General features: G+C 70.6%; 49 protein-coding genes and 1 pseudogene (2 of these 50 running past the window's edge). 26 read left to right on the top strand and 24 right to left on the bottom strand.

The features are described 5' to 3' along the window. From SACCYDRAFT_RS17305 to SACCYDRAFT_RS17280, 6 genes are all read right to left on the bottom strand, one after another. A protein-coding gene (locus SACCYDRAFT_RS17305) for a choline/carnitine O-acyltransferase (protein WP_005458143.1) crosses the window boundary here: on the bottom strand, positions 1 to 224 show its 5' end (the start). The gene continues 1,558 nt to the left of window position 1, outside the view; only the first 224 of its 1,782 coding nucleotides appear in the window; it begins with the start codon at positions 222 to 224; its stop codon lies beyond the left edge, outside the window. Between the two features lie 30 nt (positions 225 to 254). Further along, entirely contained in the window at positions 255 to 1,133 is an 879-nt protein-coding gene (locus SACCYDRAFT_RS17300) for a HalD/BesD family halogenase (protein ID WP_005458142.1), read from the bottom strand. Positions 1,134 to 1,215: 82 nt separating this feature from the next. Further along, on the bottom strand, positions 1,216 to 1,824 hold the full coding sequence (locus SACCYDRAFT_RS17295) for a phosphatase PAP2 family protein (RefSeq protein ID WP_005458140.1): 609 nt from the start codon (positions 1,822 to 1,824) through the stop codon (positions 1,216 to 1,218). Between the two features lie 9 nt (positions 1,825 to 1,833). Then, positions 1,834 to 3,015, bottom strand: coding sequence for an MAB_1171c family putative transporter (locus SACCYDRAFT_RS17290; protein WP_005458137.1), 1,182 nt, complete (start codon positions 3,013 to 3,015; stop codon positions 1,834 to 1,836). Beyond that, on the bottom strand, positions 3,015 to 3,671 hold the full coding sequence (locus tag SACCYDRAFT_RS17285) for a hypothetical protein (protein WP_005458135.1): 657 nt from the start codon (positions 3,669 to 3,671) through the stop codon (positions 3,015 to 3,017). Before SACCYDRAFT_RS17285 ends, SACCYDRAFT_RS17290 begins: the two co-directional genes overlap by 1 nt. Then, on the bottom strand, positions 3,658 to 4,146 hold the full coding sequence (locus tag SACCYDRAFT_RS17280) for a helix-turn-helix transcriptional regulator (protein WP_005458133.1): 489 nt from the start codon (positions 4,144 to 4,146) through the stop codon (positions 3,658 to 3,660). Before SACCYDRAFT_RS17280 ends, SACCYDRAFT_RS17285 begins: the two co-directional genes overlap by 14 nt. A 590-nt stretch (positions 4,147 to 4,736) precedes the next feature. Here SACCYDRAFT_RS17280 and SACCYDRAFT_RS26975 point away from each other — a divergent pair. Beyond that, a pseudogene (locus SACCYDRAFT_RS26975) lies at positions 4,737 to 4,970 on the top strand (helix-turn-helix domain-containing protein); the annotation flags it as partial. Positions 4,971 to 5,087: 117 nt separating this feature from the next. Continuing rightward, on the top strand, positions 5,088 to 6,149 hold the full coding sequence (locus SACCYDRAFT_RS17275; RefSeq protein WP_232283885.1) for an XRE family transcriptional regulator: 1,062 nt from the start codon (positions 5,088 to 5,090) through the stop codon (positions 6,147 to 6,149). Here SACCYDRAFT_RS17275 and SACCYDRAFT_RS17270 read toward each other — a convergent pair whose 3' ends face one another. Continuing rightward, a complete protein-coding gene (locus SACCYDRAFT_RS17270; RefSeq protein WP_005458128.1) occupies positions 6,150 to 6,695 on the bottom strand; it encodes a GNAT family N-acetyltransferase in 546 nt (181 codons plus the stop codon). It lies immediately after the preceding gene. Positions 6,696 to 6,741: 46 nt separating this feature from the next. Here SACCYDRAFT_RS17270 and SACCYDRAFT_RS17265 point away from each other — a divergent pair, with 46 nt between their 5' ends. After that, entirely contained in the window at positions 6,742 to 7,374 is a 633-nt protein-coding gene (locus SACCYDRAFT_RS17265) for a TetR/AcrR family transcriptional regulator (RefSeq protein WP_005458127.1), read from the top strand. Between the two features lie 89 nt (positions 7,375 to 7,463). Here the strand turns inward: SACCYDRAFT_RS17265 and SACCYDRAFT_RS17260 are convergent, their stop codons facing one another. Beyond that, positions 7,464 to 8,039 (bottom strand): CGNR zinc finger domain-containing protein, encoded by a 576-nt coding sequence (locus SACCYDRAFT_RS17260; protein ID WP_005458125.1) that lies wholly within the window; start codon positions 8,037 to 8,039, stop codon positions 7,464 to 7,466. 102 nt (positions 8,040 to 8,141) lie between these two features. Between SACCYDRAFT_RS17260 and SACCYDRAFT_RS17255 the strand changes: the two genes are divergently transcribed. After that, positions 8,142 to 9,314, top strand: a complete 1,173-nt coding sequence (locus SACCYDRAFT_RS17255; RefSeq protein ID WP_005458123.1) for an epoxide hydrolase family protein — start codon at positions 8,142 to 8,144, stop codon at positions 9,312 to 9,314. A 40-nt stretch (positions 9,315 to 9,354) separates the two neighbouring features. On the opposite strand, the gene SACCYDRAFT_RS17250 is transcribed toward SACCYDRAFT_RS17255, so the two are convergent. The 3 genes from SACCYDRAFT_RS17250 to SACCYDRAFT_RS17240 all read right to left on the bottom strand — a co-directional run bounded on the left by SACCYDRAFT_RS17250 (position 9,355) and on the right by SACCYDRAFT_RS17240 (position 11,261). Beyond that, positions 9,355 to 9,882, bottom strand: coding sequence for a hypothetical protein (locus tag SACCYDRAFT_RS17250; RefSeq protein WP_005458121.1), 528 nt, complete (start codon positions 9,880 to 9,882; stop codon positions 9,355 to 9,357). 95 nt (positions 9,883 to 9,977) lie between these two features. Further along, positions 9,978 to 10,601, bottom strand: a complete 624-nt coding sequence (locus SACCYDRAFT_RS17245) for an HNH endonuclease family protein (protein ID WP_005458120.1) — start codon at positions 10,599 to 10,601, stop codon at positions 9,978 to 9,980. A 108-nt stretch (positions 10,602 to 10,709) separates the two neighbouring features. Beyond that, positions 10,710 to 11,261, bottom strand: coding sequence for a TetR/AcrR family transcriptional regulator (locus tag SACCYDRAFT_RS17240; RefSeq protein ID WP_043537366.1), 552 nt, complete (start codon positions 11,259 to 11,261; stop codon positions 10,710 to 10,712). Between the two features lie 75 nt (positions 11,262 to 11,336). Here SACCYDRAFT_RS17240 and SACCYDRAFT_RS17235 point away from each other — a divergent pair, with 75 nt between their 5' ends. Next, complete coding sequence (locus SACCYDRAFT_RS17235; protein WP_005458118.1) at positions 11,337 to 12,533, top strand: FAD-dependent monooxygenase; 1,197 nt, start codon at positions 11,337 to 11,339, stop codon at positions 12,531 to 12,533. Positions 12,534 to 12,656: 123 nt separating this feature from the next. On the opposite strand, the gene SACCYDRAFT_RS17230 is transcribed toward SACCYDRAFT_RS17235, so the two are convergent. Next, complete coding sequence (locus tag SACCYDRAFT_RS17230; RefSeq protein WP_005458117.1) at positions 12,657 to 13,628, bottom strand: MBL fold metallo-hydrolase; 972 nt, start codon at positions 13,626 to 13,628, stop codon at positions 12,657 to 12,659. A gap of 112 nt (positions 13,629 to 13,740) precedes the next feature. Here SACCYDRAFT_RS17230 and SACCYDRAFT_RS17225 point away from each other — a divergent pair, with 112 nt between their 5' ends. Further along, on the top strand, positions 13,741 to 14,715 hold the full coding sequence (locus SACCYDRAFT_RS17225; protein ID WP_005458116.1) for an ArsR/SmtB family transcription factor: 975 nt from the start codon (positions 13,741 to 13,743) through the stop codon (positions 14,713 to 14,715). Position 14,716: 1 nt separating this feature from the next. Here SACCYDRAFT_RS17225 and SACCYDRAFT_RS17220 read toward each other — a convergent pair whose 3' ends face one another. Genes SACCYDRAFT_RS17220 through paaI form a run of 3 tightly spaced genes read right to left on the bottom strand, consistent with a single transcriptional unit; the run spans position 14,717 to position 17,108 of the window. Continuing rightward, on the bottom strand, positions 14,717 to 15,334 hold the full coding sequence (locus SACCYDRAFT_RS17220; protein ID WP_005458114.1) for a TetR/AcrR family transcriptional regulator: 618 nt from the start codon (positions 15,332 to 15,334) through the stop codon (positions 14,717 to 14,719). Between the two features lie 7 nt (positions 15,335 to 15,341). After that, entirely contained in the window at positions 15,342 to 16,703 is a 1,362-nt protein-coding gene (gene paaK / locus SACCYDRAFT_RS17215) for a phenylacetate--CoA ligase PaaK (protein ID WP_005458113.1), read from the bottom strand. A 21-nt stretch (positions 16,704 to 16,724) separates the two neighbouring features. Beyond that, positions 16,725 to 17,108: a hydroxyphenylacetyl-CoA thioesterase PaaI gene (gene paaI, locus SACCYDRAFT_RS17210; RefSeq protein ID WP_043537364.1), complete on the bottom strand. Its 384-nt coding sequence runs from the start codon at positions 17,106 to 17,108 to the stop codon at positions 16,725 to 16,727. A gap of 154 nt (positions 17,109 to 17,262) precedes the next feature. On the opposite strand from paaI, the gene SACCYDRAFT_RS17205 reads away from it, so the two are divergent. The 10 genes from SACCYDRAFT_RS17205 to SACCYDRAFT_RS17160 all read left to right on the top strand — a co-directional run bounded on the left by SACCYDRAFT_RS17205 (position 17,263) and on the right by SACCYDRAFT_RS17160 (position 26,355). After that, the gene (locus tag SACCYDRAFT_RS17205; RefSeq protein WP_198285034.1) at positions 17,263 to 18,120 is read left to right on the top strand and encodes a 3-hydroxyacyl-CoA dehydrogenase family protein; all 858 of its coding nucleotides are present in this window, start codon (positions 17,263 to 17,265) and stop codon (positions 18,118 to 18,120) included. Between the two features lie 85 nt (positions 18,121 to 18,205). Next, the gene (gene paaZ / locus SACCYDRAFT_RS17200; protein WP_005458110.1) at positions 18,206 to 20,272 is read left to right on the top strand and encodes a phenylacetic acid degradation bifunctional protein PaaZ; all 2,067 of its coding nucleotides are present in this window, start codon (positions 18,206 to 18,208) and stop codon (positions 20,270 to 20,272) included. After that, complete coding sequence (gene paaA, locus SACCYDRAFT_RS17195) at positions 20,269 to 21,204, top strand: 1,2-phenylacetyl-CoA epoxidase subunit PaaA (protein WP_005458109.1); 936 nt, start codon at positions 20,269 to 20,271, stop codon at positions 21,202 to 21,204. The genes paaZ and paaA overlap by 4 nt, the downstream gene beginning before the upstream one ends. Next, on the top strand, positions 21,201 to 21,509 hold the full coding sequence (gene paaB, locus SACCYDRAFT_RS17190; protein WP_005458108.1) for a 1,2-phenylacetyl-CoA epoxidase subunit PaaB: 309 nt from the start codon (positions 21,201 to 21,203) through the stop codon (positions 21,507 to 21,509). The genes paaA and paaB overlap by 4 nt, the downstream gene beginning before the upstream one ends. Before the next feature lie 12 nt (positions 21,510 to 21,521). Continuing rightward, entirely contained in the window at positions 21,522 to 22,415 is an 894-nt protein-coding gene (gene paaC / locus SACCYDRAFT_RS17185) for a 1,2-phenylacetyl-CoA epoxidase subunit PaaC (RefSeq protein WP_005458106.1), read from the top strand. Further along, on the top strand, positions 22,409 to 22,909 hold the full coding sequence (gene paaD / locus SACCYDRAFT_RS17180) for a 1,2-phenylacetyl-CoA epoxidase subunit PaaD (protein WP_005458105.1): 501 nt from the start codon (positions 22,409 to 22,411) through the stop codon (positions 22,907 to 22,909). Before paaC ends, paaD begins: the two co-directional genes overlap by 7 nt. 1 nt (position 22,910) lies before the next feature. Next, positions 22,911 to 23,999, top strand: coding sequence for a 1,2-phenylacetyl-CoA epoxidase subunit PaaE (gene paaE, locus SACCYDRAFT_RS17175; protein WP_005458104.1), 1,089 nt, complete (start codon positions 22,911 to 22,913; stop codon positions 23,997 to 23,999). 117 nt (positions 24,000 to 24,116) lie between these two features. After that, on the top strand, positions 24,117 to 24,821 hold the full coding sequence (locus tag SACCYDRAFT_RS17170) for a helix-turn-helix domain-containing protein (RefSeq protein ID WP_005458103.1): 705 nt from the start codon (positions 24,117 to 24,119) through the stop codon (positions 24,819 to 24,821). Positions 24,822 to 24,865: 44 nt separating this feature from the next. Beyond that, positions 24,866 to 25,402 (top strand): dihydrofolate reductase family protein, encoded by a 537-nt coding sequence (locus SACCYDRAFT_RS17165; protein ID WP_005458102.1) that lies wholly within the window; start codon positions 24,866 to 24,868, stop codon positions 25,400 to 25,402. Between the two features lie 152 nt (positions 25,403 to 25,554). After that, positions 25,555 to 26,355, top strand: a complete 801-nt coding sequence (locus tag SACCYDRAFT_RS17160) for a PIG-L family deacetylase (RefSeq protein ID WP_005458099.1) — start codon at positions 25,555 to 25,557, stop codon at positions 26,353 to 26,355. 34 nt (positions 26,356 to 26,389) lie between these two features. Here SACCYDRAFT_RS17160 and SACCYDRAFT_RS17155 read toward each other — a convergent pair whose 3' ends face one another. Further along, positions 26,390 to 27,286 (bottom strand): hypothetical protein, encoded by an 897-nt coding sequence (locus SACCYDRAFT_RS17155; RefSeq protein WP_005458096.1) that lies wholly within the window; start codon positions 27,284 to 27,286, stop codon positions 26,390 to 26,392. Between the two features lie 312 nt (positions 27,287 to 27,598). Here SACCYDRAFT_RS17155 and SACCYDRAFT_RS17150 point away from each other — a divergent pair, with 312 nt between their 5' ends. Both SACCYDRAFT_RS17150 and leuS read left to right on the top strand, forming a co-directional pair. Then, positions 27,599 to 28,468, top strand: a complete 870-nt coding sequence (locus SACCYDRAFT_RS17150) for a tryptophan-rich sensory protein (RefSeq protein WP_005458095.1) — start codon at positions 27,599 to 27,601, stop codon at positions 28,466 to 28,468. Between the two features lie 345 nt (positions 28,469 to 28,813). Further along, entirely contained in the window at positions 28,814 to 31,303 is a 2,490-nt protein-coding gene (leuS, locus tag SACCYDRAFT_RS17145) for a leucine--tRNA ligase (protein ID WP_005458094.1), read from the top strand. Positions 31,304 to 31,309: 6 nt separating this feature from the next. Here leuS and SACCYDRAFT_RS17140 read toward each other — a convergent pair whose 3' ends face one another. Genes SACCYDRAFT_RS17140 through SACCYDRAFT_RS17110 form a run of 7 tightly spaced genes read right to left on the bottom strand, consistent with a single transcriptional unit; the run spans position 31,310 to position 39,866 of the window. Further along, positions 31,310 to 33,304, bottom strand: a complete 1,995-nt coding sequence (locus SACCYDRAFT_RS17140; protein WP_005458093.1) for a non-ribosomal peptide synthetase — start codon at positions 33,302 to 33,304, stop codon at positions 31,310 to 31,312. Next, the gene (locus tag SACCYDRAFT_RS17135) at positions 33,301 to 34,257 is read right to left on the bottom strand and encodes a fatty acid desaturase family protein (protein WP_052309127.1); all 957 of its coding nucleotides are present in this window, start codon (positions 34,255 to 34,257) and stop codon (positions 33,301 to 33,303) included. Before SACCYDRAFT_RS17135 ends, SACCYDRAFT_RS17140 begins: the two co-directional genes overlap by 4 nt. Positions 34,258 to 34,262: 5 nt before the next feature. After that, positions 34,263 to 35,351, bottom strand: a complete 1,089-nt coding sequence (locus SACCYDRAFT_RS17130; RefSeq protein WP_005458091.1) for a hypothetical protein — start codon at positions 35,349 to 35,351, stop codon at positions 34,263 to 34,265. Continuing rightward, on the bottom strand, positions 35,348 to 36,118 hold the full coding sequence (locus SACCYDRAFT_RS17125) for a thioesterase II family protein (protein ID WP_005458090.1): 771 nt from the start codon (positions 36,116 to 36,118) through the stop codon (positions 35,348 to 35,350). Before SACCYDRAFT_RS17125 ends, SACCYDRAFT_RS17130 begins: the two co-directional genes overlap by 4 nt. Further along, positions 36,115 to 37,407 carry a cytochrome P450 gene (locus tag SACCYDRAFT_RS17120; protein WP_005458089.1) on the bottom strand — a complete coding sequence of 431 codons (1,293 nt, stop codon included), beginning with the start codon at positions 37,405 to 37,407 and terminating at the stop codon, positions 36,115 to 36,117. The genes SACCYDRAFT_RS17125 and SACCYDRAFT_RS17120 overlap by 4 nt, the downstream gene beginning before the upstream one ends. Next, positions 37,404 to 39,119, bottom strand: a complete 1,716-nt coding sequence (locus SACCYDRAFT_RS17115; RefSeq protein WP_005458087.1) for a non-ribosomal peptide synthetase — start codon at positions 39,117 to 39,119, stop codon at positions 37,404 to 37,406. The genes SACCYDRAFT_RS17120 and SACCYDRAFT_RS17115 overlap by 4 nt, the downstream gene beginning before the upstream one ends. A 15-nt stretch (positions 39,120 to 39,134) precedes the next feature. Further along, on the bottom strand, positions 39,135 to 39,866 hold the full coding sequence (locus tag SACCYDRAFT_RS17110) for a hypothetical protein (RefSeq protein ID WP_005458086.1): 732 nt from the start codon (positions 39,864 to 39,866) through the stop codon (positions 39,135 to 39,137). Between the two features lie 308 nt (positions 39,867 to 40,174). Between SACCYDRAFT_RS17110 and SACCYDRAFT_RS17105 the strand changes: the two genes are divergently transcribed. The 3 genes from SACCYDRAFT_RS17105 to SACCYDRAFT_RS17095 are packed head-to-tail and all read left to right on the top strand — an operon-like array spanning position 40,175 to position 41,800. Beyond that, entirely contained in the window at positions 40,175 to 41,323 is a 1,149-nt protein-coding gene (locus SACCYDRAFT_RS17105) for an NAD(P)/FAD-dependent oxidoreductase (protein WP_005458085.1), read from the top strand. Next, positions 41,316 to 41,582, top strand: coding sequence for a phosphopantetheine-binding protein (locus SACCYDRAFT_RS17100; RefSeq protein WP_005458084.1), 267 nt, complete (start codon positions 41,316 to 41,318; stop codon positions 41,580 to 41,582). Before SACCYDRAFT_RS17105 ends, SACCYDRAFT_RS17100 begins: the two co-directional genes overlap by 8 nt. Then, entirely contained in the window at positions 41,579 to 41,800 is a 222-nt protein-coding gene (locus SACCYDRAFT_RS17095) for an MbtH family protein (RefSeq protein WP_005458083.1), read from the top strand. The genes SACCYDRAFT_RS17100 and SACCYDRAFT_RS17095 overlap by 4 nt, the downstream gene beginning before the upstream one ends. A 117-nt stretch (positions 41,801 to 41,917) precedes the next feature. Here the strand turns inward: SACCYDRAFT_RS17095 and SACCYDRAFT_RS17090 are convergent, their stop codons facing one another. Further along, positions 41,918 to 42,778 carry a hypothetical protein gene (locus SACCYDRAFT_RS17090; RefSeq protein WP_005458082.1) on the bottom strand — a complete coding sequence of 287 codons (861 nt, stop codon included), beginning with the start codon at positions 42,776 to 42,778 and terminating at the stop codon, positions 41,918 to 41,920. A 285-nt stretch (positions 42,779 to 43,063) separates the two neighbouring features. Between SACCYDRAFT_RS17090 and SACCYDRAFT_RS17085 the strand changes: the two genes are divergently transcribed. The 5 genes in view from SACCYDRAFT_RS17085 to SACCYDRAFT_RS26415 are tightly spaced (at most 46 nt apart) and all read left to right on the top strand, a layout consistent with a single transcriptional unit that may run on beyond the window. Then, complete coding sequence (locus SACCYDRAFT_RS17085) at positions 43,064 to 49,042, top strand: non-ribosomal peptide synthetase (RefSeq protein ID WP_005458080.1); 5,979 nt, start codon at positions 43,064 to 43,066, stop codon at positions 49,040 to 49,042. A 19-nt stretch (positions 49,043 to 49,061) separates the two neighbouring features. After that, positions 49,062 to 50,564 (top strand): serine hydrolase domain-containing protein, encoded by a 1,503-nt coding sequence (locus SACCYDRAFT_RS17080; RefSeq protein ID WP_005458078.1) that lies wholly within the window; start codon positions 49,062 to 49,064, stop codon positions 50,562 to 50,564. Between the two features lie 22 nt (positions 50,565 to 50,586). Beyond that, complete coding sequence (locus SACCYDRAFT_RS17075; protein WP_005458077.1) at positions 50,587 to 52,110, top strand: long-chain-fatty-acid--CoA ligase; 1,524 nt, start codon at positions 50,587 to 50,589, stop codon at positions 52,108 to 52,110. Between the two features lie 46 nt (positions 52,111 to 52,156). Further along, entirely contained in the window at positions 52,157 to 55,426 is a 3,270-nt protein-coding gene (fabD, locus tag SACCYDRAFT_RS17070; RefSeq protein WP_043537357.1) for an ACP S-malonyltransferase, read from the top strand. Next, positions 55,423 to 56,899: the start of an SDR family NAD(P)-dependent oxidoreductase gene (locus SACCYDRAFT_RS26415; RefSeq protein WP_043536598.1), read on the top strand. The gene runs 14,414 nt beyond the window's last position; 1,477 of the gene's 15,891 nt are visible here — the first part of the coding sequence; its start codon is at positions 55,423 to 55,425; its stop codon lies off the right edge, out of view. The genes fabD and SACCYDRAFT_RS26415 overlap by 4 nt, the downstream gene beginning before the upstream one ends.

Raw genomic sequence — 56,899 nt, 5'->3', positions numbered from 1 at the left:
TCGGAGGCGTCGAACTCCTCCAGCGCGGCGTGCAGCGTGCGCGCGGGGCTGTCCTCGCGCAGGAACTCGGCCACCGCCTTCTCCGTGCTCGCCCGCTGCTCGTCGGTCAGCAGCGGAGCGCACCACTCGACGAAGCGTGAGCAGGTGTCCTCCAGCGTCGGCAGGGGCACACGGGGCAGCCGGTCCTCGTGTGCGAACGTGGACGTCGGTTCGGTGTGGGTCACGGTGGTCCTCGAAAAGGTCGGTGGTCTCGGTCAGTCGAGCAGCGAGTCGCCCCGCACGGCCCGCCCCTCGGCGGCGAGGTGGGCTTCGGTGACACGGCCGAACAGCTGTCGCGTGCGGGCGACGCTGCCCACCACGCCGGGCCTCGCGCTGTAGGCGAAGATCGCGGTGTGTCGTTCGGTTCCTCCTTCCACGGGAGTCACCCGGTGCAGGGCGAAACGGCCACGGAACAGTTGCAGGTCACCGGTGCGCAGGGTCAACCGTCGCACCAGGTGCCGCGCTTCGCCGGTCAACACCGCTCGGACGTCGGCGAAGTTCTCGTCGGTTTTCGACCGGATGCCCGGGCAGTACTCGAACACACCCCCGGCCTCCGGCGCCTGGGTCAGCAGTGAGACGGCGAACTCGTTAGTGTCGAAGTGCCACGGGTGATCCATGCCGGGGCGTACGACGTTGAGCACCAGCGCGGCGAGCGGGTCGGCGAGCTCGTGGATCTCAGGCAACCCGAAGCACGCGGCGAGGAAGCGTTTGAGGTGCGCGTCGCCGTAGAGGCGATGGATGAGCGCGTCGGCAGGGATGTGGTCGCGGGCCACGAACGCGTTGCGCCTGCGCAGCGGAACGCGTGCCGGGTGGTCGTCGGGCAGGTCCGCGCCGGGGCCGTCCAGAGGGACGTTGTAGGCGTTGACGACCTCGACGTCGTAGTGTGCGCGTGGCGCCATGCCCGCGCCTTCGTGCCGCAGGAGGTCGTGGTGGGCCGGGCGGACGAAGTCGCTCAACACGCTGCAGCCGTCACGGTCGAGGTCTGCCCGCACCTTCTCCACCGCGGCGAGCCACGCGTCGCCGCCCGGCCGGAACAACGGGTACCGCTCAGTGTCGACCACCTGCTCGACCAGCGGGGCGACAGATGTGTTCATGGGGTCCTCCACACGCCGATGCCGTCGGCAGCTCAACGAACTGTAGACCAATCGGTTACCGCGTGTGACAAAGGCAACCCGGTCAGAGGGCGAGGACGAAGACCCCTCCACCCACGACGATGCCGAGCACCGTCCCGACCGTGACCTGTGCGACCGTGTGGTCCCCGAGCCGTACCCGTGACCAGCACACCGAGGCCACCACGAGCAGCAGTGGCAACACCCACGCCGTGTACGCGGCGGCCAGGATCACCACCGCCCCCGCGGCGACCGCCGCGTGCATCGACACCTTCCACCAGGCGGTGATGACGCCGCTGACGAGGAGGGCCGCGAGCATGGCGACGTCCAGCGCCACCAGCATGCGCGGCGCTTCCCACGCCAGGAGCAGGCCCAGGCACAGGGCACTCAGCACGATGAGTGTCACGAACGGGACGAGGCGACCCCTGCGGTCGCGCACGTGGTGCCCGTCCCAGCGGCCCCGGCGAGCCCCCCACACGATGACGCCCATCGGCAGGACGCTGCTGGTCAGGGCGATCAGCAGTCCCCACAGGACCGTCGGTAGCGCCTCCTGGGTGGCTCGCCACGCCACCGCGCCCGACAGCGCGATGACGATCACCCAGGGGGCGAAGACCTCACTCAGTACTCTCGCCCATACCGGTCCGGTGACAGGCGGGGTGTCCGTCCGAACGGTCACGGGTTCCTCTCAGCTCGTGGTGGTACTGCTCGTCGTGGCGCCGGGCGAGTTCGGTGCGGGCAGTCGGCGCAGCGCCTCCGCGACCCGACACAGCCATGCGGCCTCGCCGTCGAGATCATCCATGGTCGTCGCGGAGGCGGGTGAGGCCCCCTCGGTGGGTTCGGCGAGGTGCTCACCGTTCACCGGGGCCTTCCCGGCCGACCACCTCGCGAGCGCCACCACGAGAGCCTCGGCCTCGCGTCTCGCGTTCTCGGGCGTGCGCGACGTGGCAGCGGCCCGGTCACGGTACGGCGACAGCACCAGCAGCGCGTCGAGGATGTCGACGACGCGGGTGCTCAGGCGCTCGTGTGCGGTCGAACCCGGCGGCGGTTCCGCTGCGCGGGTCCTCGCGAGGACCGGGGACACGGTCTCCCACAGGCCGCGAAGCCTCCGGTGCCGCCATCGTCGCCTGGCTTCCACCACCCGCAGGGCGACGGGTGGTGCGCACACCGGGAGGAACACGCCGACGGTGACCAGCGTGACGCACGCGGCGGGCAGCGCCGAGGCGAGGAAGTCCGCGCCGGGATAGGGCGAACCGGTGGTGAACACGGCGGTGGCGGCCACGACCTTGTGCATCGACCAGGCGAGACCGAAAGCCGCTCCGGCCTGCATGGCACGTAGCCCGCGCTGGAGCCATCGCCGGTCGGTGAGCTCCACGTACCGGCCCATGAGCAGCACGAAACGGGCGAGGCTCCAGGCGACGTAGCCGCTGAACAGCAGCAGGTACCCGAAGATCCCGGGAAGCCGCGAGAACTCCGCCAGGAAGTCCGGCCGGTACGTCGTGCCGGCCGACAGGAACAGCGCGGCCATGGTGGCGAGTGTGGTCAGCAGGATCACGGCCTGGATCCGGACCGCCGACCGCGCCCGCGCGCCGTCGTCGGTCACCAGGTGGATGAGCAGGCTGTGAACGCACCAGGCGGCGATCATGCCCGCGCCGTTGACGAGCAGGCGGCTCAGGTTCGGCACCGGCTCGACGCGTGCCGCGACCGCGAGCACGGCCGGTGCCGACAGTGCCGAGGAGAGGCCCACGGCGATGACCCCGGCGCACAGGTACAGAGTCGCCGGGGTCAGGTGCCTGCGCGCCAGTACGAGCCGTGCCACTCCACCGGCGATGGCCGCGGACCCGGCGACCGCCATCACGAGGGTTTCCATCACAGCCGGTCGAACGTGGCGACGATCCGGGCGACCGTGGCCATATCCGATACGGTGGCGCGGTTCCGGGGCGTGCGGTGACGGCGAGGCCGGGGCACCGCGCTCGCGGCCACGCGCGCGTGCATGAGGTGGGCGAACTGTTCGGCCTCGTACTCCTCCTCGGCGGCGGTGGCGCGGCCGAAGAGGTGAGCGAACGCGCTGGGACGCAGGCTCGGGGCGAGGCGGTGCGCCTCCTCGTCGGACAGCGCACACCGCCCGGTGTGCTCGAACAGCATGTGCCCGATCTCGTGCAGGATGATGTGGTCCTGGTGGAACCCGGCGGTGTTGCCGGGATAGGCGATGAGGTCGTGGTCGCGGCGGCTCTGCCACGCGCCCGTGGGATCTCCGGGAGACCACGTGACAGCGCACAGGTCGATGTCGCGCCCACGGACGCGCTCCAGCCGGTCCAACCAGTCGTTGATGCTCCACGGCTGTGGAACCCCGGTCGCCTCCAGGACCTCGTCCACCAGTGCCTCGCAGCGGCGTCGAACGTCGGAGCGTGTCACCGTGTCGCCCTTCCGAAAGAACCGGTCGATCAGCCTGGCGACGTGCGGCGCGGTCCGCACGCACCAGGGCGAGACGTCCCCGAGGGACGCTCGACGATCATTCTCTCGCATGGTCGCCGTCAACCCTGGTCGGTGGGGACGGCTTGCGGCGGGGGCGCCGGCCGCGCGGGCCGGCCTCGTACGCGCTCAGTTTGTCCACCATGTTCGACAGGATCTCGCGTTCGTCGGTGGAAAGACTCAGGATGCGCAGGGCCAGCCTGCGAAGCTCCACGTCCTCGCCGGGGTCGCTCTCGCCCGTGAAGCCGTCGCGCCGGTGGATGAGGTCCTGGATCTGCCGCATCACGGCGACGGTGACGTCGTCGTCGACGAAGTAGTCCTCGGGCACGCCGAAGAACCGGACGATCTTCATCGCGACGCTGTGTCTCGGTTCCGCGCGCCTGCCGGTACGCAGTTGCCACACGTACTGCCGTGAAACACCCCAGACCTGAGCGAGTTCCTCGTCGTCGTAGGGACCCCGGGACGCGGGATGCATCGTCTCGATGAGGAAGGCCAGCTTCTCGGCGAAGGTCGTGGGGCTCGTACTCATCGGGACTCCGAGGGTCAGCGGCGGGCTGCTGGGACCTTACTGGCCGGGCCGTCCTGCAACAAGTGTTGACGGCTGTTGGCAACAACTGTTAACAGTAGTGCTCATGTGGGAGGTCGTGTCGAAGGGGGAACATGACCGTGCCGTGCGCTCCGGTCATGTGGCGCGACCTTCCGCAACCACGGTGACGGTCGTCGGCCGAACCTTTCGCGACCGCTTTCGGTCACCGTCCGTCGAGGCCCTGACCGGGTTTGCCGGGTCGCGTGCGGAGACGAATCCCCAGGCCCGAGGCGAATCGTGTCGGCTTCCCGCCGACGTCGTTCGGCGTGCTCGCAGCGCAGGCGCTTCTTCCGGCCGTGGATAGGCTGGCAGAAGTACCGATGCCGAGGAGTGGCGGTCGGTGCGTGGTCACTCCTGCCAGCCGGCCGGTCCGACGGAGGTCGGAGGCGGTTCCGCCGAACCGGATGCGAACGACGTTAGAACGCCCGGCCTTCCGGCAGAAGGAGTTGTGCCAGTGAGGCACAAGCTGTGCCATTTAGGCAAAACGCCTTCCCCGCGCGTCGGAGAAACTACCCTGATGCCACCAACCGTGCATGGAGTATCGGGGGTGCGCTGTGCCGAACTGGGCGTCGCCCGCGCTGTGGGACGCCGCGAGTCGTGGTGACTACGCGGCGGTGTTACGCCGTGCCCGCGAGGAACTGGGCTGGTCACAGGGCCGTCTGGGTGAGAAGTTCGGTTGTTCGGCTTCCACCATTTCGCGTTTCGAGAACGGCCGCCGGGGATTGCGTGACGTGGCCGTACTGCGCAGGTTCGCCAATGTTCTGGGACTTCCCGCCGAAGCGTTCGGGCTGACCGCGGCGAAACACGAACGGCCTGTCTCCTCCGGAAGTGAAACGCACGTCTCTAGGGTTAAGATCAACTCCGGTCACAAAGGGGACGGTCAGGTGCGACGACGTGCATTCCTGTTCGCAGCGGGTCTCGCGGGCACTGCGGTCGCCGCGCCGAGTGCCTTCGCCGCAACGGAAGTCGAGGTCGATCCCGCGGCGTTTTTGGCCGCCCGCCTGGAAGGCGCACTGCTCGGTCCCGCCGCCATGGAGGCCGAACCGGTGTCCCGCGCCAAGCTCCACGCGACGTTGGCCTCCGCGCGCGCCGACTTCCATGCCTGCCGGTACCTCGAACTCGCCGCACGACTACCCGAGTTGATCACTGCTGCGGAGTCGGCGCAGCGGCAGCACGGGGACGCCCAGGCGGCCCGGCTGGTGGCCGACGCCTACAACCTGGCCACCCGTGCGTTGATAAAGCTCGAGGCCAGCGGGCTGGAGTGGGTTTCCGCGGACCGGGCGCTGCGGGCGGCCGCCACCGCCGAAGACCCGCTCGTCCTCGCGGAGGCGACGCGCCTGCTCGGCTCGGTGTGCCGCAGGGCGGGACACCACGACCGCGCCCAGGCGCTGACGCTGAGCGCGGCGGGACAACTCGAACTCGGCGGCAGGGATCCGGATCCCAGACACCTCGCACTACACGGGGTGCTGTTGTGCTCGGCCGGATACGCGGCAGCGCGCGGCGGTGACCAGGAGCGGGCCGTCGAACTCCTGGACGAGGCCGACGCCACCGCCGCGCGCCTTGCCGGCCACCCGGCGCAGCAGGCGGCGCTGGCGGCCAACGTGGTGAGTCACCGCGTGTCCGCGCACTACGTGCTCGGCAACGCGGGTGCCGCCCTCCACGACTCTCAGGCCGCGCAGCTCGGTCAGTTCCCCGACACGGAGCGCCGTGCGCGGTTCCTCGTCGACGTGGCGTTGTGCCTCGCGCAGTGGGACAAGCCGGAACGCGCGTTCCAGACGTTGCTCGCCGCGGAGCGGGCGGCTCCCGGGGAGGTCCGAACCCGCGCGACGGTGCGTCGTCTGGTCTCCGAACTGCTCCATCATCCGAGGCAGGCCTCGTTGCCCGGAATCAGGCAGCTCGCCGCTCGTACCCATGTACTCGAGGTGGGTCGGCGGGCGGCGCCGTGATCACTCCAGTGACTCCAGCGGCAGACGGTAGTGCTGAGTGGTGAGTTGCGCGCCCGACGGGGTGGTGCTCTGCCGCGGCGCTCCGTCCGGGAGAAAACCGGCGGTGTCCAGTGTGCGGCGGGACGCGGTGTTCGCCGGCTCGGTGCGGGCTGTGAGCGCGCGGAGTCCGAGCTTCCGGGCGAGGTGCGCTGACGCGGTCAGCGCGCGCGTTGCCACGCCGCGGCCTCGCGCGTGCGGGGAGAGCCAGAAACCGACTTCCGCCTCGTGGGCCGTGATGTCGAAGAGCACGAGGCTTCCGAGGAACGCCTCGTCCTTCTCGTCGACGATGCTCAGCACCGCGAGGTTCCCGCTCATCAGTCCTTTTCGGACGTCCGAACGTGCGAGTTCGCGCACGGTGTCGGGCGTGTACTCGGGAAGGGGGAGATGGGCGTAGCGCCGCACGGCGGCGTCCTCCGTTCCGGCCGCGTACGCCTCGGCGTCGACTTCGGCCAGAGGGCGCAACAGCACCCCGTCACAGGCGACTGGCAGGAGGTCGGTTATCCCCACGACAGTACTCCTAAGCGAACGATGTTCGGATAGCTACGATGGTGCCATGTCCTACTGGCTGACAGAACCACGGGGCCGGGTGCGCAGGCGTGTGCTCTCGAGCGAGGCGCTCGCGGACGCGGCCGTAGCTGTCCTCGACCGGGAGGGGCCGCAGGCGTTGTCCATGCGCCGCGTCGCCGACGTGCTCGGTGTCGCGCAGTCCAGCCTCTACGGTCACGTGAGGGGGCGCGACGACCTCCGCGACCTCGCGCTCGACCATGCTCTCGGCCGGGAACTGGAGCGCCTGCTTCACGATGCCGGTGGCGATGTCGTGGCCTTGGCGGTCGGCTGGTTCGGTCACCTCACGCGGCATCCGTGGGCGGCGCCGCTCGTGCTGGAGCGCACGCCTCTGGGGCCTTCGTATCTGGCACTGGCCGACGAACTGTGCCGCCTTCTGGGTGTGGCAGGTGTCCCCGCCCACGACGTGCTCGGGCGTTCTTACACGATCACCGCGCTGGTGGCCGGGCACGCGATCGCCTACGAGAACGCCCGCGACTCACGCCGTGCCGATCTCGGCTACGAGGCGGTGGAGTTGGCCTCGTCGCCCCACCTCGCCTCGGCCGTGAGCGGGTTCGCGGGAGACTGGCCGGACGTGGTGCGTCGCGGCGTGGCGTCCTTGGCTGGCGTGCCGGCGGTTTAGCGGTCGTTTCCCATGGTGTCGTTGGGGCGCACCCGCCGCGACAGCTGTGGCGCAGGCGTGGGGTCCACTTGGACGTACCGAGGTGACGATCACTCCGCCGATCCGGAGTTCCTGCGCTGCTTGGCATTGAAGCGCGCTTTCTTCTGGCGATTCCCGCACGTGTTCATGTCACACCATTTGCGGGTGCGACTTCGGCTGGTGTCGAAGAAGGCGGCTTGGCAGGTTGGTGATGCGCACAGGGCCAGTTTTCCGTCTCGTTCGCCCGAGATGACGCTGATCGCGTCGGCGGCGATCACGCCGAGGGCGTCTTCCACGCGGGAGGCCGAGCTGAGCCGCCATCGCCGCTTGCCCTCGGGCGTCAGGATGGCCGCGGCCCGGCCCTGGGCGCTGCGGTCGTTGATGACTTGGACGGCGGACGCGGGAAGAGCGTCCTGTAACGCGGCCGCTGTGGCGGCGGCGTGAATCGACTCCCTCAGTTCCCGCGCGAGTTCGAGTTGGGCGGTGGTGCAGGAGTCCACGGCGAGGCCGTTCACCGCCAGCCAGTCGACGAGTCGGTGCGGCGTGGGAATGCGCTCCACGGCATCGCCATGACGCTCAGTCAGGGTTGCCGTGAAGCTGGTCGCCAGCACGTTACCGAGGCGAAAGCCAGGGAACTCGGCACGCATGGAACCACCTTAGCAGGTTGCACGCAGGCATAGAGGCTGCTAGAACCGTCATAGATGGTTCGCGACAGGTCGTAGCCGGTTCCGCGATGACCAGGAGGTCTCATGCCCCGTCCAGCCAGCGACGTGCAAGCGTTCGAAGTCCACGCAACCGAGGCCGACCTCGACGATCTTCGCGCGCGACTGGCCGCGGCGCGGCTGCCGGAGGCCGAAACGGTCTACCGAGCCGCACCCGGCCCTCGCCGATGGGATCAGGGTGTTCCCCTCGCCGACCTCGTCGATGTCGTGGACTACTGGCGCACCGGGTACGACTGGCGGTCGTTCGAAGAGCGTCTCGACCGTATCGGCCAGTTCCGCACGACCATCGACGATCTGGGAATCCACTTCCTGCACCGCCGATCCGCGCGCACAGATGCCACTCCTCTGATCTTGACGCACGGCTGGCCGGGCAGTATCGCCGAGTTCGTCGACGTAGTGGACGAACTGGCGGATCCGAAAGACGCGGACGCGCTGGCGTTCCACGTCGTGGTCCCATCGCTACCGGGTTTCGGCTACAGCGACAAGCCGGCCACCACCGGTTGGGGAACCGAGAGGATCGCGGCCGCCTGGGTGGAACTGATGGGAAGACTCGGCTACAACAAGTTCGTCGCCCACGGCGGCGACTGGGGAGGCAACATCACCACGGTCCTCGGCGGCAGGTTCCCGGCGAACGTTCTCGGCATCCACACAACGTTCGCGGAGGCGCCACCCGGGCTGACGACGGACGGGCTGACGGCGGCCGAGCGCAGATGGACCGAGGAAACCCGGGATTTCTGGCGCCACCGCGCGGCGTACGCGAAGCAGCAGGCCACCCGGCCGCAGACCATCGGCTACTCGCTCGTCGACTCACCGGTCGGGCTTCTCGCCTGGATCCTCGACAAGTTCTACGAGTGGACAGACACCGACGACAGCCCGTTCGAGACGGTTTCCAGAGACAGAGTTCTCGACGACGTCACCCTGTACTGGCTGACGCGAACCGGTGCATCGTCGGCCCGCATCTACTACGAAAGCCACAACTCGCTGGACCCCGAACTTCGGGTCGACGTCCCGACGGCAGTCACGATGTATCCCCGCGACATCGAGAAGTGTCCGCGCCCCTGGGCGCAGGAGCGGTACCGACAGATCGTCCGATGGAGGTCGCCCGAAACCGGGGGACATTTCCCGTCGCTGGAGGTTCCCGAGTACTTCGTCAAAGATCTACAAGAGGGCCTCGCGGCGGTGCTGGCCGCCAATCGATGAACACGGCTCGGCGTCGGCGTCTACACCTGTCCGCGCGTCGTCACGCGTCGTTCGCCCGTTGCCGCACCGTCGTGTCGCGGAACAGCGGCCCGGCGTAGTGGCGCAGTGCTTCGGCCAACCGCTCCACGGGTTCGGTGAGATCGCCGACCTGTACCAGCGCGAAGCCCACGGTGCCGCCCCGCCGGATCGCCCTCTCCGCTGGAAGCCCCGGAACCGGCCCCTTGGGCCAGACGACGAGATAGGGATCCTTGTCCTGCTCATCCGGTTTGTGTTCGATGGTGACGGCGTCGAACACCTGCCACGGCACCGGGTCCGGCAGGTTCACGCGTTCGCGCCTGTTGCGGACGCGCACGCCGTACTCGTCGATGCGTAGTTTCAGCGGCGTGAGCGTGGCCACCAATCCCAGCAGGCCGATGAGCAGGATGAACGGGCAGACGATGAGGATCAGGCTCGTCCGCCGCCCACCCTCGCCCAGCAGCCAGCCCACGAACAACACCGTTCCGACGGCGCCGACCACGACCATGGCCAGCGAGAACCAGGTCAGTGTCCGCGACTTGTGGAAATCCACGTCCCTCCCCAGGGTTCAGTGCGCACCTTCTCGGGCACGTCACCGGCATTCTAGGAAGCGACCGGAGCTTCGGGGCGTCCTTCGTGGAAATAGGTTCAGCAGGTGGCCAGCATGTCCTCCAGGGCGGTCACCTCGGCGCCGGACACCGTGAGGTCGTAGGTGTACTTGACGTTGACCCACGACCGCGCGTACATGCACCAGTAGCCGCTGTTCCCCGGTCGCCACTCCTCGGGTGCTCTGTCTCCCTTGGACATGTTGCTGGAGCCCGAGACCGCGATCAGCTGCTGGGAGGCGAGGTCGTTGGCGAACGCCTCCCGTCTGCTCTCGCTCCAGTCGCGGGCGCCCGTGCGCCACGCCTCGGCCAGCGGGACGACGTGGTCGATGTGCACGTCGGAGTCGTCGGAGACCCACACCCCGTCGTAGACGCTGTACCAGCTTCCGGACGTCGGTTCGCAGGCGTCGTCGACGGTGACGCCGGCACCGTCGCGGCGCAGCACGGTCTCCCGCGTGTCGCAGGTCCCGCTCTGGGACGACCAGTGGGGGAACAGTTCCCGGTCGTAGCCGTCCATGGACCCGTCGGGTGCGACCGTGAGCTGGGCTAGGTGGTCGCGGGTGACGGACTCGCCCGGCGGGGTGGGCGGGTAGGCGGCGGCGGGTTGGGCGAGCAGTCCGGTGGCGAGGACGGTCGCGCTGACGACCGCCACGGCGAGACGACGCACGGGCGTACTCCTCTCGGATTCAGGGCCCGGGCGTTTCGATCATGAGGGGCGGGAAGGTGCCTGCGGAACCGACGGGAGTAGGGAATCGATCTCCGGCGGCCGCGCCGGTCACCGCTGGGCGAGGGGGCCGAGGGCCGCGCAGGCCGCGTCGAGGGCGGCGGACCTGAGCTTCTCCACCGGCGTGTCGCCGAGCAGCACCAGGCAGTCGCCGAGACCGCCGAGTGCCACGATGGCGCGTGCGCGGTCGGCGACGTCGGCGTCGGGCCCCACGAGCAGCGTCATGAGGCGGTGGCGCCACGACACGACACGTTCCACGAAACCGAGTTCGCTCAGCGCGCCGAGTTCCCGCACCAGCAGGGCCGTCACCGCACGGTGCCGGTAGGAGATGTCGAAGTACCGGCCCAGAAGGTCACGAGGTTCGGAACGTCCGGTTTCCTCGTCCTCGGCCAAAAGCGCCTCGACGTCGTCCACGAGTGGCTGCACGAGGCTGGCCACCAGCTCGTCGCGGGACGAGAAGTGGTAGTAGAGCGCGGGTTTGGTGAGGCCGAGATGCTCGGCGATCTGCCGGAGGCTGGTCTGTCGAACACCGTGGGCTGTGAACAGCTCCAGAGCCGCGGCCTGGATGCGCTCGCGGGTCTCACTGGTCCTCGGTCTGGGCACGACCACACCCTAGCGTCTCGACCGACCGGTAGGTAAACTCATTTACCTTCCGGTAAGTAAACGAAGGGTGGGGGCGTGAGAATCCTGATCTCCGGTGCGGGTGTCGCGGGGCCGGTGCTGGCGTACTGGTCGAACCGGCGTGGTCTGTCCCCGGTGGTGGTGGAGCGGACGTCCGCGCCCCGCGTCGGTCTGGGCGGGCATGCCGTGGACCTGTTCGCCCCGGCCGTGGAGGTCACCGCCCGGATGGGACTCGACAGGGCGTTGCGGGAAGCCCGGACCGAACTCGACACCATGGCCCTCGTGCGACCGGGGAAACCGATGGTCGAGATCGCGTTCGACGCCTTGGCTCCGGCCTTCGCCGACGATCGACACGTCGAGATCATGCGCGGGGAACTGACGACGATGTTGCATGCGGCCACGCGCGACGACGTCGAGTACCGCTTCGGGGACTCGGTCCGCTCCCTGCACGAGGACGTCGACGGAGTGGAGGTCACCTTCGAGAGTGGGAGCACCCGGCGGTTCGATCTCGTGGTGGGTGCCGACGGGTTGCACTCGGCGGTGCGGCGGCTGACCTTCGGGGAGGAGGGCAGGACGCTGCACCATCTCGGGGGTTACCTGGCCGTGTTCTCCGTGCCGAGCCACCTCGCTCTTGCGGGTCGCACCGTCCTCTACAACGGGGTGAACCGCATCGCGGCGGTGTATCCGGTGAAACAGACGGGGCGGGCGCGGGCGGTGCTGGTGTTCCGTAGGACCGGGCCGGGGCCGCGCGACCACCGGGACGTCGCCGCGCAGCGACAGTTCGTCCGGGACACCTACGCCGGTGAGGGATGGGAGGTCCCCGCGCTGCTCGACGCGATGGAGCACGCCGACGACTTCTACTTCGACTCCATCAGCCAGGTGCGGCTGGGCTCGTGGTCACGAGGCCGCGTCACGCTCGTGGGAGACGCGGGGTTCGCGCCCGGACCGGCGGTGGGAGGCGGGACGACACTGGCCGTCGTGTCGGCCTACGTGCTGGCGCACGCCCTCGCCGAGGCGCGTGGCGACCACGTGGCCGCGCTCGCCGCCTACGAGTCCCGGGTTCGCGACTACGTGCGCACGTGCCGCGACGCGGCGCCGCGGGCGATGCGGGACGGCATCCCGTCGTCGCGAGCCCACCGGGCGGCCAACACCGCGGCCCTGCGGCTGCTGCCTCGCCTCCCGGGATGGGCGCACCGCCGGTTGCTCGCCCGGGGGGTGAGCAGCGCGCTGTCGTCGTTCACGCTGCCCGACTGAGGCCCATCCCGAAAACCGTGTCCGCAGCCCACGTACGCGTGTCCGCAGCCCATGCGCGGGCGGGGGCACCGCGGATCGCGGAGACTCCCGCCGCCGGGCAGCCGGTGGTGAGCGCGGGATGGCTCAGTGCCGGTGCGTTCCCACCCGGCACCGGCCTTCGTCGGCGCGGACGAACGGCCGGCTCAGGTGTGCGGTGGCGAGCCAGGTGGGCCGCGGCCGGGCGTCGTCGAGCAGCGCCCGTCTCGTCCGGCGTGCCGTGTCCTGATCGGCCTCGAACCGGTAGGAGACGTCCGGGTCCACCAGCTGAACGGCGTGGACCAGGACGTCTCCGGTGATCACGACGCGGCTGTCGGTTCCGTGCACCAGCACCGACTGGTGGCCGGGCGTGTGGCCCGGCGTCGGCATCGTCGAGAGGCGGCCGCCACGACCACGGCCGAGACACACCTCGCCGTCCACCGGGTCGAGTTGTCCGGTCCGCCGCAGCGGTTCCACCACATAGGACAGCACCACCTCGTCGCCCGCCCGCTCCAACGCGCTGATCTCGGTGCGCTGGACGACGTACCGTGCGCTGGGGAAGTACGGCACGCCCTCGGGCGACACCGACCAGCCGAAGTGGTCCTCGTGCAGGTGGGTCAGCACCACGAGGCGCACGTCGTCGCGCGCGATACCCGCCGCGGCGAGGCGGTCGAGGAGGACGCCGGGCACGGGAGCCCACGACTTCGCCGGACTCTCGGCGGGGCCCACTCCCGCGTCGACGAGCGCGACACCGCCGGAGGGAAGGCGCACCGCGAAGCAGCGGAAGTCCAGGTTCCACGTCCCGTCCGGGCCGAACGCCCCGGGATCGAGTCGCTCGGCCCTGGCCCAGACCTCCTCGGTCGCTCCCGTGAACGCGTCGCGCCGGGGGAGGAAGAACGGACCACTGGCGTCGAGCAGCGCGACGATCTCGAACGGCCCGACCCGCCGGACGGCCGCTCCCGTCCAGCGCGACAGGGGAGCCTGAGCCGCGGCGGTGGGCGTGGTCGTTCCGGCGACCGTGCTCAGCCCGGCCGCCACACCGCCGAGAAGGAACACGCGCCTGCGTACGGATTTCGTCATGAGAGCCTCCGGAGTCCACTGGTCTGGGATGCTGCGAGGCGGAAAGTCGATCAGACAGTGATCACGGACGCGACGGATTCGACGGCCCTCGAATCCGGGGGAGGCCTTTTCCATGCTGACCTTGCACGTGGGGCCGGAGTCACTCGCGCGGTCCCGGTTCGCCGTGTCGCGGCTCGCGGAGCTGTCGTGTGCGCTGGAGGTGCTGACGCATCCGGACCGGGCGCCGTTCGCTCTCGGCTGGGTGAAGCTCGTGCGGCCCCGCCTGGACCGTGACTCCGTGGCGCTGGTGTACGCGCTGGTCGAGCCCGACTCCTCCTACGTGCCGGACTTCCTCGTCCCGCTGCCCACCGAGTACGAGCCGACGCTGGACGCTGAGCTGGCGGCCGTGGCGGCGACCCCGGCGGAGATCGTCCGGCGGCAGTTGGCGCGCGCGTTCGGCACGCGACTGCCCCGCGCGGTCGTCGACGTGCTCGACGATGGCGGCGAACGCGCGGTGGCCGAAGCGGCGGCCGATCAGTTGCGGCACTGCTGGGACGTCGTCCTCGCCGACGCGTGGCCCGCCCTGCGCCGAGTGCTCGACGAGGACGTCCGGCAGCGCGCGGCCGACGCCGCGAGGGAGGGCTTCGGCGGCATCCTCACCGGTCTGCACCCCACACTGCACTGGGACGGGACGACGTTGACGAGAGCCACCTCGTACGAGCTGACGGTCGACGCGCGGCCGGGGCTGGTGTTGCTGCCGTCGGTCTTCCTGCCGTGGCCCGCCCTGTGGAACGGGACGCAGGACCAGATCCTGGTGGGCTACCCGGCGCGCGGCCGGGGCACCGTCTGGTCGTCGCCCCGGCCGGTGCTGGGCGCACCGGTTCTGGGCCCGCGGCGACTGACCCTGCTGGCGGACCTGCGCACCGCTCGCTCGACGTCGGAACTCTCGTCCCGCCACGGGCTCAGTCCCGCCACGGTGTCCTACCACCTGGCGCGGTTGCGCGCGGACGACCTGGTGGCGCGACGGCGGGAGGGCCACAGCGTGCTGTACGGGGCGACGGAGCGGGCCCTCGCTCTGCTGGCCGTGCTGGACGAGGACCAGGGGTGAGTCAGCGGGGGGCGCGCACCCGCAGCCCGTCGAACGCCACGGTGGCGACGATGTCGGCCATCGCGTCGGCGCCGACCCCGCCGCGTGGGCGGTACCACTCGACCAGCGAGTTCACCATGCCGAACAGCAGGCGGGCCGAGGTCGCGGGGTCGACGTCGGGACGCAGGTCGCCGTCGGCGGCGGCCTTGCTCACCAGATCGGCGACGATCTGGTCGAACTCCCGCCGCCGGGCGAGCGCGTCGCGCTCCACCTGGCTGTTGCCGCGCACCCGAAGCAGCAGGGTCACGAACGGCAACTGCTCGACCAGTACCCGCACGCTGGCCCGCACCAGGTGTTCCAGCTTGTCGATGGCCCGGCCCTCGACGTCGTCGAGCTTGCCCGCCTCGGCGAACAACGCGTCCAGACCACGGTTCACGGCGAGGCTGAGGAGTTCGTCCTTGCTGCGCACGTGGTGGTAGATGGCCGACTTGGTGATGCCGAGCTTGCGGGAGAGGTCCTCCATGCTCGTGCCGTCGTAGCCGCGCTCGTTGAACAGCTCGACCGCCACCGCGAGCAGCGACTCCAGGTCGTAGCCGGGCCTGCCCCGCCGGGCGGCCCTTCTCGGCGGTGTGTCGGTCATGGCTCCATTATCCCCGGCTCGTTCCGGCGGTCGGTCGTTGGTCGACGACTCGCTTGAGTTTGCCCACGGAGCGTTCGAGCGTTTCCGGGTCGACGATCTCCACGCCGACGCTGACCCCGACGCCGTCCTTCACGCGAGCGGTGATCTCGGCCGCGGCGGCGGCGCGCCGGTCGGCGGAGGCGCCGGAGTCGGCCTCCACCACCACGGTCAGGTGGTCCATGCGGTCCTTGTGGCTCAGCCGGATCTGGAAGTGCGGGGCGAGGCCGTCCGTGCCGAGCACGATCTCCTCGATCTGGGTGGGGAAGACGTTGACGCCCCGCAGGATGATCATGTCGTCGCTGCGTCCGGTGACCTTGTCCATCCGCCGGAAGGCCGGGCGTGCGGTGCCGGGTCGCAGTGCGGTGAGGTCGCGGGTGCGGTACCGGATGACCGGCATGGCCTGTTTGGTGAGCGAGGTGAACACGAGCTCGCCGGTCTCGCCGTCGGCGAGCACGTTCTCGTCGAGGGGGTCGACGATCTCGGGGTAGAAGTGGTCCTCCCAGACGTGCAGGCCGTCCTTGGTCTCGACGCACTCCTGCGCGACCCCGGGCCCCATCACCTCGGACAGCCCGTAGATGTCCACCGCGTCGAGGTTCGTCCGTTGCTCGATCTCGTGGCGCATCCGCTCGGTCCACGGCTCGGCGCCGAAGATGCCGACCCTCAGGGAGGTGGTGCGCGGGTCGATGCCCTGACGTTCGAACTCGTCGAGCAACGTGAGCATGTACGACGGGGTGACCATGATGACCTCGGGCCGCAGGTCGGTGATCAGCCGCACCTGGCGTGCGGTCATGCCGCCGGAGGCGGGGACCACCGTGCAGCCGAGTTTCTCGGCGCCGTAGTGGGCGCCGAGTCCGCCGGTGAACAGGCCGTAACCGTAGGCGACGTGCACCGTGTCTCCCGGGCGCCCGCCCGCGGCGTGGATCGATCGGGCGACCACGGTCGCCCACGTGTCGAGGTCCGCCTCCGTGTAGCCGACGACGGTGGGGATGCCGGTGGTGCCGCTCGAGGCGTGGATCCGCCTCACCCGGTCCCTGGGGACGGCGAACATGCCGTACGGATAGTTGTCGCGCAGGTCCTGCTTGGTGGTGAACGGGAACTTCGCGAGGTCGTCGAGCTGCCTGCAGTCGTCGGGATGGACTCCGGCCTCGTCGAACTTCCTGCGGTAGAACGGCACGTTGGTGTAGGCGTGCCGAAGAGTCCACTGGAGACGTTCGAGTTGCAGAGCGCGCAGTTCGTCCGTTCCGAGCCGCTCGGCGGGGGACAGTTCGTCCGGGGCCGGTGCGCGGCCGAGACGCCGGAGGTGGGGCACGTCGCTGTGCGTGGTGGTCATGCCGGAACTCCTCGGAGGTTTTCAGATCTTCCCGACCGTGCGGCTGCGGCCCCGGAACTCGGCGATCACCTCGCGCCCCTGGGGCGTCTCGCGGTGCACGGTGACGTCGTAGATCCCGTTGCGGCCGTAGCGGGTGCGTTCCTCGGCGGTGGCGACCAGCTCGTCGCCGAGCCGGGCACTGGCGACGAAGGAGATGTCGGCGCCCGCCGCGACCGTCACCGGGCCGTGGCTGTTGCAGGCACACGCGAACGTGGTGTCGGCCAGGAGGAACACGTATCCGCCGTGAGCGATGCCGTGGCCGTTGACCATCTGCTCGGTCACCCGCATGCGTGCGACGGCGTGTCCGTCCCACGCCTTCAGGACGGTGATCCCCAGCGTGGCCGACGCGACGTCGGCGTCGAGCATGGCCTTGGCCGCGTCCGTGATCTCGGGTTCCGGTTCCACCACGGCTTGCCCCACCGCCTTGCTGACTGACCGAATGGACGGTAAATAAGGTGGCCTCAGTAAAGCCAGCGGGTGTTCGGGTGTCAAGAGGCGGGAGGACGTTGTGGACGGCGAGATGGCGGTGACGATGCCCGGTGTGGTCGGGGTGATCGGTGGTGGCCGGATGGGCGCGGGTATCGCGCAGGTGTTCGCCGCCGGAGGGGCGACGGTGTCCGTCGTGGAAAGTGACGACTCCGCGGTCGCCGCCGCCAGGCAACGGATCGCCGACGGCCTGGCCAAGGCCGCCGAGCGTGGGAAGCTGGCCGAGGAACCGGAGGTGGTGCTCGGCCGCGTGACCGTGTTCGCGGACCTCGCGCGGTTGTCCCCGAACGCGGACCTCGTCGTCGAGGCGGTACCCGAGCGGGCCGAGGCCAAGGTGGACGTGTTGACCCGGGCCGAGTCCGTGGTCTCCGAGAACACCGTCCTGGCCAGCAACACGAGTTCGCTGTCCATCGCGGAACTGGGCGCGGCACTACGTGGGCCTGGGCGCTTCCTCGGTATGCACTTCTTCAATCCGGTCCCGGCCTCCAAGCTCGTCGAGGTGGTGACCGCGCCCGCCACGCGCGAGTCCGTGACCGGCCTGGTGCGGGGATGGGTACGGGCCCTGGGCAAGACGGACGTCGTCGTGCGCGATTCGCCGGGATTCGCGACGAGCAGGCTCGGCGTGCTGCTGGGACTGGAGGCCATCCGAATGCTGGAGGAGGGCGTCGCCGACGCCAAAGCCATCGACGACGCCATGGAGCTCGGCTACCGCCATCCGATGGGGCCGCTGCGTTCCACCGACCTCGTGGGGCTCGACGTGCGGCTCGCGATCGCCGAACACCTGCACTCCACGCTGGGTGAGCGGTTCGCGCCGCCGAAGCTGCTGCGCGACAAGGTCGCCGCGGGCGAACTCGGGCGCAAGAGCGGGCGCGGCTTCTACGACTGGAGCTGAGTGGACGTCGCTGTTCCTTCCCAGAACGGCGGCTCCGCGCTACCATGACTTCCTGAACGGTCGGTTGGTAATTCGAGGAGGCTCGATGGGTACGCAGGCGACGCCACCGATGTCGTCGACGCGACTGCTGCGCAGCTACGTCAGCGGAGGCTGGCACACCGCCGCCGACGAGGGTGCGCCCCTGCGCGACGCCGTGACGGGCGAGGAAGTCGCGCGCATCTCCTCGGCGGGCATCGACATGGGCGCCGCGCTGGAACACGGCAGGCGCGTGGGCGGCCCCGCGTTGCGTGAGCTGACCTTCCACCAACGTGCCGCGCTGCTGAAGGCGCTGGCCTCGTACCTGCGGGAACACCGCGACGAGCTGTACGCGTTGTCGGCGAGGACCGGCGCCACCCGGGGCGACTCGAAGTTCGACGTCGACGGCGGCATCGGCGTGCTGTTCTCCTACGCGAGCAAGGGCAGGCGCGAACTGCCGAACGACACCGTGTACCTCGACGGGCCGGTAGAGCCGCTGGGCAAGGGCGGCACGTTCGTCGGGCGCCACGTCTGCACGCCGCTGCGCGGGGTCGCCGTGCAGATCAACGCGTTCAACTTCCCCGTGTGGGGGCCGCTGGAGAAGTTCGCGCCCGCGTTCCTCGCCGGAGTGCCGAGCCTGGTCAAGCCGGCCAGCCAGACGGCCTACCTCACCGAGAAGCTCGTGGAGCTGATGCTCGGCTCGGAACTGCTGCCCGAAGGCACCCTCCAACTCGTGTGCGGCAGCGCGGGTGACCTGCTGGACCACGTCACCGGCCAGGATCTCGTGTCCTTCACCGGTTCGGCGGCCACGGCCCAGCGGTTGCGGGCGCACCCGGCGATCGTGCGCGGTGCCGTGCGGTTCAACGCCGAGGCCGACTCGCTCAACTGCTCGATCCTCGGCCCCGACGCCACGCCCGGCACGGCCGAGTTCGACCTCTACGTGAAGCAACTGGTCACCGAGATGACCGTCAAGGCGGGGCAGAAGTGCACCGCCATCCGCCGCGCTTTCGTGCCCGCCGAGCTGCTCGACGACGTGCAACAGGCGGTCTGCGAGCGGCTGGAGCGGGTCAGCGTGGGCGACCCGTCGAACCCCGAGGTGCGCATGGGTGCGCTGGCCAGTCTCGAACAGCGCGAGGAGGTCCGCCGGTCGCTGAAGGCACTGCGCGACGCCGGCCGCATCGTCTTCGGAGACCCCGAGCACGTCGACGTCGTGGGCGCCGATCCGGAGCGCGGGGCGTTCCTGTCGCCGGTGCTGCTGCGAGCCGACGACCCCGACCGTGCCGAGCCCCACGAGGTGGAGGCGTTCGGCCCGGTGTCGACCCTGCTGCCCTACACCTCCGTCGAGCAGGTGGTGGAGCTGGCGGCTCGCGGCCAGGGCAGCCTGGTCGGGTCAGTCGTCACCGGTGACACGGAGTTCGCGCGGGACGTCGTGCTCGGGGCCGCGCCCTGGCACGGGAGGCTGCTCGTGCTCGACGCCGACGACGCGCAGGAGTCCACAGGACACGGCTCGCCGCTGCCGATGCTCGTGCACGGCGGTCCGGGACGCGCGGGTGGTGGCGAGGAGATGGGTGGCATCCGCGGGGTACTGCACCACATGCAGCGCACGGCCGTTCAGGGCAGCCCGGAGGTGCTCACCGCGGTGGGCAACGCCTGGGTGCCGGGCGCACCGAGGTCGGAGGGAGTCCACCCGTTCCGCAAGTCCCTGGCCGAACTCCGGATCGGCGACTCGGTGGTGGCCGGCCCGCGCACCGTGACCGACGCCGACGTCGCGCACTTCGCGGAGTTCACCGGCGACACCTTCTACGCCCACACCGACGAGGCCGCCGCCGAGGCGAACCCGCTGTTCGGCGGCATCGTCGCCCACGGCTATCTCGTCGTGTCGTTCGCGGCGGGCCTGTTCGTGTCACCCGAGCCGGGCCCGGTGCTCGCGAACTACGGCCTGGAGAACCTCCGCTTCCTCACCCCGGTCAAGCCGGGTGACGCGTTGACGGTGACGTTGACCTGCAAACAGATCACGCCACGGGAGAACGCCGACTACGGCGAGGTGCGGTGGGACACCGACGTCACCAACGCCGACGGCGAGTCGGTGGCCAAGTACGACGTGCTCACGCTGGTCGCGAAGGAGAACGAGCGGTGAATCTGGAAGAGCACTTCGAGCGGACGGTCCGGAAGGACCAGCGCATCGAGCCGAGGGACTGGATGCCCGACGCCTATCGCGCCACGCTCGTCCGCATGATCGCGCAGCACGCGCACTCCGAGATCATCGGTATGCAGCCGGAGGGCAACTGGATCACGCGCGCACCGTCGTTGCGCCGCAAGGCGATCCTGCTCGCTAAGGTGCAGGACGAGGCCGGGCACGGGCTCTACCTCTACTCCGCCGCCGAGACGCTGGGTGTCGACCGGGGCGAGCTGACCGAGAAGCTCGTCTCGGGCAGACAGAAGTACTCCTCGATCTTCAACTACCCCACGTTGACGTTCGCCGACGTCGGCGTGATCGGGTGGCTGGTGGACGGCGCCGCGATCTGCAACCAGGTGCCGCTGTGTCGCAGCAGCTACGGGCCATACGCACGCGCGATGATCCGCATCTGCAAGGAGGAGTCGTTCCACCAGCGGCAGGGCTACGAGCTGCTGATGACGATGATGAAGGGCACCGAGGCGCAGCGCCGCATGGTCCAGGACGCCACCGACCGCTGGTGGTGGCCTTCGCTGATGATGTTCGGCCCGCCCGACGCCGACTCGTCCCACACCGAGCGGTCGATGGCGTGGAAGATCAAGCGCCACACCAACGACGAGCTGCGGCAGAAGTTCGTCGACATGACCGTGCCGCAGGCCGAGGCGTTGGGCGTCACCCTGCCGGATCCCGACCTGCGGTGGAACGCGCAGCGCGGGCACTACGACTTCGGCGAGATCGACTGGGCCGAGTTCAAACGCGTCCTCTCGGGCAACGGGCCGTGCAACGCCCAGCGCGCGGCGCGACGCCGTGCCGCGCACGAGAACGGTGCCTGGGTACGCGAAGCCGCCGCGGCACACGCGGCGAAGCGGACGGAGAGGAAGGTGGCGGCGGCATGAGCGGCGAGCGGCCGGACGAGCGGCCGGACCGGTGGCCACTGTACGAGGTCTTCGTGCGCGGCAAGCGGGGACTCAACCACGTGCACGTCGGCTCGCTGCACGCGGCGGACCCCGAGATGGCCCTGCGCAACGCCCGCGACCTCTACACGCGACGCAACGAGGGCGTCAGCATCTGGGTGGTCAGGGCCACGGACATCACCGCCTCCAGCCCCGACGAGAAGGACCCGTTCTTCGCGCCCTCGGCCGACAAGGTGTACCGGCACCCGACGTTCTACGACATCCCCGACGACGTTCCCCACATGTGAGCGGGTGAGCACATGTCCTTCGACAACGCCTACGAGGCGCTGACCGAGGCCGGCGATCCCCGCTGGGCCTTCGGCACCGGGTTCGCCGACCCCCTGTCCGGAGTGGACACCACGGTGCCCGCCGAGGTGAGCCCGGCGGACCTCGCCGAGTACTGCCTCATGCTCGGAGACGACGCGCTGATCCTCTCCCACCGGTTGCAGGAGTGGTGCACCAACGCGCCCGAGCTGGAGGACGAGGTCGCCATCGCCAACATCGCGCTGGACCTGCTCGGCCAGGCGCGCCTCCTGCTCACGCGAGCCGGTGCGGCGGAGGAGGCCGCGACGGGCAGCGGGCGCGGCGAGGACGAACTCGCGTTCTTCCGCGCCGAGCACGAGTTCCGCAACGTGCGGCTGGCCGAACTGCCGCGCGGCGACTTCGGCGAGTTCGTCGCCCGGCTGCTGGTGTTCTCCACGTGGCGGCTCGCGGTGTTCCAGCGGTTGTGCGCGTCCCGGGACCCGGTGCTCGCGGCCGTCGCCGCCAAGTCGGTCAAGGAACTGACCTACCACCGCGACTACGCGGCCCAGTGGGCCGTCCGTCTCGGCGACGGCACGGAGTTCTCCCACGAGCGGATGCGTGCGGGACTGGAGAGTGTCTGGCCGTACGTCGACGAGCTGTTCACCGCCCACGAGGTCGAAAGCCGCCTGGCGGAGGCGGGAGTCGGCGTCGACCCGGCCCGGGCGCGGGATGAGTTCGACGACGTCCTGACGCAGGTGTTCCGCGCCGCCACTCTCGACGCGCCCGACGTCCCCGGCGTGCCCGGCGTGTCGGGTCGGACCGGGCGGCACGGCGTCCACACCGAGGCCCTCGGCTACCTGCTCGCCGAGCTGCAGAGCATCGCCCGCGCCCATCCGGACGCGACATGGTGACCGCGACGCGCACCGCCCGAGAGGTGGCGGAGACGGTGACCGATCCCGAGCTGCCGATGCTCACGCTCGCCGATCTCGGCGTGCTCCGGGAGGTGCGTGAGGAGGACGGCCGGGTCGTCGTGTCGATCACGCCGACCTACACCGGCTGCCCCGCCATGGACACCATGCGCGACGACCTCGTGCACGCCCTGCGGGAAGCCGGGTTCGCCGACGTGGAGGTGCGTACCGTCCTGCACCCGGCGTGGTCCTCGGACTGGATCACCGAGGAGGGGCGCCGCAAGCTCGCGGAGGCGGGGATCGCCCCGCCGGGGAACGCGTCCCGAAGGTCGGGGCCCGTCCCGCTGACGCTCACCCCGCCCGCATCGAGGGTGTGCTGCCCGCAGTGCGGTTCTCCCGACACCGAGGAGATGTCGCGCTTCGGCGCCACCGCGTGCAAGGCGCTGCGCCGATGCCGCACCTGCCACGAGCCGTTCGAGCACGTCAAGGAGATCTGAGTTGACGTCGACCGCAAGCCCGAAGCCCCGGCTGCGCGGGGAGTTCCACACCCTCACCGTCGCCGACGTCACCAGGCTGTGCGACGACGCGGTGGCCATCACCTTCGACGTTCCCGAGGACCTGGCCGCCTCGTACGCCTTCCGGGCCGGGCAGTCCCTGACCCTGCGGCGCACGATCGACGGACGCGACGAGCGACGGTCGTACTCCATTTGCGCTCCGGAGGGAGAGGCACCGCGCATCGGGGTGCGGGAGGTGCCCGACGGGGTGTTCTCCACGTGGCTCGTGCGGCAGGTGCGTCCGGGTGACGAGATCGAGGTCGGCACGCCCACGGGCACGTTCAGCCCCGACCTCGCGGCATCCGGCCACCACGTGCTGATCGCCGCGGGCTCGGGGATCACGCCGATGCTGTCCATCGCGGCGACCGTGCTGCGTGACCCGGCGTCCACGGTGACCCTGCTGTACGGCAACCGGCGCACCGACACGGTGATGTTCGCCGACGAGCTCGCCGACCTGAAGGACCGCTACCTCGACCGGCTCGAACTCGTGCACGTGCTCTCGCGGGAGCCGCGCGAGGCGGAGCTGTTCACCGGACGGCTGGACCCGGCGAAGCTGGACGCGTTGCGGCCGGTGCTCGGCGACTTCTCACGCGTGGACCACTGGTGGCTGTGCGGGCCGTTCGAGCTGGTCGCCACGGCGAAGGAGCGGCTGCGCGAGGCCGGTGTGCCCGCCGACCGCATTCACCAGGAACTGTTCTTCGTCGACGACGTCCCCCCCGCGCCCGTGCGGCACCGGGACGCGGCGGTCGAAGGCCTCACCAGCGAGGTCACCGTGGTGCTCGACGGACGATCGACGACGGTGACGCTGTCCCGGGAGACCTCGCTCCTCGAAGGTGCCCAGCGGGTCCGGCCCGACCTGCCGTTCGCGTGCAAGGGCGGGGTCTGTGGCACCTGCCGGGCCCGGGTCACCGACGGGAAGGTGGACATGCGCCGCAACTTCGCGCTGGAGGCTGCCGAGGTCGAGCGGGGATTCGTGCTGACCTGCCAGTCGCTACCGGTGTCGGAATCCCTGGTCGTGGACTACGACGCCTGAGCGGAACGCGCGCGAGGGAGGGCCTCGTGTCGACCAGTCGGCGTGCGTGACGGCCGTCGAGTACCGACGATGGCTGTGGATGGCTGTGGATGCGGGTGCCGCTGAGAGGATACGAAGGTGCTGGAAACGGAACACCGGCCCTCGGACTCGCCCTACATCGCGCGGGTGTGGCGCGGCCGCGGCGCGGGAGTCGAGCGCATGACGTCGGTGGCGACGTCGCACTGGGAGTTCGTCGTGTGGACCCACCGCGGCCGGGTCCACGCCGCCGTCCGCGGCCCGGAGACCGTCGCCACCGTGGCCGACGTGCCCGACGGGTCGGAGTCGTTCGGCATCAGCTTCACCCACGGCACGTCGCTGCCGCACGTGGCGATGGCGCGCCTCGTCGACGCCCAACTCGACTCCCCGCACGTGACGTCGCGCGCCGTCGTGTTCGGCGACGAGGAGCGGCCGCTGCCCACGTTCGACACCGCCGAGCAGTTCGTGCGGCGGCTCGCGGCTGACGGTGCGCTCGTGCGCGACCCCGTCGTGGCCGACGCCGTGGCGGGCGGAACACCACGACTCGGCTCGCGGTCGGTGCAGCGTCGGGTGGCGGCGGCCACCGGCCTCACCCTCGGTGCGATCCGGCAGATCGACCGGGCCCGGCAGGCCGCGATCCTCCTTCAGGAGGGCGCCGCACCCCTCGACGTCGTGCACCGGCTCGGCTACTACGACCAGCCACACCTCGCCCGAGCCCTGAAACGTTTCGTCGGCCGGACGGCCACGCAGCTGAGGCGGGGGACGATCGCCGAACCACTGTCGCTTCTGTACAAGACGGAAAGCTGAGGGCGCCCTAGCCTGTCCGCGACACAATCGAGGGAACGAGGAACATGGGCAGGATCATCGCGAACTTCTTCATCTCGCTCGACGGGGTGGTCGAGGCACCGGACGAGTGGCACTTCCCGTACTTCGACGACGAGATGGGTGCCGTGGTGGGCGCGGGCATGGACACGAACAAGGCGTTCCTGATGGGCCGCACGCTCTACGAGGAGTGGGCCGCGTACTGGCCGAACAGCACCGACGAGCCGTTCGCGACTTTCTTCAACACCATGCCGAAGTACGTGGTCTCGGGCTCGCTGACGAACCCGTCGTGGGCCAACACGACGGTGCTCCCGGGGGACGTCGACGCCGTGCGGCGGCTGAAGGAGGAGATCGCGGGCGACATCGGTATGTCGGGCAGCGCCACCACCGTGCGGTGGCTTCTCGCCAACGGGCTGCTCGACGAACTGCGACTCCTCGTGCACCCGATCGTCGTGGGGCACGGCGCACGCCTGTTCGAGAACACCGACACCCACAAGCTCGCCCTCGCTGACAGCGGCACTCTCTCGTCCGGTGTGCTCAACCTGACGTACGTACCGGCTGACTGAAAGCCAGCTCCGTTCCGCCGGGCAGGTGGGATTGGGCTGTTCAGGTGGGCCTGCGCTCGATGCGTCCAGCCCCTCCGGTGGCCTGCCGATGTCTGAGGTGCGCCAGATGAACAACGGCACTTCGGACACCGGAAATCCGAGGGGTGGTACGCATGCCGCACGTCGTCTTCCACGTCAGCGGGCACCCGGACGACGTGTTGCTGTTCAAGGGGGAGATGCTCCACAACGACCTGCAATGGCCGGACGTGAAGGTGGTCAGCGTCGTGACCACCGCCGGGGACGCGGGCCGTGTCGACGACTGGTGGTGGGCACGCGAACACGGCCTCGTGGACTCCCTGCGCGTGGGGAAACGGGAGGACTTCACACCGATCCCGATCACGGTCGGTGGGCACACCGTGATGTGTTACCGCGCCGGTAGCTGGCGCGCCTGGTTCCTCCGTCTCCCCGACGGCAACGTCGACGGCAGCGGGTTCGCCTCGACCGGCTTCCAGAGCCTGCCGAAACTGCGAGACGGGCAGCTTTCGGGCATGGACAGTCTCCCCACCGCGGCGATTCCCGCGCAGCACTACTCCTCGTGGGCCGACGTGGTGCGGACGCTACGGGCCATCGTCTCGCTGGAGCGGCGAGGCGCGACCAACCCGCACCCCTGGGTGAACGCCTCCGACTACAACCGTGCCCGAAACCCCGAGGACCATCCCGACCACTACGCGACCGCCGACGCTCTGCGGAGTTTCCTCGGGCAGGACGGCTGCAACCGCGCCTGGTGGGTCTCCTACGACACGGCCGACCGTCCGGCGAACCTGTCGGGGACGACGCTGGCGAACAAGCGAAGGCTCTACTACGACGGCTACGTCGACCTCACCACGAGGATCATGGGTCGCAAGCCGCCGGAGTGCGATGCCGAATGGAACCGCTGGGGCGCCAGGGACTACTGGCGTGAGGAGACGGTGTAGCGCGCAGGCGTCGACACCGGGCCGGTGAGTGGGCTCAGCCGTTCCGGTATTCCTGTTCCCCGGCGTAGAGCAGGCCGGTGCGCCGCAGTACGACCCACTGCTCGCCGGGCCGGTCCAGCACCACCGGGTACCACCTCGGTTCCAGCGCACCGACCAGTTCGGCTCCCCGCTCGATCAACGAACTCACGGCGGGTTCGCCCACGACGATCAGAGCCGACCAGTCGACGTGCGCCATGAGGTAGTCCTCCGTGACGCCGAACTGGTCGTTCAACAGCGTGACGACGTCGTGCCCGGTGTCCGGGCCCGACCGAACATCGCTGACGTCCGGCACCTCGTCCGTCTCCGGGAGTCCCTCGACCCGGTCGGGAGTGCTGTTCCCTGCCTCGTCGAATTCGTCGCCCTCGTTCTCGTCCTCGTCGTCCTCGTCGTCCTCGTCGTAGTCACCCCGTTGCTCGCTCCACACGTGCTTGTCGAGTCTGCCGATCTGCCAGGAGAGCTCCCATGCCTGGTCGTCGGAGAGAATCAACGTGACCGTACGTCCGTCGACGAGCGTGAATGTCAGCTCGGCCTCGGGAGAGTCGTTGGTGCCGGGTTCGGCCTGGACTTCGCCCGCGACCTCCCCGACGAGCATGGAGTCGGCGGGACTCTCGCGGCCCGTCCCGAACGACGGAAGGTTCGCGGCCATGTCCACCACGCACCGTGCGGCGGTCCAGAAGCTGGTCCTGTCGTGGAAGTCCGTGCGGCTGCTCGTGAGAGTCCTCCCGATTCCCAGTGGCTCGGTCCGGGCTTTGATGTCGCCGGAGCCTGACTCGTTGTCCCAGGTCGCGAAGACGGTGACGTTGTTGGCGAGGCGCTTGCGGTAGTTCTCGACGTGGCCGTGCCGGGCGAGTTCCCAGCCGTTCACGTTCTCGGGCCAGTCGTCGTCGTTCACTGGGAGTGTCCTTTCCAGCCGCGACGGACAGGGCTCGCGGCGGCCGCATGCATCGGAAAACACCTATGGGACGTGCGCTTCCGAAACCCCGTTCCCACGGTGAGGAAAACGGTCTTAGGACTGTGGTGTCCGCCGGACCTGTCCGGTCACTCCGGAAGCAAGAAGGTTGTGGGAAGCACAACGGAACCGGTGGTGCGTCAAGGGCTACCGGCGCGAGGTAGTGGCCAGCCGTTTCGACTCTCGGCACCCGGGTAGGCCTTCGTGCACGGTGCATCCGCCGTATCGGCGTAGACCCGCCTGGAGAGTGTCCCGATGGTCGATCGAGGTTCGCCACGGTTCCCGGTTCCCGGTTCCGTGGCGCGGGAGGTGGGTGGGGTACCGGTGCGCGGTGACGAGACCACCCCGACCGATGCGCGCGCACGCGACCTGACACGCACAGCGGCATTGCTGGCCGCGGTGATCCTGCAGACAGTGGCCGGGTCGATCGGCGGCAGCGGAGCGTGGGGGGAACCGGTGGGATCGGTGGCGAGGTCGTACCCCACCGTGCTGTTGCCTGGCGGAGGTGCCTTCTCGATCTGGAGCCTCGTCTACGCCCTCGGTATCGCGTTGGCGGTACGTGCCGCGCTCCCTCGGCAGCGGCAGCGGGACGTGCACCGCAGCGTCGGCTGGTGGCTCGTCGCGGCCGGTGGGCTGAACGCGGCCTGGGTCGTCGCGTTCACGCAGCGGTGGTTCGTGCTCGCTCAAGCGATCATCATCGCGCTGCTCGTCGTGCTCTGCCTCGCGTTGGTGCGCCTGACGAGCCGGCCGGCCACGGGGTGGGCCGATCGGCTTCTCCTGCACACGCCGGTCGGTGTCTACGCGGGTTGGGTCACGGTGGCGACCGTGACCGGCGCGGCGACCACCGGTGCGGCGCTCGGTGCCAGGTTCTCCTCGACCGTGGCCGTGGCCCTCGCGGTGCCGGTCGTGCTCGGTGCGGCGGGGATCGCCGCGCTCGCCGCGGTCCGCCTCCGTCCGGCGGCAGGCTTCGTCGCCGCTGTGGTGTGGGGCTTCGCGTGGATCGCGGTCGCAACCCCGGCGTGGGCGGTGGCCGCGGCGGCGGCCGCGGGGGCGCTGTCCGTTCTCGTCGCGGCGGGCTGGTCGTTCCGGCACGACGTCGACGGGGCGAGGGCGGCGTGGGGATAGAGCCCTGGCCCGGCCCGCACGCCACATGGCGGATTCGTTCCTGGGAACGCCTGGGCGGGATCGTGCCCCGTCCGACGTCGCGACTGCGGTACACGACGTAGGGCCGGGTGAGGTGACCCAGCGGCATCCAGAAGACGTACGGGCTCGGGCGTGGGGGGTGCCCAGGGAAAACGGGGTTGTCAGCGGGGCGCTACACTGAGTGCGTGAGCACCGGCTTCCTGCTCCTTACCAAGCCGTGCTGAGACGACCTTCTCAGCACGGCGACCCCTCGCGCGCGAGGGGTTTTTTCGTTTCCGGAGCAGCAGGCACGAACCGATTGCACGAACCGACCGAGGTGGGGCGAGCATGGTGAGCGACGGGGACGACTTCGACCCGAAGACCATCGACGAGCGGTGGCAGAGGGTCTGGCGCGAGGAGCGGTCGTGGGAGGTGTCCAACACCGCCCCCGCCGAGCGGACCGCCTACCTGCTCGAGATGCTGCCCTACACCAGCGGTGAACCGCACGTCGGTCACCTGAAGAACTACGCGGTGGGAGACGCGGTCGCCCACTTCCTGCGCCGCCGTGGCTACTACGTGCTGCACCCGATGGGCTACGACGCCTTCGGTCTGCCCGCGGAGAACCACGCCATCCGCACGGGCAAGCACCCGCGGCTGTCCACCGACGAGTCGATCGCCGCCTTCCGGGAGCAGTTCGAGCGGTGGGGCATCTCGATCGACTGGACCCGGGAGATCGCCACCCACCAGCCGGAGTACTACCGCTGGACACAGTGGATCTTCCTCCAGCTGTTCCGCGCGGGGCTCGCCTACCGTCGTGAGGCCGCGGTGAACTGGTGTCCGAAGGACGCCACGGTGCTGGCGAACGAACAGGTCGTCGGCGGGCAGTGCGAGCGGTGCGGCACCCTGGTGGAGCAGCGGCAGCTGGAACAGTGGTTCTTCGGCATCACGGCCTACGCCGACCGCCTGCTCGACGACCTGGACGGGCTGGACTGGCCCGCGCACGTGAAGATGATGCAGCGCAACTGGATCGGCCGGTCCGAAGGGGCCACCGTCCGGTTCGCCACCGACGCCGAGCCGATCGAGGTCTTCACCACGCGGCCGGACACGCTGTTCGGCGCCACGTACCTGGTGCTCGCGCCCGAACATCCGCTGGTCGACGCGCTCGTCGCCGACAGCTGGCCCGCCGACGTCGACAGCCGCTGGACCCAGGGAGCGTCGACTCCCGCCGAAGCCGTCGCCGCCTACCGTGCCGCCGCGGCCCTGAAGACGGAGCTGGACCGCCAGGAGAGCAAGGAGAAGACCGGGGTCTTCACCGGCGCCTACGCCACCAACCCGGTCAACGGCGCCAAGATCCCGGTGTTCGTCGCCGACTACGTGCTGATGGGCTACGGCACGGGCGCGATCATGGCCGTGCCAGGGCAGGACCAGCGCGACTGGGACTTCGCCGCCGAGTTCGGCCTGCCGGTGATCCGCACCGTGCAGCCGGCCGAGGGCTTCGACGGTGAGGCGTACACGGGCGACGGCCCCGCCGTCAACTCGGGCTTCCTCGACGGCCTCGGGGTCGACGAGGCGAAGCGGACGATCATCTCGTGGCTGGAGGAGAACGGTCACGGTGCCCCGACGGTGACCTACAAGCTGCGTGACTGGCTGCTGTCGCGCCAGCGCTACTGGGGTTGCCCGATCCCGATCGTCTACTGTGACTCCTGCGGCGTGGTGCCCGTGCCGGAGGAGTCGCTGCCGGTGGAGCTGCCCGACGTGCGCGACTACGCCCCGAAGGGCTCCTCGCCGTTGGCCACCGCCGAGGAGTGGGTCGCCACCACGTGCCCGGAGTGCTCCGGGCCCGCGCGGCGCGAGACCGACACGATGGACACGTTCGTCGACTCGTCCTGGTACTACCTGCGGTACTGCGACCCGAGGAACACCGAGGCGGCGTGGGACGCGCAGGCGGTCGGCCGTTGGATGCCGATCAACCAGTACATCGGCGGCGTCGAGCACGCGATCCTGCACCTGCTGTACTCGCGTTTCCTGGTGAAGGCCCTGGCCGACCTCGGTCACCTGCCGGTGCAGGAACCGTTCGGTGCCCTGTTCACCCAGGGCATGATCACCCGCAACGGCGCGAAGATGTCGAAGTCCAAGGGGAACACGGTGTCCCCTCGGGAGATCATCGACAGGTACGGCGCCGACACCGCCCGCTGCTACGTGCTGTTCATGGGTCCGCCCGACCAGGGCGCGGACTGGTCGGACACCGGCGTGGAGGGCGTGTACCGGTTCCTGCGGCGGCTGTTCCGCTTCACCACGCAGGTCGCAGGCACCGACGCGGCGGTCATCGGAGCCTCCCCGGACCCGGACCGCGACCTGGCTTTGCGGCGCAAGATCGCGTGGGCGATCCGGAAGGTCACCGACGACATGTCGGGCAAGTTCGCCTTCAACACCGCGATCGCCGCCCTGATGGAGCTCACCAACGACGTCAGCAAGGCGTTGCAGGACGGCATCGACCGTGAGACGGCGGCGTTCGCGCTGAGCACCACCGCGTCGCTGCTGCTGCCGTTCGCGCCCCACACGGCGAGCGAGTGCTACCACCGACTCACCGGCGAACACGTCTGGAAGCAGCCGTGGCCGGAGCCGGACGAGGAGCTGCTGCGCACTGAGACCGTGGAGCTGGCCTGCCAGGTCAACGGCAAGGTCCGGGCCCGGATCACCGTCCCGCAGGACGCCTCCGATGAGGTCGTCCGCGAGACGGCGCTGGGCCTGGACGAGATCCGGGCGGCGGTGGGCGACCGGTCGGTCAAGCGTGTCGTGGTGGTGCCGGGCCGCCTGGTCAACATCGTCGTCGGCTGATCCTCGCTAGGACGAGCCTCCCAGCTCGGCGAGCATCCGTTCGACCTCCTCGTCGGACAGGCCCGCGACCAGCCGGTGCTGTTCGGCCACCGCGGCGAGGTGGCCCGGCACCGGTTCGCGGGCGCGGACCTCGTCGGCGAGTGCGGAGATCGTCGGCGCGCGCAGCGTGACCTGTGTCGGCAGCTCCACGCCGAACAGGTCCCGCAACCGCGCGGTGAGCTGGGCGGCCAGCAGCGAGTGTCCCCCGAGCGCGAAGAAGTTGTCGTGCACGCTGGGCTGTCGATCGGGCAGCCCGAGCACGTCGTACCAGGCGTCGGCGATCAGTTCCTCGACCACGTCCCGGGGTGCGACGACCTCCACCGGCGCGGGCAGCGCGGGCGCGGGCAGCGACTTGCGGTCGACCTTGCCGTTCCGCGTCAGGGGCAACTCATCCAGGACCACGACCGCCGACGGCACCATGTGGTCGGGCAGCCGCTCGCGCAGGTACCCGTCGAGACTCGCGAGGCCCGCCTCGATGTCCCGGGAACTCGCCGGGTCGTTGACCTGCCGTGATTCGGGAAGCAGCGTCGCGGGCACGTACGAGTCCGGGAAGGACCGTCCGTGGTGAGCGGCCTGGCAGAGTACGTCGCCCGAGACCGCTTCGGCGACCCTCACGTGCCGTGCGGGCACGACGTAGGCGACGAGCCGGCGATCACCGGGGCGGTCCTCCCTCACGACGACGGCCGCGCGCGCGACGGCGGGATGGCCTGCCACCGCCGCCTCGACCTCACCGAGTTCGATCCGGAACCCGCGGAGCTTGATCTGGTCGTCGGCGCGTCCGCGGAACTCCAGTTCACCGTCGTCGCGCCGGCTCACCAGATCGCCCGTGCGGTACATGCGGCTGCCCGGCGGGCCGTGGGGGTCGGGGACGAACCGCTCGGCGGTCAGGCCGGGCCGGTTCAGGTAGCCGCGCGCCACGCCCGCACCGCCGACGCACAGTTCCCCGGGCTCCCCGTCGGGTACCGGGCGCAGGTCGTCGTCGAGCACGTGCACGCGGAAACCGGTGATCGGCGTGCCGATCGAGGGAGGACCGGACGTGCCCGGCGGGACGACACCGGCCGTGGTGACCACACTCGCCTCGGTGGGGCCGTAGTGGTTGACCAGCTCGAAGGGCGTGCCCGGCGGCGGGGAGGTGGTCAGTGCGTCGCCGCCCGTCAGGAGGGTGCGTAGTGCGCCGCGGCGCGGCGGTAGCGCGAGTACCTCCTCGGCCAGTGGGGTGGGCAGGAAGGTGACGGTGACGCTCTCGTCCACCAGCCAGTCGCGCAGCCGCTCCGGCTGAGTGCGGTCGGAGTCGCCGGGAAGGAGCAGCGTCGCACCGGAGGCCAGGGTGGGCCACACCTCCCACACCGAGGCGTCGAACCCGAGCGCGGCCACGTGTGCGGTGCGCTCGCCCGGCCCGAGACCGTAGCGCCGGACGTGCCAGTCGACGAGATTCGTCAGGCCGGCGTGAGGTATCTGCACCCCCTTGGGCGTTCCCGTGGAGCCGGACGTGTAGATCACGTAGGCCAGGTCGGCGGGGTCCACGGCGACGTCGGGGGCGTGGGCCGGTCGAGCCGCGAGGGCGGCGGAGTCCCGGTCGAGGCGCACCACGTGCTCGACGCGGGCTCCGTCGAGCGGAACGCCGGAGGTCGTCACGAGCACGGCGGGACGTGCGTCGGTGAGCATGTGGCCGAGACGCTCGGACGGATACTCGGGGTCGAGTGGGACGTACGCGCCGCCGGCCTTGAGGACGGCCAGCGGCGCGACGACCGACTCCACCGAGCGCGGCAGGCACACCGCCACGAGCGCGCCCGGTCGTACACCCGACTCCACCAGGTGGTGGGCCAGCCGGTTCGACCGCTGGTCGAGCTCCCGGTAGGTCACCCGATCCCGGGCACCGGTCACGGCGGGCGCGTCCGGGCGCAGTGCGGCCTGCTCGCCGACGAGCCGGTGCACGGGAGCCGGGTGCACGTCCGCGCTCACGGCTTCGGGCTCGCGCTGCCGCGATGCAGCAGCGGCCGGTCACGGTGGAGGAACCCGAGCATCGCCGGAACCGGGCTCACGATCCTCGGCTGGGCGTCCAGCCAGTCCCGCCGCCGCTCCCGCACTGTCGGAAGCTGCGTCCAGTGCGTGGCAGGGCTGAGGTGATGCTCCTGGTGGTAGCCGTCGTTGAAGGCCAGGAGGTTGTAGAACCGCCCGTAGTGGCTGACCGAGTCCGCCGCGCGGTTGCTCGGATCGGCACCGTAGTGCCGGTAGTAGTTCTGCACGTTCACGAGTACGAGCGCGAAGAAGAACGCCGGGACGTACACGAACAGCGCCCACTGCCAGGAGATCAGGGCGAAACCGACCAGGGACAGGCTGTGTGCGGCTCGGTCGGCCGCGATCTGGCGCAGCTCCCGGGTGCGTTTGGGCTCACGTTTGTGTGCCAGGGAAAGCAGTTTCGTCTCCTTCGGACCCACCTTCCAGAGCCGGTAGCACAGTGCCAGCTCACGTGCTCGGTCCGCGATGGACTGCAGGGCGCCGCTGAAGATGTAGCGCAGCAGCGGAGCGTGCTCGCCGTCGTGCCCGTCCCGGTAGGTGGAGGAGAGGTCCCGGGTGGTCCCGTCTTCGCCGATGGGGTCGTTGTTGAACCGGTGGTGGTTGCGCACGTGCGTGAGGTGGTACGCCTGCACGGACTGTCCGATGTTGACGGAGTTCAACAGCGACGCGGCCGCGTTGAGCCGCGCCGAGGTGAACCACGGAACGTGGGTGAACAGGTGTGACACCACGATGATGCTGTAGGCGGTCATGAGTGTGACCAGCACGAAACCGCCCGCCCGTGCCCAGCCGGGCTGGTCGTCCCACTGGGTGGCGAACCAGACCATCACCGCGAACTGCGCCACGCTGAACCCGAGCAGCAGAGCGTCCTTGGGGGTGTGCTTCCAGATCCGCACCATGCCTCCTAGAAGTACGACTGCAGGCTTCCGCGGCGCCGGACGTCCAGCGTCGCGCAGTGGAAGGAGCCGCCGAAGCTGTTGAAGTTCCGGAAGTTGCACAGGATGGGGGTGAAGCCGAAGTTCTTCATCGCCTGGATCATGGGCTCGTCCTGCCGCTCGACGATGACCCGGTCCTCGTCGAGCATGAGGATGTTCATGTTGATCCACTTGCTCGTCATGTAGAGCGGGTGGGAGTCCGGGATCACCGGCTTGGGCGCCGCCATCACGTCCCAGCCCTTGAACAGCGACGGCACCTTCGACACCCGCTCCGGGTTGATCAGCAGTTTGCCGGGGGCCATCGGCACGAGCGTGGCGTCGATGTGCATCGGGTGCGTGTCCTGGAACTCGAACACGTGGATGCGGTAGTCGTCACCGAGGTGGCGTTGCAGCCACTCGATGCCGAACTGGTTGGTGACGTTGCTCTTCTGCGCGATGATGTCCCGCCCGCAGCGCGTGAAGTCGGCGGCGTCGAAGGTCGGCTCGAACTCGGTGACCACCAGACGCGCCGATCCGTCCTCGTGCTCGGCGTCGATCCAGTCCTGGTCGAACTGCTCGTCGGTGAGTTCGGGTTTGGGCCCCGCGCTCCACTTCGCCCCGCCCCGGAAGTACTCCTTCAGCAGGGGACGGTATGCCAGTGACTCGTAGTACCGCGAGCGCCACGCCATGGGGCACTCGATGATCTCGTCGCCCACCACGAGCAGCGCGTCCCGGGGCATGGCCGCGTACATGCCGGTGCTCGACCAGTGCAGGGTGCTGTAGGTGGTGCTCTGGGGGATCGGTTCGGGCCTGCGGACGGTGACGCCCTCGGACTCCAGGATGTGGGCGAACTCGTCCAGTTCCCGGCGTGCCGCCTCGATCCGCTCGGGCGGGAACGGCTTGCCCGCCTGCGTGCGGAAGGTCTCGTGCATGTCCCGCGGCAGGACCGGCGGTAGTGCGACGTGCCATGGCGGGAAGCAGGCCTCGTCGACGATACCGACGACGACCTCCTCCAACGGGTCCCATTCGGTGTACGAGCACACCGGACCGGTCCGGACGTCCTCATTCACGGCTGTCATCTGTTCTGCCTTTCCTGAGTGTGCAGGCCGATGGCGAACTCTCGTTGGAGCGCCTCCGGTGCGCGGAGGAACTCGTGGTGCGTGCCCGGCAGGACGGTGTGGTGGTACCGGCCGGGTTCGGCGTAGGCCGGCCACCCGGCCATCTGTTCCGGGCGGATCTCCCGATCGTCGTGCCAGCCGATCGCCCGCACGTCGCTGGGCAGCACGATCGGTTCGTCGAGGCGGTAGCGCTGGTTGGCGGTCACGTCGGCGCGGAGCACGCGCAGGCTCAACGCGAGGATGTCGGGGTGCGGTTCACCGCCCATGGCGCGCGTGAGGTCGGCGAGCTCGACGCTCAACTCCTCGTCGGTCATCGACAGGAACCGGCCGTAGGGGCCCTCGTGCGGTGCCACCTGCGACGAGACGAACACGCACGTCGCGTCGGGCAGGTCCGTCTCCGCGAGGCGCAGGGCCGTGGCGAAGGCGGCGAGCGCGCCTCCGCAGTGGCCGAAGAGCGCGAACGGGCGGTCGAGGTAGGGCGCGAGGCTGGTCACCACCAGCTCGGCCAGCGCCTCGTAGGTGCCGTAGTGCGGTTCGCGCAGCCGGTTCTCCCGGCCCGGCGGCTGGAGCAGGCAGACCTCGATGTCACCCGACTCCGTGGGGATGCGGCGTGGCCAGCGGTTGTACATCGAGGCACCGAGCCCCGAGTAGGGGAAGCAGAACAACCGGCCGGCACAGTCGTCCTTCAGCGGCCGCAGGAACATCTTGTCGCGCTGCGAGGGGCTCACACCGCCACCGGCCCTTCCTCGGTGACGGCCGTGTCGATGACGCGCGCGGCGTCGGGGCGCAGCCGGGCGGTGAGCGGCATGCTCTTGATCCCGGCGACGAAGTTGGAGGTGAGGTGCTCGACAGGGCCCGCGAGGGCGAACTCCTCGACCGACGTGACGATCTCGTCGAACAGCATCCGCAGCGCGATCCGCGCGAGTGGCGCACCGATGCAGTAGTGCGGGCCGAACCCGAAGGCCACGTGCCGGTTGGGCCTGCGGGTGACGTCGAACCGGAACGGGTCGGCGAAGACCTCCTCGTCCCGGTTGGCGGAACCCAGCCAGGCCACCACCGCGTCACCCTCGCGGAGGTGACGGTCGTGCAGGGTCAGATCGCGCGTGACGTAGCGCATGAAGTGGTTGGCGGGGGAGGCCCAGCGCAGCCCCTCCTCGAGTGCGACGGGGGTCAGTGAAGGGTCGGCGGTCCACCGCGCCCACTCGGCCGGGTGCTCGATGAGCGCGAGGACGGTCGCGGCGATGGCGTGCGGGGTGGTGACGTTCGCTCCGAGGAGGAGGCTGTAGCAGTTGTAGACGATCTCGTCGTGGCGCAGCCTGCGCCCGCCCGCCTCCATCCCGACGAGGAAACCGACCAGGTCGTCGGTCGGCGTGCGCTTTCGTCTGGTCACCTGTCCGGAGAAGTACGCGAACAACTCGTGGTGGGCGGCGGCGAGCGTGCCGTCGCCTTCGGACTGGCGGTAGTCGTCGTCCTGCGGGGCGATGGCCATCGTGGTGAGGTGCGCGAGGTGCGGCCAGTCCTCCTCGGGCAGGCCCATCAGGGTTCCGGTGAAGGCCATGGGGAACCGGGCGCCCGCGTGTGCGATGTTCCACGTGCCGCCGTCGAGCAGCGGGGCGAGCATGCGGTGCACCACTCGGCGGATCCTCGGGTTGTGTGGTTGCAACGCCCGGTGGGAGAGCACCCTGGTCATCGGCTCACGCAGCGCCGTGTGCACCGGCGGGTCGCTCGCGGCCATCATCTTGCCCCCGGCGGGGTCGGTGTTGCCGAGGATGGACAGCAGCGTGCCCCGGCTGGACGTGAACCGGGTGTGGTCGCGCAGGACGTCGTTGACGTCGGCATAGCGGGTGACCGACCAGAACGACCGGCCGTCGGGAAGGGTGGTGCGGTGCACCGGGGCGTGGCGGCGCAGCTGCGCCCAGACGGTGTGCGGATCGCCGTGGGCGTAGAGCTCGGGGTCGAACAGGTTCACCGTGTCGAGGTCGAGTGGAGTGCCCGGGACGGGAACGGTGATCCTCATGCGTCGTCGCTCCCTTCGGCGAGCAGCCGTGCGAGTTCGGCGATGGTGGGGTTCTCGTAGAAGGCGACCGCGGGGATCGTCCGGCCGTAGCGCTCGGCGATCTCGACGGTGATCCGCGTCGCCATCAGCGAGTGACCGCCGAGCTCGAAGAAGTCGTCGTCCACGCCGACTTCGCGGACCTGCATCAGGTCGGCCCACAGCTCCGCGAGCCAGGTCTCGTCCTCCGTGGACGGTGCCCGATAGTCGGTGCTCAGGTCCGGACGGTCGGGCAGGGTGGTGGCCGACAACCGTTCGCGGTCCACCTTGCCGTTGGGGGTCAGCGGAAGCGCGTCGACGTGGCAGAACACCGACGGCATCATGTAGCGCGGCACGATCGGAGCCAGGTGCTCGCGGAGTTCGGCTCCGGTCATGGTCAGCTCGCTGACGTAGAAGGCGGCCAGCACCCGGTCGCCGTCCGGCTGCTGGGCCACCACGGCGACGTCGCGTACCTCGGGGTGGCGGCGCAGCGCGGCCTCGATCTCACCGATCTCGACGCGGAAACCGCGGATCTTGACCTGGTCGTCGACGCGGCCGTGGAACTCCAGCACGCCGTCGGGGCGGCGGCGGGCGAGGTCCCCGGTGCGGTACAGCCGGGCACCGGGCAGGTCGGAGAACGGGTCCGGCAGGAACTTCCGCGCCGTCAGCGCGGGGTCGTTGCGGTACCCGGTGGCGACACCGAGGCCCCCGGCGTACAGCTCACCGACCTGCCCGTCAGGGACCGGCCGGAGGGTGTCGTCCAGCAGATGGACGGTGGTGCCGTTGACCGGCAGCCCGATCGGTACCGACGCGTCGCCGACCGGTTCGGCGATCACGTGGCAGGCCGTGAAGGTGGTGTTCTCGGTCGGGCCGTAGCCGTTGACCAGCCGGGTGTCCGGCAACGCGCGCAACGCCCGGTCGACGTGCGCGGCGGAGAGCACGTCACCACCCGCGAGCAGACACCGCAGCCCGCGAAGAGCATCGGCTCCGGCCTCGACGACGGTGTGGAACAGGCCCGCCGTCAGCCACAGCACGGTGACACCCGAGTCGCGGACGAGAGCGGCGAGGTCGCGCGGCGACACGTCACCGGGCGGGGTGACGACGAGGCGGGCCCCGTTGAGCAGCGGCCCCCAGAGTTCCAGCGTGGAGGCGTCGAACGCGACCGGGGCGAGCTGGAGGAACACGTCGTCGGGCCGGATGTCGAGGAAGTCCTGGTCGAACACCAGACGCAGGACCGCCCGCTGCGGCACGCACACGCCCTTCGGGATCCCGGTCGAGCCGGAGGTGTAGGCGATGTAGGCGGTGCGCTCACCGCTGGCCGGCGGCTCGGGCGGGGCATGGCCGTGTTCCGGAACACCGGCCAGGAGTTCGGGGGTGATCACGACGTCGACGTCGGCGTCCTTGAGCACCAGCGTCCGCCGTTCCTCGGGCTGCTGGGGGTCCAGCGCGAGGTAGGCGGCGCCTGCCTTGAGCACCGCGAGCAGTGCCACGACGAGGTCGGCCGACCGTGGCAGGGCGACCCCGACGGCGTCCTCGGCGGACACCCCGAGGCCGTGCAGGTACCCGGCGAGCCGGTCGGACCGCACGTCCAGCTCGGCGTAGGTGAGCTCGGTGCCGTCCGCGCTGACCGCGACGGTGTCCGGTCGCGCCGCGACCTGACGCGCGAACGCTGCGGTGATCGTTTCCGCGGGATCCATCCGACTGCCTTCCTCCTACTCGCCCAAGTCGTCGTGCGCATCGGCCGGCAGCCCCTGCGGGACCGCCGTCCAGACCGCGGTGGCCGTGGCGACCGGACGCCGCGTGGCGGTGTACACGGTGCTGCCGACGGTGATCGTGCGACCGTGCGTGCCGAGCCGGGTGGCGACCACGGCGTGCGGTCCGCCCGGCTCGGGACGTCCGTGCGACGCCACCGAGAACCTGCTCAGCACCATCGGGTGCCGTTCCGGCTCGACCCAGCCGCCCGGGCAGTCGAGCACGCTCCACACCTCCTCCTCGGTGCCCTCACGGGGCGTCCAGGGGCAGGCGACGGTGTGGGGGAGGCCCGGCACCGGTCCGGGAGCCAGCCGCAGTCCCGAGCCGTCGGGCCGGTCGTGGCCGCACACGAAGCAGGTGGGGAACGGGTGGTCGGCGAAGCCCGGGAAGGTCCGGGCCGCGGCCTCGGCGGTGGACAGGTCGACCGGTGGTACGGGTTCGGGGCCACGGGCCACCGGGGCGACCGTGGCGACCAGCGTGCCGCCCGCCCTGACGGTGGCGCGGCGCGACCCGGCGTCGACGTCGAGCGGCACCTCCAGCGGCGGCGGGGCGAGGAGGGTCACCGCGACCGGCGACGGCAGGCCCGCGGCCCGCGCGAACACGGCGCAGGCGTAGCCGCCGTGCGCCGACTCGGCGGGACCGTTGTAGGTGCGAGGAATGGTTACGCTCGCGGTTACGCCTGCGCTTGCCACGAGAGTCGATGGTGGCGGGACACCGGGTCACCGAGATGGCAGCGGGTCCGCCGACGGGATCACCGATCGGCGCAGCTCACGGCCACCGGTGCCGGGGCGACCACGGGTTTCCCACGGCGGTCGCGGCGTCGGGACGGCCCCGCGCCGGACGGGGCCCGGTTCCCGTACCCAATCCGCCGCGCACGCCCGGTGGGGCGTACTGGTCTCGCCCTCCACGGCGCCCGGCCGGACCCGCGGGTGACCGGGACTCGCCAGCCCGGTCGGCGAGTATCGGAGTCACCTGTCCCACGCGTGGAGGGAGTCCTGGCGTGACCCTGCCGTCGTCCGCCGACGTCGTGATCATCGGCGGTGGTGTGATCGGGACGAGCATCGCCTTCCACCTCGCCGAGGCCGGAGTGCGGGACGTGGTCCTGCTCGAACGCGGCGAGCTCGGCTCGGGCTCGACGTGCCGGGCGGCGGGCGGGGTGCGGGCGCAGTTCTCCGACGCGCTCAACATCCAGCTCGGTGCGCGCAGCATGGCCGCGTACCACGAGTTCGGCACCCGCCCCGGCCAGGAGATCGACCTGCGCACCGCCGGCTACCTGTTCCTGCTGTCCACACCGGACCAGGTTGCCTCCTTCGAGGAGAGCGTGAAGCTGCAGAACGCGCACGGGGTGCCGAGCAGGCTGGTGGAACCGGCCGAGGCCAAGCGACTGTCACCGCTCGTCGAGACCGACGGTGTGCTCGCCGCGGCGTTCTCCCCGGACGACGGGTACTGCACGCCCGAGTCGGTGGTGCTCGGTTACGCCACCGGTGCCCGAAGGCACGGTGCCACGCTCGTGACGCACTGCGAGGTCATCGGTGTCAAGACGTCCGGCAACGACGTCCACGCCGTCGAGACGACGCGTGGGTCGATCGCCACGTCCACGGTGGTGTGCGCGGCCGGTGCCTGGTCCTCCGCCGTGGGCGAGCTGGTGGGCGTCCGGCTGCCGGTCACCCCCTACCGGCGCGAGCTCGCGTTCACGGAACCCATAGCCGCGGACGTGCCGATACCGATGACCATCGACTTCGCCTCGGCGTTCTACTTCCGGCGCGAGGGCCGAGGGGTGATGTTCGGCATGTCCGACCCCGACGAGCCGCCCGGATTCCGCACGCACCGCAGCGAGAGCTGGTTGGAGAAGCTCACCGAAGCCATAGCCTCACGTGTGCCGAGCCTGCTCGACGTCGGCCTCACCACCGGCTGGGCGGGACTCTACGAGGTCACCCCGGACCACAACGCGCTGATCGGGGAGGCACCGGAGATCAGCCGGTTCCTCTACGCCACGGGCTTCTCCGGGCACGGGTTCATGCAGGGGCCGGCCGTCGGCGAGGTCGTGCGGGATCTCGTCTTGGGCCGGGAGCCGTTCGTCGACGTGGGGCGACTCGACGCGCGGCGGTTCGACAACGCCGAACTGCGAACGGAGAGCAACTATGTCTGACCGGCCGGACCTCGCCGAGGTGATCGCCGCCTCGTGGCGGACGGTACTGGACGTGACCGAGGTACGGGAGGACGACGACTTCTTCGAACTGGGTGGCAACTCCATCATGGTGACCCGCATCGTGTCCTACCTGCGCCGCGAGCTCGGCGTCGAGGTGGACATGCTCCAGGTGTGGGACACGCCCACGTTCGGGGAGTTCCGCGCCGCGGTCGAGACGGCCGTCGGCGCGCAGGCACAGGTGACCGAGGGAGCAGGATGAGCGACGAGACCAACAACGCCACCGGGACGCGGTACCTCGCGGTGGTGAACGACGAGGAGCAGTACTCCATCTGGCCCGCCCACCGTGAGCTCCCGGCAGGGTGGCACGGGACGGGCGTGTCGGGCTCGAAGCAGGAGTGCCTCGACCACATCGAGAAGGTGTGGACGGACATGCGCCCGAAGAGCCTGCGCGAGCGTATGGCGGCGCAGCGGGTGTGACGGTGATGCCGGGTGGTTCGAGGGCCGCCCGGCATCACCGACCACGAAAGACGTGCCGCGAGGCCGGGCCGGTGCTCTCGGCGAGTGGCCTCGTCGGCGTTGTTTTCCGGGAGGCGGTCAGGTCCACCACAGGAACTCGTTGCCGACGGTCCCGGTGAAGCAGGTCAGCAGCAGCCTGCCACGGTCGGTGGCCGAGCCGCTGCCGAGCACGGCGTGCACCAGGTTTCCGTTGATGACGCACAAATCGCCCGTCGCCACCGGAACGATCATGCTCTCGTGCTCGGTGAGCAGTTCGGGCGGGTACGGAAACCCGCTGTGGGTCAGGCCGAGGCGGTCCCGGGTCTCGTCGTCCGGGCACACGTTCCACAGCTTCAGCTGTCCGGTCCCGCCCTCGGGCACGTACGGGTAGGCGTTGACCGCCATCACGCGTTCGATCCGCTGGATCTCGAAGCCGGCCTGCAACGGATCGCTGAGCTGCGCGAGATCGTCGTGCGGCAGCAACAGGTACTCGCCGCCGTCGTTGTTCCAGCACACCGCCTTCGAGTTGCCCGCGGTACGTCCCTCGTGTGCGGCGGCCCGGCCCGTGCCGACCGCTGCGCCGATCCGGGCGCACAGCGTCGACATCGGGTCGGTGGCGCCGTCGTAGAGTTCGGCGACGGCGTCGGCGCAGGCGGCCACCTCGTCGAGGTAGTCCGCTGTGGACTTCTCGATGTGCGAGGCGCCCAGGAGGTACGCCTCGACCCCGTCGGCTCCCTCGCCGTACCGCGGTGTGCGTCGCGGCGAGTCCCAGAAATTCCTCGTAATCGTCCGGCAGTCCGCCGCGGACAGGAAGTTCCGCACCCGGTAGGCGGCAAGGTCACCGTGCAGGACGTCGAGCACCCGGTCGATGTCGAGCGTGCCCACGGTCTCGTGGAGGCGGAACCGGTCGGCGGACAGTACCTCGCCGGTGATCCCTGATGTGGTGACTTCGGTCGTCATGGTCCTCCCGTCGTCTGCTCCACCATGGTGGTGGCGCGGCGCGGGGGAAGGTGGGCAGAGGCTGGACAGGGGGGCTCGATCGAGTCGCCAGGTCAGGGCGGGTCCTGCGGTCGGGCACCGGGGTACGCTACGGGTTCCCGGCGCACCCGCCGTCGGGCACGGTCGCGCTCCCGTAGCCGGTCCATGTGGCGGGCCGGGAGCGGGGCGGGGACCTGCGGTTTCACATGGGTCGCCGTGTCAGGCGCGTGCCCACCACCCGCCAGTCGGCTCCGCCACGATGGGCGCATGACAGCGGTAAACCAGGCGGCGGCACGCCGACGGGAGCTGCTCGGCCTGCTCCTGCGGCGCGAGGGTCGATCCTCCGGCACCATCGAACGGGCGGACCGGAGCGCACCGCTTCCGCTGTCGTTCGCGCAGCAGCGGCTGTGGGTGCTCGACCGGTTGATCACACGGAGCCAGGTCTACACCGCACCGCTGGCCTACCGGGTGCGCGGACACCTCGACGTGGCGGCGTTGCGCGCCGCGTTCACCGAGGTCGTGGCCCGCCACGAAAGTCTCCGCACCACCTTCGCCGTGCGCGATGGATCACCGGTGCAGGTGATCGGCGAGCCTCACGAGGTGCCGATCGAGGTGGTGGACCTGACCGAGTGCGCGGTCGGCGAGGCGGAGACGACGGCCCGGCGGGTCGCCCGCGAGGAGGCCGTCCGGCCGTTCGATCTGGAACGGGGCCCGCTGCTGCGGGTCACGTTGCTGGAGCTGGCCCCGGACGACCGGGTCCTGCTGCTCACCATGCACCACATCATCACCGACAGCTGGTCGGTCGGTGTGCTGTTCCGGGAGTTGCGCGCGAGCTACGAGGCCGCGTGGGCTCATCGCCCCTCCGGACTGCCGGACCTGCCCATCCAGTACGCCGACTTCGCCGCCTGGCAGCGTTCTCCGGAGAACCTGGAGCGGTTGAGGTCCGAACTCGACCACTGGGTCGAGACGATGCGGGGCGCACCGCAGATCGTCACGCTGCCGCCGGACCGGCCGCGCCCCGTGGTTCCGCGGTACAACGGCGCCGAGCACCTGTTCACCGTCCCGGCGAGGACCGCCGAGAGACTGCGCTCGCTCGCGCGGGACGAGAACGCGACCCTGTTCATGGTGTTGCTGACCGCGCTGAAGGCCCAGCTCGCCCGCTACACCGGGGAGACCGACATCGTGGTCGGCTCGCCGGTGGCCGCACGTGACCGGGTGGAACTGGAGCCGCTGATCGGGTTCTTCATCAACAGCGTGAACCTGCGCACCGACGTCGGCGGCGACCCCACGTTCCTCGACCTCCTGCGCCGGGTCCGGAGCACCGCACTGGACGCCTTCGACCACCAGGAACTGCCGTTCGACATGCTGGTCGACGAGCTGCAACCGGTGCGTCAGCTCAGCATCCACCCGCTGCACCAGATCAGCTTCCAGGTCACCGAGCAGCGCGACCGGTCGTCCGGGCTCCTGCTCACGCAGGTCGAGGGCGGGGTCGGGGAGGAGGCCCTGGTCCTGCCGGACGTCGAGGTCGAGGCGTTCCCGACCGGTACGGGCACCAACCACTTCGACCTCGCGATGGGTTTCGCGGAGAGCGACGACGGGCTGGTCGCGCGACTCGAGTACTCCACCGACCTCTACGACGCGGCCACCATCGAACGGTTCGGTGAGGGCTTCCGGGCCTTCCTGGACGCCGCCGCGGCCCGGCCGGAGACCCGGGTCGGCGAGCTGCCGATGCTGGGGGAGCGCGACCTGCACCGGATCCTGGAGGACTGGAACGACACCACTCGGTCCGATGTGGACGAAGCGTGCCTGCACGAGCTGATCGCCGCGCAGGCGCGTCGCATTCCCGGGGCCGTCGCCGTGCGTGGGGAGGGCCGCTCTCTCACCTACGCGGAGCTCGACGTCCGGGCCAACGCGCTGGCCCACCGGCTGCGCGAACTCGGTGCCGGACCCGAGCGCATCGTCGCCGTGTGCGCGGAACGGTCGGTGGAGACGGTGGTGGCGCTGGTCGGTGTGATGAAGGCGGGCGCCATCCTCGTGATCTTCGACCCCGAGCAGCCCGAGAGCAGGCTTCGCGACCTGCTCGCCGACACCGGCGCCCTCGCCGTGATCACCCGGCGCGGCGAGGTGACGAACCTGCCGGACGGTGCCGTGCCGGTCGTCGAGCTGGACCCCGAGCTGACCGTGCTGTCCGGGTACCCGACCACTCCGCCTCGGACGGGCGTGACACCGCACAACGCCGCCCACGCGGTCTACACCTCCGGATCGACCGGCAGGCCGAAGTGCGTCCTCACTCCCCACCGGGGTGCCGCGAACCTGATCGCCTGCGACACCGCCGAGTTCGGACTCGGGGAGGGCGACCGGCTCGTCCAGAAGGCGCCGTTCACGTTCGACGCGTCGATGTGGGAGGTCATCTGGCCGCTCACGGCGGGCGCGACCGTCGTCGTCGCCCGGCCGGGAGGCCAGCGGGACCCGAAGTACCTCGCGCGCCTGATCCAGGAGGAGAAGGCCACGCTCGTCCACTTCGTTCCCGTGATGCTGCGGGCGTTCCTCAACGAGCCGGAGGCCGCGCGGTGCTCCTCGCTGCGACAGGTGCACTGCGGTGGCGAGGCGATCACTCCCGACCTCGTCGAACGGTTCCACGAGGTGCTGCCGTGGGCCGAGTTGCACAACCAGTACGGCCCCGCCGAGGTGTCGGGACAGACCAACTTCTGGCGGCTGGAACCGGGGACGACCCGCATCCCGCTGGGCAAGCCCACCTGGAACACCCGGCAGTACGTGCTCGACGCGAACGGTGCCCCGGTGCCGCCGGGAGTGACCGGTGAGCTGTACCTGGCGGGCACGGGCGTCGCCCGCGGCTACCACAACCGACCCGGACTGACCGCCGAGCGTTTCCTGCCCGACCCGTTCGGCCCGCCCGGTACGCGCATGTACCGCACCGGCGACCTGGTGCGCTGGATCGGGGACGGGAACCTGGAGTTCGTCGGCAGGGCCGATCACCAGGTCAAGATCCGCGGCTTCCGGATCGAGCCCGGTGAGATCGAGGCGCACCTCAAGGCGCACCCCGCCGTGCGAGGGGCGGTCGTGGTCGCCAGGGAGGACGGCCGTGGGGAGAAGCGACTCGTCGCCTACGTGGTCGCCGACGACCAGGGCGCCGCGTCGGCCGCCGTCCTGCGCGCCCACCTGGTCGAGCGGGTACCGGAGTACATGGTGCCGAGTGCGGTCGTGCTGCTCGACGAGTTGCCGCTCAACGCCAACGGCAAGATCGACCAGAAGGCGCTGCCCGAACCCACCGTCGCCACGGCCGGTCGCACGGTGGCGCTGCCGAGGACACCCGCCGAGCGGGCGCTGGCCGCGGTGTGGGCGACTGTGCTCGGGCTCGACGCGGTCGGGGCCGACGACAACTTCTTCGGGCTCGGCGGTGACTCGCTGCAGGCGATCGAGGTGGCGTCGCGCGCCGAGGCGGCCGGCTACCGGATCACGCCGAACCAGCTGTTCCAACACCAGACCCTGGCCGAACTCGCGGCCGTGGCGACTCCGTGCGAGGCCGGGGCGACGACAGCCACCGCGGAACAGGAGGAGATCACCGGCCCGGTGCCGCTGACCCCGATCCAGCGCGTCTACTTCGCCGAGGGAGACCCCGAGCGCGACCACCTCACCCAGTACGTCGTCCTCGACCTCGCCCCGGACCTCGACGTGTCCGCCCTGGACGCGGCGCTGGACCGGCTCGTCGAGCACCACGACGCGCTGCGCGCCGCCTTCACGCGCACCACCGACGGCTGGACCCAGCGCATCCTGCCGCATCGGCGCGCCGCCCGGATCGACCGCCTCGACGGGAAGCCCGACGTCGACGCGCTTCTGCGGCACGCGGTGGACGGGTTCGATCTCGCCGCGGGGCGCCTGGCCCGCGCGGTGCTGGCCGGCCGCACGCTGGTGATCGCCATCCACCACCTGTGCGTCGACGCCGTGTCCTGGCGGGTGCTGCTGGAGGACCTGGCGCGCCTGTGCGCCGACGAGGACCTCCCCGCCAAGACCACGTCGCTGCGCACCTGGGCGGAGCGGTTGCACACCCACGCGGCCACGCCCGCGTTCGCCACCGAGATCGAGACCTGGCGGGCCCTCGTCCCGGCCGGGACCGACCCACTGCCCCGGGACCGGGGCGAGCCGGGACAGCCGGGGACACGCGCCACCATGGCGGTCGTCGAGACCGTGCTGCCGGTCGGGGACACCCGCGTGCTGCTGACCGACGTGCCGACGGCGTTCGGCGCCGAGGTCAAGGACGCGGTGCTGGCCGCGCTCGCGCTCGCCCTCCGCCGGTGGACCGGCTCGCCGCGCGTACTGGTGGACGTGGAGGGCCACGGCCGGGAACCGCTGTTCGAGGACGTGGACCTCACCCGCACGGTGGGCTGGTTCACGTCGGTGTATCCGTTCGCCGTCGAACTGCCCGACCCTGACGACGTCGAGTCCTGTCTGCGCACGGTCCGGGAGACCGCCGCGGCGATCCCGGCCCGAGGGATCGGCTACGGCATCGCGCGCCACCTCGGCGAGGACGATCCGCTCGCCGGGCTGCCCACGGCCGAGGTCCAGTTGAACTACCTGGGCCGGTCCGACGCGGCGGAGTCCGAGGGCGCCTTCTTCACCCCCGTGGGCGACCCACTGCGGGCGGTCGGGGCGGACACCCGGCCACGGCCCTATCTCGTCGAGGTCGTGGTCCGGGTGCAGGACGGCAGGCTGCGGATCAGCCTGTCCTACGACACCGCCGCGTTCGACGCCGCGACCATCGAGAAACTCGGCTGGCGCATGCTCACCGCACTCGCCGAGATCGCCGAGGCGGCGAGCGAACCCGACGCCGGTTTCCGGATCGGCGCGGACTTCCCGCTCGCCGGACTGTCCACGGCGCAGCTCACCCGCGTGTTCGGGTCCTGTCGGGGAATCGAGGACATCCACCCGCTTTCCCCCGCGCAGGAGGGAATCCTGTTCCACACCGTCCAGAGCGCCGACGCGCGCCTGTACACCACCCGGCTCTCCTGGGAGTTCGGCGACCTCGACCCCGACGCCTTCACCCAGGCCTGGCAGGAGGCCGCCACCCGGCACCCGGTACTGCGCAGCAGCATCGCCTGGCGGCTGGTGGACCGTCCGTTGCAGGTCGTGGCCGAGCGAGCCCGGTTCCCGGTGACCCGGCTCGACTGGTCCGGCCTGTCTCCACGGCAGCGTGCGCAGGCACTCGACGACCTCCTCGCCGACACCGCCGGGCGTGGGTTCGACCTGGAGGAGGGGCCGCTGCTGCGGGTCACGCTCATCCGCGAGACCGGCTGGCGAGTCCTGTTGGAGGCACACCACGTCGTCATCGACGGCTGGAGCAGCGCGGCGCTGATCGGTGACGTGCTCGCGCTCTACCGCGCCATCCGGGACGACGCTCCCCTGACGAGCCCGGTCCGGCGCCCGTTCCGGGACTACGTCGCCTGGCTGTCCGAACGCGACACCGCAGCCGACCGTGCCTTCTGGACGCCGTATCTCGCCGGGTTCCGGGAACCGACCCCGTTGCCGGTGGGCGACGCGCCCGGCGACACCGGCGCGCACCGGCACGTGCTGCGGCACCTGGATCTCCCCGCCGGGTTCGCCGACCGGCTCGGCGCCTTCGTCCGCGACGCCCGGCTCACCCGTAACACGGTGTTCCAGGCAGCGTGGGGCCTGGTCCTCGCGAGCCACGCGGGCACCGACGACGTCGTGTTCGGAGTGACCACCTCGGGGCGCTCCGGCCTGCCCGGTGTCGAGCACATGATCGGCATGTTCATCAACACCCTGCCGCTGCGGGTGAAGGTCACGGCCGGGCGCCGCCTCGGGGCGTGGCTTCGGGACCTGCAGGAGAGCCGGCGGCGGATGCCCTCCGAGCACGCCGCGCTTCCCGACGTGGCGCGGTGGAGCGAGGTGAGCGTGCGCAGGCCGCTGTTCACGAGCGTGATGGTGTTCGAGAACTATCCGGTCGACGACACCGTGCGTGACGCACTGCACGGCCTGTCACCGGACAAGCTGCGGGTGGACGACTCCAACAACTACCCGCTGACCCTCGTCGTGGAGGACGGCCCGGTGCTACGGGTGCAGCTGATGTACGACGCCGCCCGGGTCGACGAGGCGTCGGTGACCGTACTCCAGCGCAGCCTGACCGCCGCGTTGACGGCGATCACCGACACGGCGACCGCCTCGCCCGCCGACGTCATGGCCCACATCGACGCCGCCAGGGCGTCCTGACCCCACCACGGGAGAACGCATGTTCCACGACCTGGCCGACGCGATCGAGGAGACGTTGCCTCGCATCGTGGCCGCCACCGGCACCCCGGGCGTCGCCGTCGCGCTCGCGTCGAGCACCGAGCTGCGGGGCATGGGCGCCGGTTACGCCGACCTGGCCCGCCGGACGCCGATGACCGGAAACTCGGTCGGCACCGCGGGTTCGCTCAGCAAGCCCCTGGTCGGTCTCTCCCTGATGCGGCTCGCCGAGGCCGGGGACATCGACGTCGACGGACCTGTCGCGCCGTATCTGCCCGCCGGAGCGCGGCCCGCGAACCCGGACGCCACCGAACCGGTCACGGCGGGCATGCTCACCGCCCACATCGGTGGCTACCGCACCGACATCATCGACGCCGAGCTGACCTCTCCGCGCCCGATCGCCGAGTACGTCGCCTCGCGCCACGAGGTGGGCACCACACCCGAGTACGGCGGCGTGTGCCCCCTCTACGGGCCTCCGGGGACGTACGCCTACTCCAGTTTCGGCATGTCCGTGGTCGGGTGCGCGGTCGAGACCGTCAGCGGGCGGAACTACTCCTCCTTCGTGGACAGCGCCATCCTGGAGCCGCTCGGTATGCGCGGTTCCGCCCTGCCAACGGGGCTGCCCGGCCGGTCGCGCTGGGACGAGCTCGTCGCGTCGACCGACTACGCCACCGGGTACATGGGGTTCGGCCCGTGGTGCGTGCCCTCACCCGTGTTCCACTCCGCCACCTACCCGGGGGCGGGACTGATCACCTCCCCGGTGGACTACGCCCGGCTGCTGCAGTCGCTGCTGCGCACCGCGAACGGAGCCGACGGTGTGGTCAGCCCGGACGGCCTCGCCGCGATGCTGCGCCCCCGCGTGACCCGCTCCAGCCCGGTCACCCCCGACACGTTCGCGGGGATCGGACTGGAGATCAGCAACCCCGACCGGGACGGGCAGCTGTGGTGGTGGGGGCACTCGGCGGCCTACCCGTGGGGCTACTGGTGGGACGCGCGCGTGTACCCGCACCTCGATCTCGTGGTCGTCGCGATGGCCAACAAGTGGGACATGATGCGGCTGCACAACCCCGCCGACCGCAACGCGGCGGGCATCGTGGCCCAGTGGGCGGCGCGGTGGGCGGCGTCCGGACCGCCCACCCGGCGGGGTGCGGCGGCACCGCGCCGCGAGGCGCCCGCGCTGACCCCGGAGACGTCCGCGCTGATGGGCGCGGTGGCGGGCGAACGCTCGTACGCCGCGCTCGGCCTGACCGGACGGTTCGACCCCGGCACGGTCAAGGCCATGGCCGAGAACGCCCGCCCGTTCGACGGCTCCACCCCACCCGGCCCCGACGTCGACGCCTTCGCCGACGGGGTCGAACAGATGGCGGTGCTGGCACCGGATCCGGAGGCGATCCGGTCCTACGCCCGCCGTCAGGGCGCGGACGCGGCGCTGTGGGCGCTGGAGTGCGGCGCGACGGCCGCCGAGCTGCCCCTGCCCGCGCCCGTGTTCTCCGCGCCGCACAAGTAGCCGCACGAGTAGAGGGATCCGGATGTACCTGACCCAGCCGTTGCACCGCGCGCTGCAGCAGTTCCCGGACCGGATCGCCACGATCCACGGCGACCGGGCCCGCGACTTCACCACCCACGTCCAGCGGGTCGCCCGGCTGGCCGGTGGGCTCCGTTCACTGGGCGTCGAATCCGGCGACCGGGTCGCGATGTACGCCCTGAACTCCGACCGCTACCTGGAACACCTGATGGCGGTGCCCTGGGCGGACGCGGTGCTGGCACCCGTGAACACCCGCTGGGCCGAACCGGAGGTGGTGTACGGGCTCAACGACTGCGACGCCCGCGTGCTCCTCGTCGACGACACCTTCGCTCCGGCCGTGCCCGCGTTGCTGGCCGAATGCCCCGGCGTCAAGCACGTCGTGTACGCCGGTGAGGGACCGACGCCCGAGGGCTGGGTGTCCTACGAGGACCTCGTCGCGGCCTGCGACCCGGTGCCGGACGCGCGGCGCGGCGGAGACGCTCTCGCAGCGCTGTTCTACACCGGAGGCACCACGGGCGCGCCGAAGGGCGTGGCCCTGAGCCACGCCGGGATGCTGACGTCCGCGCTCGGATGTGTGGCCACCGGGTTCATGACCACCCCCGGTGGCCGGTTCCTGCACGCCGCTCCCATGTTCCATCTCGGGGACCTCGCGCACTGGGTGATGCAGTCGCTCACGGGCAACACCCAGGTCACCATCCCGGCCTTCGACCCGGCCGCGCTGCTCGCCGCGCTGCCCGAGCACGGGGTGACCGACCTGTTCCTGGTGCCGACCATGCTGCGGATCGTCCTCGACCACCCGGACTTCGACCCGGCGGCGTTCGCCGGGTTGCGGCGGCTGGTGTACGCGGCGGCGCCGATGCCCGCCGAACTGCTCGACCGGGCCTCGGAGCTGTTCCCGCACGTGGAACTGGTGCAGGCCTACGGGATGACCGAACTGTCGCCGGCGATCACGCTGCTCGGCCCTTCCGACCACGCGGGTCCGCACCGCTACTCGGCGGGCCGTGCCGCCCCGCACTCGGAGGTCCGGGTCGTCGCCCCCGACGGCGGTGAGGTGCCGCGAGGCACCGTGGGCGAGATCGTCACCCGGGGCGGGCACCTGATGCTCGGGTACTGGGGCAAGCCCGAGCTGACCGCCGAGGTGGTGCGCGACGGCTGGATGCACACCGGTGACGCGGGATACCTCGACGAGGCCGGCTACCTGTACGTGGTCGACCGGATCAAGGACATGATCATCACCGGTGGCGAGAACGTGTACTCCGCCGAGGTCGAGAACGTCCTGCACGAGCATCCGCTGGTCGCCACGTGCGCGGTCATCGGGCTGCCGGACGACCGCTACGGCGAGCGCGTGCACGCGGTCGTCGTGCCCGCCGGTGACCGCCACCCGGACCCGGCCGAGCTGGACGCCCACGTGCGGGCGCGGCTGGCCAACTACAAGGTTCCCCGCGGCTACGACTTCGTGGACGAACTGCCGCTCTCCGGCGCCGGGAAGGTACTCAAGCACGAGCTGCGCAGCCGGTTCCGGTCATGAGACCCGATGGCCTCGGGGTCCACCGACGGGAGAGGGAGTGGTGAGGGTGCCGAAGCGGACGGTGTTCATGTTCGCCGGACAGGGCTCGCAGTTCTACGGCATGGGGCGCCAGTTGCGGACCATCCACCCGGTGTTCGACCGCACACTGCGGGAGCTGGACACGATGTTCGCCGACGCCGGCCTGCCCGGGATGCTCGACGAGATGTACCGGAAGGACCGGGGCGTCACCGACCCGTTCGACCGGTTCGCCCACACCCACCCGGCGATTCTCATGATCGAGCTCGCGCTGCTGGACATGCTGCTGGCCGAGGGAGTCGGGCCGGACTACGTGTTGGGAACGAGCCTGGGGGAGTACGCCGCCGCCACCACGGCCGGGGTCCTCGACCGCGAGCACCTGACCCGCGCGATCGCCGCCCAGGTCCGGCTCACCGAACAGCTGTGCCCGCCGGGCGGGATGGCCGCCGTCCTCGACGACGTGTCCCGGTTCGACCCGGACAGTCCTCGGTGGAGTGGACTGGAGCTGGCCGCGGTGAACTACGACCGGCACTTCGTGGTGTCGGGTACCCCCGTGACGCTCGACCGGCTGCAGGAGCGCCTGCGGACCGAGGGGATCGCCTGTCAGCAGCTGCCCGTGCGGTTCGCCTTCCACTCGGCCCAGGTCGACGCGGTGGCGGAGCCGTACCAGCGGATGATGGCGACGATTCCCCTGCACGCGCCGAAGCTGTCACTGGTGTCGTGCGCCACCGCGACGTTCGTCGACGAGGTCACTCCCGCGCACATGTGGAACACCGTGCGCGGGCCGATCCGGTTCGCCGACGCCGTCCGGCTGCTCGAACGTGAGCACGACGACCTGTGCTACGTCGATCTTGGGCCGTCACCGACACTCGCGACCTTCGCCACCCACAACCTCCGGCCCGGGTCGGGAGCCACGGCGGTGGCGATGATCGACCCGTTCGCTCCGGCGGATTCGGGGTTGACGCGGCTGCGTGAGATCTTCCGGTCGCGTCCGGCGCCACCGCGCCGCGGCACCCGGACGGCGGTGCTGTTCCCCGGGCAGGGCTCGCAGTCGGTGGGCATGGCCGGGGACCTCTTCACGCGGTTTCCCGACCTCGTGGCCGAGGCCGACGAGATCCTCGGGTACTCGGTGGCGGAGTTGTGCACCGAGGACCCGCGGGGGGAACTGAACCGGACCGAGTTCACCCAGCCCGCCCTGTTCGTCGCCAACGCGCTGCACTACCGGGCCTGGGAGAGCGACCACGGCACGTCCCCCGGATTCTTCGCGGGTCACAGTCTCGGCGAGTTCAACGCCCTGTGGGCCGCGGGTGCGTTCGACTTCGGCACCGGGCTGCGGATGGTGCGCCGGCGCGGTGAACTCATGGCCGGGATGGTGGACGGAGCCATGGCCGCGGTGATCGGTCTCGGTGAGGAGGCGGTCCGGGCGGTGCTCTCCTCGGAGACGCTCGGAGACATCGACCTGGCCAACGTCAACTCCGGTGAGCAGGTGGTGGTCTCGGGGCCGAGGGAGGCCGTGCTGGGTGCGAAGCCGGCCTTCCTGGAGGCGGGAGCGCGGGCGTACGTGCCGCTGCGGGTGAGTGGCGCGTTCCACTCGCGACACATGGCCCCGGCCGCCGCCGAGTTCGGCCGGTTCCTCCGCGAGCTGGACCTGCGGTCCCCGACGGTGCCGGTGATCGCGAACGTGACCGGGCGGCCGTATCCGGACGGTGACATCCGGCCGATGCTCGTCGACCAGCTCGTGAGCCCCGTCCGCTGGGAGCACGGAGTGCGGCGGCTGCTGGCCGACGGCGTCACCGACCTCGTGGAGGTGGGGCCGGGCCGGGTACTGACCAAGCTGGTGACGGCGATCCGCGACGCACCGGAGCGGAAGGCGGCTCCCGAGACGCCCGTGTCCCCAGCGCCCACCGCCACGCCCACCGCCACGCCCACTGCCACGCCCACCGTCATGCCTTCCGTCGCCCCGGCCCGGAGTGCCGTCGCCCTCGGCAGTGCCGCGTTCCGCTCGGCTCACGGTGTCCGGCACGCCTACGTGTGCGGCTCGATGTACCGCGGGATCTCCTCCGACGAGCTGGTGGTGCGGGCGGGGCGCGCGGGACTGCTGGCGTTCTTCGGCGCCGGAGGGCTCGGTGCCGACCGCGTCGGCGCGGCCGTCGACCGTATCCGGGCCGCACTGGGCGAGCGTCCGTTCGGGGTGGGCGTGCCGCACGACCCCGGCGCCGAGGAGGCTCTGGTGGAGCTGTGCCTCGACCGTGGGGTGCGCGTGGTCGAGGCGTCGGAGTTCACCCGCGTCACCCGCGCACTCGCCCGGTACCGGGTCACCGGGCTCACCCGGGACGGCGGTGGTGCGGCGGTTCCGCGCAACCGGATTCTCGTCAAGGTGTCCAGGCCGGACGTCGCCGAGCGGTTCCTGCGCCCGGTGCCGGAACCGCTGCTGCGCGAGTTGCGGGCCGAGGGCGTGATCACCGCGGAGCAGGCCGAACTCGCCACCATCGTGCCCGCGGCCGACGACGTCTGCGTGGCGGCCGACTCCGGCGGCCACACCGAGCGGGGTAGCCATCCGGTGCTGCTTCCCGCCGTGCGGCGCCTGCGTGACCGGCTGGCACCCGGGGTGCGGGTCGGCGCGGCGGGGGGTCTCGGCACGCCCGAGGCCGTGGCCGCCGCCTTCCTCCTCGGCGCCGATTTCGTGCTCACCGGGTCGGTGAACCTGTGCACCGCCGAGGCGGGGATCAGCGACGTGGCCAAGGACCTGCTCGAACGCATCACGGTCGCCGACACCGACTACGTGCCGACCGCGGGCGGGTTCGAGACCGGTGAGCAGGCACAGGTGCTGCGGCGTGGGGTGTTCTTCCCCGCGCGAGCGCGCAGGCTACGGGAGCTGTACCTGCACCACTCGTCGCTCGACGACCTCGACGCCGAGACCGCGACCGTGATCCAGAAGAGGTGGTTCCGCCGCGACTTCGAGGCGGTGTGGCGGGAGACCGCCGCCTACTTCGCCGAGCGCGACCCCGCCCAGATCGAGCGGGCCGAGCGGGATCCTCGCCATCGGATGGCACTGGTGTTCCGCTGGTACCTCGCGGAGAGCCGCCGCCTGGCCGTCGAGGGCGACGAGGAACGCAGGACCGACTTCCAGATCCAGTGTGGACCGGCGCTGGGCGCGTTCAACCAGTGGGTCGAGGGGACCGAACTGGAGCGCTGGCGCGACCGACATGTCGACCAGATCGCGGAACGGCTGATGAGCGCCGCGGCCGATCACCTCGGCCGTGGCACCGTCGCGTTCCGCCCGGCAGGAGCGAGCGCATGAGCGAGCAGTCGACCAGAAGAAACACGGGCTCCGGGCCCCGGATCGCGGTCGTCGGCATCGGATGTCGGATGCCGGGCGCGCGTGACCACCGCGAGTTCTACGCGAACCTGCGTGACCGCGTCGACTCGGTCAGGGAGGTTCCCGCCGACCGGTGGGACCCGGCCGAGTTCTACGACCCCGACCGTGCCGTACCCAACAAGTCGATCAGCAAGTGGTGCGGGATCGTGGACGAGCCCTACGCGTTCGACCACGACTTCTTCGGCATCTCGCCACGCGAGGCGAAGCTGCTGGACCCGTTGCAGCGGCTGCTGATGGAGGTCACCCACTCCTGCATCGAGGACGCCGGCACCACCGCCGCCGCGCTGGGGGAACTCCGCACGGCCGTCTACGTGGGCAACATGGAACGCGACCACATGGCCGAGCTGACCAGCCCCGGCCACGACGTGGAGAGCCACTCGGTACTCGGTGTCTACGACTGCCTGCTCGCCAACCGGCTGTCCCAGGCCTTCGGGTTCAGCGGTGCGAGCACGTCGGTCGACGCGGCGTGCGCGTCCGCGCTCGTCGCCGTCCACCTCGGTGTGCAGGCGCTCGTCACCGGTGAGGCCGACGCCGTGCTCGCCGGCGGGGTGAACCTGAACCTGCATCCGTGGAAGTACGTCGGGTTCTCCAAGGCCCGCATGCTCAGCCCCACCGGCCGGTGCCAGACCTTCGACCGCGACGCCGACGGGTTCGTGCCCGGGGACGGGGTCGGGATGGTGCTGCTGCGGCGGCTGGACGACGCGCTGGCCGACGGCGACCACGTCTACGGGGTGATCCGCGGTACCGCAGTCAACCACGGGCGCAGGCGGAGCACGATCACGGCACCGACCGTCGCCTCCCAGCGGGAGGTGGTGTCGGCCGCGCTCGCGCAGGCCGGAGTGAGCCCGCGCGACGTCACGTTCGTGGAGACCCACGGCACGGGCACGGCACTCGGCGACCCGATCGAGGTCGAGGCGCTGCGTCAGGTCTTCGGCCCGGCGTCGACGGACAGCGGCTGGTGCGCGCTCGGGGCGGTCAAGACCAACATCGGGCATCTCGAGGGTGCCGCGGGCATCGCGGGGCTGATCAAGGTGCTGATGATGATGGCCGAACGCCGCATCGTGCCGAACCTCCACCTGCGCAACCTCAATCCGCTGATCGATCTGGACGGCGGGCCGTTCCGGTTGGCGTCGGACAACGCCGACTGGGACCCCGCCGCGCCCGGACGTCCGCTGCTGGCGGGGGTGAGTTCGTTCGGGTTCGGGGGCGTCAACGCGCATCTCGTCGTCGAGGAGTTCCGCGCCCCCGAGCGGGCGCCCGCCCCGGCGCGTCCCCGCCCGTTCCTGCTGTCGGCCGCGTCGGAGGAGGCTCTGCGCAGGCTCTCCGTCCGGTGGCGGGAGGGTGGCTGGCTCGACACCCCGCTCGCGGACGCCGCGACCACGCTCGCGGTCGGTC

Source organism: Saccharomonospora cyanea NA-134, assembly GCF_000244975.1.
Classification (GTDB): Bacteria; Actinomycetota; Actinomycetes; order Mycobacteriales; family Pseudonocardiaceae; genus Saccharomonospora; species Saccharomonospora cyanea.
Note: the sequence above shows the minus strand (reverse complement) of the source record. Positions and strands in the feature narration are given on the sequence as shown.

Excerpts from the sequence above, each read along its gene's own strand:
- SACCYDRAFT_RS17300 (WP_005458142.1), bottom strand. The coding sequence starts at position 1,133 with ATGAACACATCTGTCGCCCCGCTGGTCGAGCAGGTGGTCGACACTGAG.
- SACCYDRAFT_RS17290 (WP_005458137.1), bottom strand. The coding sequence starts at position 3,015 with ATGGAAACCCTCGTGATGGCGGTCGCCGGGTCCGCGGCCATCGCCGGT.
- SACCYDRAFT_RS17285 (WP_005458135.1), bottom strand. The coding sequence starts at position 3,671 with ATGCGAGAGAATGATCGTCGAGCGTCCCTCGGGGACGTCTCGCCCTGG.
- SACCYDRAFT_RS17280 (WP_005458133.1), bottom strand. The coding sequence starts at position 4,146 with ATGAGTACGAGCCCCACGACCTTCGCCGAGAAGCTGGCCTTCCTCATC.
- SACCYDRAFT_RS17265 (WP_005458127.1), top strand. The coding sequence starts at position 6,742 with ATGTCCTACTGGCTGACAGAACCACGGGGCCGGGTGCGCAGGCGTGTG.
- SACCYDRAFT_RS17260 (WP_005458125.1), bottom strand. The coding sequence starts at position 8,039 with ATGCGTGCCGAGTTCCCTGGCTTTCGCCTCGGTAACGTGCTGGCGACC.
- SACCYDRAFT_RS17255 (WP_005458123.1), top strand. The coding sequence starts at position 8,142 with ATGCCCCGTCCAGCCAGCGACGTGCAAGCGTTCGAAGTCCACGCAACC.
- SACCYDRAFT_RS17230 (WP_005458117.1), bottom strand. The coding sequence starts at position 13,628 with ATGACGAAATCCGTACGCAGGCGCGTGTTCCTTCTCGGCGGTGTGGCG.
- SACCYDRAFT_RS17225 (WP_005458116.1), top strand. The coding sequence starts at position 13,741 with ATGCTGACCTTGCACGTGGGGCCGGAGTCACTCGCGCGGTCCCGGTTC.
- SACCYDRAFT_RS17220 (WP_005458114.1), bottom strand. The coding sequence starts at position 15,334 with ATGACCGACACACCGCCGAGAAGGGCCGCCCGGCGGGGCAGGCCCGGC.
- paaK (WP_005458113.1), bottom strand. The coding sequence starts at position 16,703 with ATGACCACCACGCACAGCGACGTGCCCCACCTCCGGCGTCTCGGCCGC.
- paaI (WP_043537364.1), bottom strand. The coding sequence starts at position 17,108 with ATGCTCGACGCCGACGTCGCGTCGGCCACGCTGGGGATCACCGTCCTG.
- SACCYDRAFT_RS17205 (WP_198285034.1), top strand. The coding sequence starts at position 17,263 with ATGGCGGTGACGATGCCCGGTGTGGTCGGGGTGATCGGTGGTGGCCGG.
- paaZ (WP_005458110.1), top strand. The coding sequence starts at position 18,206 with ATGGGTACGCAGGCGACGCCACCGATGTCGTCGACGCGACTGCTGCGC.
- paaB (WP_005458108.1), top strand. The coding sequence starts at position 21,201 with ATGAGCGGCGAGCGGCCGGACGAGCGGCCGGACCGGTGGCCACTGTAC.
- paaC (WP_005458106.1), top strand. The coding sequence starts at position 21,522 with ATGTCCTTCGACAACGCCTACGAGGCGCTGACCGAGGCCGGCGATCCC.
- paaD (WP_005458105.1), top strand. The coding sequence starts at position 22,409 with ATGGTGACCGCGACGCGCACCGCCCGAGAGGTGGCGGAGACGGTGACC.
- SACCYDRAFT_RS17165 (WP_005458102.1), top strand. The coding sequence starts at position 24,866 with ATGGGCAGGATCATCGCGAACTTCTTCATCTCGCTCGACGGGGTGGTC.
- SACCYDRAFT_RS17160 (WP_005458099.1), top strand. The coding sequence starts at position 25,555 with ATGCCGCACGTCGTCTTCCACGTCAGCGGGCACCCGGACGACGTGTTG.
- SACCYDRAFT_RS17150 (WP_005458095.1), top strand. The coding sequence starts at position 27,599 with ATGGTCGATCGAGGTTCGCCACGGTTCCCGGTTCCCGGTTCCGTGGCG.
- leuS (WP_005458094.1), top strand. The coding sequence starts at position 28,814 with ATGGTGAGCGACGGGGACGACTTCGACCCGAAGACCATCGACGAGCGG.
- SACCYDRAFT_RS17135 (WP_052309127.1), bottom strand. The coding sequence starts at position 34,257 with ATGGTGCGGATCTGGAAGCACACCCCCAAGGACGCTCTGCTGCTCGGG.
- SACCYDRAFT_RS17130 (WP_005458091.1), bottom strand. The coding sequence starts at position 35,351 with ATGACAGCCGTGAATGAGGACGTCCGGACCGGTCCGGTGTGCTCGTAC.
- SACCYDRAFT_RS17120 (WP_005458089.1), bottom strand. The coding sequence starts at position 37,407 with ATGAGGATCACCGTTCCCGTCCCGGGCACTCCACTCGACCTCGACACG.
- SACCYDRAFT_RS17115 (WP_005458087.1), bottom strand. The coding sequence starts at position 39,119 with ATGGATCCCGCGGAAACGATCACCGCAGCGTTCGCGCGTCAGGTCGCG.
- SACCYDRAFT_RS17100 (WP_005458084.1), top strand. The coding sequence starts at position 41,316 with ATGTCTGACCGGCCGGACCTCGCCGAGGTGATCGCCGCCTCGTGGCGG.
- SACCYDRAFT_RS17095 (WP_005458083.1), top strand. The coding sequence starts at position 41,579 with ATGAGCGACGAGACCAACAACGCCACCGGGACGCGGTACCTCGCGGTG.
- SACCYDRAFT_RS17090 (WP_005458082.1), bottom strand. The coding sequence starts at position 42,778 with ATGACGACCGAAGTCACCACATCAGGGATCACCGGCGAGGTACTGTCC.
- SACCYDRAFT_RS17085 (WP_005458080.1), top strand. The coding sequence starts at position 43,064 with ATGACAGCGGTAAACCAGGCGGCGGCACGCCGACGGGAGCTGCTCGGC.
- SACCYDRAFT_RS17080 (WP_005458078.1), top strand. The coding sequence starts at position 49,062 with ATGTTCCACGACCTGGCCGACGCGATCGAGGAGACGTTGCCTCGCATC.
- SACCYDRAFT_RS17075 (WP_005458077.1), top strand. The coding sequence starts at position 50,587 with ATGTACCTGACCCAGCCGTTGCACCGCGCGCTGCAGCAGTTCCCGGAC.